Origin of the sequence: Actinomyces sp. AC-20-1, assembly GCF_023369555.1 — a bacterium.
GTDB lineage: Bacteria > Actinomycetota > Actinomycetes > Actinomycetales > Actinomycetaceae > Actinomyces.
Map to the genome: position 1 here is coordinate 1 of NZ_JACJVC010000013.1, position 57,671 is coordinate 57,671.

The 57,671-nt window shown below is 73.0% G+C and carries 44 protein-coding genes, 2 tRNA genes and 3 riboswitches (1 of these 49 running past the window's edge); of the genes, 19 read left to right on the forward strand and 27 right to left on the reverse strand.

What is annotated here, in order from left to right; translation table 11 throughout:
- Positions 1-159 precede the first annotated feature (159 nt).
- From H6X67_RS08210 to H6X67_RS08250, 9 genes are all read right to left on the reverse strand, one after another.
- On the reverse strand, positions 160-4,383 hold the full coding sequence (locus H6X67_RS08210; protein ID WP_249368818.1) for a DNA helicase: 4,224 nt from the start codon (positions 4,381-4,383) through the stop codon (positions 160-162).
- Positions 4,384-4,555: 172 nt separating this feature from the next.
- Positions 4,556-4,628, reverse strand: a tRNA-Arg gene (locus H6X67_RS08215).
- 123 nt (positions 4,629-4,751) lie between these two features.
- Positions 4,752-5,693, reverse strand: a complete 942-nt coding sequence (locus H6X67_RS08220; RefSeq protein WP_249368817.1) for a universal stress protein — start codon at positions 5,691-5,693, stop codon at positions 4,752-4,754.
- Between the two features lie 264 nt (positions 5,694-5,957).
- Entirely contained in the window at positions 5,958-6,710 is a 753-nt protein-coding gene (locus H6X67_RS08225) for a C40 family peptidase (RefSeq protein ID WP_249368816.1), read from the reverse strand.
- 7 nt (positions 6,711-6,717) lie between these two features.
- Positions 6,718-6,867: riboswitch (cyclic di-AMP (ydaO/yuaA leader) on the reverse strand.
- Positions 6,868-7,092: 225 nt separating this feature from the next.
- Positions 7,093-7,863, reverse strand: a complete 771-nt coding sequence (locus H6X67_RS08230; protein ID WP_249368815.1) for a C40 family peptidase — start codon at positions 7,861-7,863, stop codon at positions 7,093-7,095.
- 7 nt (positions 7,864-7,870) lie between these two features.
- A riboswitch (cyclic di-AMP (ydaO/yuaA leader) is annotated at positions 7,871-8,021 on the reverse strand.
- Between the two features lie 269 nt (positions 8,022-8,290).
- Positions 8,291-9,034 (reverse strand): C40 family peptidase, encoded by a 744-nt coding sequence (locus H6X67_RS08235; protein ID WP_249368814.1) that lies wholly within the window; start codon positions 9,032-9,034, stop codon positions 8,291-8,293.
- Between the two features lies 1 nt (position 9,035).
- Positions 9,036-9,186, reverse strand: a riboswitch (cyclic di-AMP (ydaO/yuaA leader).
- Between the two features lie 260 nt (positions 9,187-9,446).
- Positions 9,447-10,118: a metal-dependent transcriptional regulator gene (locus tag H6X67_RS08240; RefSeq protein WP_249368813.1), complete on the reverse strand. Its 672-nt coding sequence runs from the start codon at positions 10,116-10,118 to the stop codon at positions 9,447-9,449.
- Between the two features lie 98 nt (positions 10,119-10,216).
- Entirely contained in the window at positions 10,217-11,620 is a 1,404-nt protein-coding gene (locus tag H6X67_RS08245) for an MFS transporter (protein ID WP_249375373.1), read from the reverse strand.
- Positions 11,621-11,809: 189 nt separating this feature from the next.
- The gene (locus H6X67_RS08250) at positions 11,810-13,258 is read right to left on the reverse strand and encodes an NCS2 family permease (RefSeq protein ID WP_249369595.1); all 1,449 of its coding nucleotides are present in this window, start codon (positions 13,256-13,258) and stop codon (positions 11,810-11,812) included.
- Positions 13,259-13,341: 83 nt separating this feature from the next.
- Here H6X67_RS08250 and H6X67_RS08255 point away from each other — a divergent pair, with 83 nt between their 5' ends.
- Positions 13,342-14,319 carry an NAD(P)-dependent oxidoreductase gene (locus H6X67_RS08255; RefSeq protein WP_249369593.1) on the forward strand — a complete coding sequence of 326 codons (978 nt, stop codon included), beginning with the start codon at positions 13,342-13,344 and terminating at the stop codon, positions 14,317-14,319.
- A gap of 43 nt (positions 14,320-14,362) precedes the next feature.
- Here H6X67_RS08255 and H6X67_RS11880 read toward each other — a convergent pair whose 3' ends face one another.
- Both H6X67_RS11880 and H6X67_RS08265 read right to left on the reverse strand, forming a co-directional pair.
- A complete protein-coding gene (locus H6X67_RS11880; RefSeq protein WP_311765845.1) occupies positions 14,363-15,808 on the reverse strand; it encodes a DUF3027 domain-containing protein in 1,446 nt (481 codons plus the stop codon).
- Positions 15,809-15,877: 69 nt separating this feature from the next.
- The gene (locus H6X67_RS08265) at positions 15,878-18,382 is read right to left on the reverse strand and encodes a helicase-associated domain-containing protein (protein WP_249435504.1); all 2,505 of its coding nucleotides are present in this window, start codon (positions 18,380-18,382) and stop codon (positions 15,878-15,880) included.
- A gap of 361 nt (positions 18,383-18,743) precedes the next feature.
- Here H6X67_RS08265 and H6X67_RS08270 point away from each other — a divergent pair, with 361 nt between their 5' ends.
- Positions 18,744-20,426 (forward strand): DNA repair helicase XPB, encoded by a 1,683-nt coding sequence (locus H6X67_RS08270; RefSeq protein ID WP_249369927.1) that lies wholly within the window; start codon positions 18,744-18,746, stop codon positions 20,424-20,426.
- A 105-nt stretch (positions 20,427-20,531) separates the two neighbouring features.
- Here the strand turns inward: H6X67_RS08270 and H6X67_RS08275 are convergent, their stop codons facing one another.
- Positions 20,532-21,416, reverse strand: a complete 885-nt coding sequence (locus H6X67_RS08275) for a type 1 glutamine amidotransferase (protein WP_249376352.1) — start codon at positions 21,414-21,416, stop codon at positions 20,532-20,534.
- 171 nt (positions 21,417-21,587) lie between these two features.
- Here H6X67_RS08275 and H6X67_RS11885 point away from each other — a divergent pair, with 171 nt between their 5' ends.
- The 7 genes from H6X67_RS11885 to H6X67_RS08310 all read left to right on the forward strand — a co-directional run bounded on the left by H6X67_RS11885 (position 21,588) and on the right by H6X67_RS08310 (position 29,819).
- Positions 21,588-23,657 carry a TPM domain-containing protein gene (locus tag H6X67_RS11885; RefSeq protein WP_283251361.1) on the forward strand — a complete coding sequence of 690 codons (2,070 nt, stop codon included), beginning with the start codon at positions 21,588-21,590 and terminating at the stop codon, positions 23,655-23,657.
- Positions 23,658-23,843: 186 nt separating this feature from the next.
- Positions 23,844-24,665, forward strand: coding sequence for a PspA/IM30 family protein (locus H6X67_RS08285; protein ID WP_249367922.1), 822 nt, complete (start codon positions 23,844-23,846; stop codon positions 24,663-24,665).
- Between the two features lie 176 nt (positions 24,666-24,841).
- Positions 24,842-25,444 carry an NYN domain-containing protein gene (locus H6X67_RS08290; protein ID WP_249367920.1) on the forward strand — a complete coding sequence of 201 codons (603 nt, stop codon included), beginning with the start codon at positions 24,842-24,844 and terminating at the stop codon, positions 25,442-25,444.
- Between the two features lie 66 nt (positions 25,445-25,510).
- Positions 25,511-26,251 carry a response regulator transcription factor gene (locus H6X67_RS08295; protein WP_249367918.1) on the forward strand — a complete coding sequence of 247 codons (741 nt, stop codon included), beginning with the start codon at positions 25,511-25,513 and terminating at the stop codon, positions 26,249-26,251.
- Between the two features lie 121 nt (positions 26,252-26,372).
- On the forward strand, positions 26,373-27,890 hold the full coding sequence (locus H6X67_RS08300; protein ID WP_249367926.1) for a sensor histidine kinase: 1,518 nt from the start codon (positions 26,373-26,375) through the stop codon (positions 27,888-27,890).
- 155 nt (positions 27,891-28,045) lie between these two features.
- Complete coding sequence (locus tag H6X67_RS08305) at positions 28,046-29,305, forward strand: hypothetical protein (RefSeq protein ID WP_249367916.1); 1,260 nt, start codon at positions 28,046-28,048, stop codon at positions 29,303-29,305.
- Between the two features lie 211 nt (positions 29,306-29,516).
- A complete protein-coding gene (locus H6X67_RS08310) occupies positions 29,517-29,819 on the forward strand; it encodes a WXG100 family type VII secretion target (protein ID WP_249367915.1) in 303 nt (100 codons plus the stop codon).
- A gap of 113 nt (positions 29,820-29,932) precedes the next feature.
- Here H6X67_RS08310 and groL read toward each other — a convergent pair whose 3' ends face one another.
- Positions 29,933-31,552 carry a chaperonin GroEL gene (gene groL / locus H6X67_RS08315; RefSeq protein WP_249367913.1) on the reverse strand — a complete coding sequence of 540 codons (1,620 nt, stop codon included), beginning with the start codon at positions 31,550-31,552 and terminating at the stop codon, positions 29,933-29,935.
- 267 nt (positions 31,553-31,819) lie between these two features.
- Complete coding sequence (locus tag H6X67_RS08320; RefSeq protein WP_249367911.1) at positions 31,820-32,431, reverse strand: LytR C-terminal domain-containing protein; 612 nt, start codon at positions 32,429-32,431, stop codon at positions 31,820-31,822.
- 71 nt (positions 32,432-32,502) lie between these two features.
- Between H6X67_RS08320 and H6X67_RS08325 the strand changes: the two genes are divergently transcribed.
- Positions 32,503-33,180, forward strand: coding sequence for a uracil-DNA glycosylase (locus H6X67_RS08325; protein WP_249367909.1), 678 nt, complete (start codon positions 32,503-32,505; stop codon positions 33,178-33,180).
- Positions 33,181-33,471: 291 nt separating this feature from the next.
- A complete protein-coding gene (locus H6X67_RS08330) occupies positions 33,472-33,945 on the forward strand; it encodes a Rossmann-like domain-containing protein (protein ID WP_311765831.1) in 474 nt (157 codons plus the stop codon).
- Position 33,946: 1 nt separating this feature from the next.
- Here the strand turns inward: H6X67_RS08330 and H6X67_RS08335 are convergent.
- From H6X67_RS08335 to H6X67_RS08345, 3 genes are all read right to left on the reverse strand, one after another.
- Positions 33,947-34,022 (reverse strand) — tRNA-Thr (locus H6X67_RS08335).
- Positions 34,023-34,091: 69 nt separating this feature from the next.
- A complete protein-coding gene (locus H6X67_RS08340) occupies positions 34,092-34,928 on the reverse strand; it encodes a DsbA family protein (RefSeq protein ID WP_249367906.1) in 837 nt (278 codons plus the stop codon).
- Between the two features lie 110 nt (positions 34,929-35,038).
- Positions 35,039-36,874 carry a serine/threonine-protein kinase gene (locus tag H6X67_RS08345; RefSeq protein ID WP_249367904.1) on the reverse strand — a complete coding sequence of 612 codons (1,836 nt, stop codon included), beginning with the start codon at positions 36,872-36,874 and terminating at the stop codon, positions 35,039-35,041.
- A gap of 225 nt (positions 36,875-37,099) precedes the next feature.
- On the opposite strand from H6X67_RS08345, the gene H6X67_RS08350 reads away from it, so the two are divergent.
- Positions 37,100-38,227: an ABC transporter ATP-binding protein gene (locus H6X67_RS08350; RefSeq protein ID WP_249367902.1), complete on the forward strand. Its 1,128-nt coding sequence runs from the start codon at positions 37,100-37,102 to the stop codon at positions 38,225-38,227.
- Positions 38,228-38,348: 121 nt separating this feature from the next.
- Positions 38,349-39,725, forward strand: a complete 1,377-nt coding sequence (locus tag H6X67_RS08355; protein WP_249367901.1) for a DUF4032 domain-containing protein — start codon at positions 38,349-38,351, stop codon at positions 39,723-39,725.
- 38 nt (positions 39,726-39,763) lie between these two features.
- On the opposite strand, the gene H6X67_RS08360 is transcribed toward H6X67_RS08355, so the two are convergent.
- The 5 genes from H6X67_RS08360 to H6X67_RS08380 all read right to left on the reverse strand — a co-directional run bounded on the left by H6X67_RS08360 (position 39,764) and on the right by H6X67_RS08380 (position 45,059).
- Positions 39,764-40,957, reverse strand: coding sequence for an ADP-dependent glucokinase/phosphofructokinase (locus H6X67_RS08360; RefSeq protein WP_249367900.1), 1,194 nt, complete (start codon positions 40,955-40,957; stop codon positions 39,764-39,766).
- Between the two features lie 50 nt (positions 40,958-41,007).
- Positions 41,008-41,868, reverse strand: a complete 861-nt coding sequence (locus tag H6X67_RS08365; RefSeq protein ID WP_249367898.1) for a ketose-bisphosphate aldolase — start codon at positions 41,866-41,868, stop codon at positions 41,008-41,010.
- A 34-nt stretch (positions 41,869-41,902) separates the two neighbouring features.
- Positions 41,903-42,745, reverse strand: a complete 843-nt coding sequence (locus H6X67_RS08370) for a carbohydrate ABC transporter permease (protein WP_249367896.1) — start codon at positions 42,743-42,745, stop codon at positions 41,903-41,905.
- Position 42,746: 1 nt separating this feature from the next.
- Positions 42,747-43,688 (reverse strand): carbohydrate ABC transporter permease, encoded by a 942-nt coding sequence (locus tag H6X67_RS08375; RefSeq protein ID WP_249367894.1) that lies wholly within the window; start codon positions 43,686-43,688, stop codon positions 42,747-42,749.
- An 84-nt stretch (positions 43,689-43,772) separates the two neighbouring features.
- Positions 43,773-45,059 (reverse strand): ABC transporter substrate-binding protein, encoded by a 1,287-nt coding sequence (locus H6X67_RS08380; RefSeq protein WP_249367891.1) that lies wholly within the window; start codon positions 45,057-45,059, stop codon positions 43,773-43,775.
- A gap of 170 nt (positions 45,060-45,229) precedes the next feature.
- Between H6X67_RS08380 and H6X67_RS08385 the strand changes: the two genes are divergently transcribed.
- The 3 genes from H6X67_RS08385 to H6X67_RS08395 are packed head-to-tail and all read left to right on the forward strand — an operon-like array spanning position 45,230 to position 48,263.
- Complete coding sequence (locus H6X67_RS08385) at positions 45,230-46,036, forward strand: DeoR/GlpR family DNA-binding transcription regulator (RefSeq protein WP_249367889.1); 807 nt, start codon at positions 45,230-45,232, stop codon at positions 46,034-46,036.
- Positions 46,037-46,049: 13 nt separating this feature from the next.
- Complete coding sequence (locus H6X67_RS08390; RefSeq protein ID WP_249367887.1) at positions 46,050-47,270, forward strand: AGE family epimerase/isomerase; 1,221 nt, start codon at positions 46,050-46,052, stop codon at positions 47,268-47,270.
- A gap of 6 nt (positions 47,271-47,276) precedes the next feature.
- The gene (locus H6X67_RS08395) at positions 47,277-48,263 is read left to right on the forward strand and encodes an aldose epimerase family protein (protein WP_249367885.1); all 987 of its coding nucleotides are present in this window, start codon (positions 47,277-47,279) and stop codon (positions 48,261-48,263) included.
- A gap of 102 nt (positions 48,264-48,365) precedes the next feature.
- Here the strand turns inward: H6X67_RS08395 and H6X67_RS08400 are convergent, their stop codons facing one another.
- The 3 genes from H6X67_RS08400 to cysS form a co-directional block, all read right to left on the reverse strand.
- A complete protein-coding gene (locus H6X67_RS08400) occupies positions 48,366-49,607 on the reverse strand; it encodes a hypothetical protein (RefSeq protein WP_249367883.1) in 1,242 nt (413 codons plus the stop codon).
- A 106-nt stretch (positions 49,608-49,713) separates the two neighbouring features.
- Positions 49,714-50,709: a 23S rRNA (guanosine(2251)-2'-O)-methyltransferase RlmB gene (gene rlmB, locus H6X67_RS08405; RefSeq protein ID WP_249367881.1), complete on the reverse strand. Its 996-nt coding sequence runs from the start codon at positions 50,707-50,709 to the stop codon at positions 49,714-49,716.
- Between the two features lie 74 nt (positions 50,710-50,783).
- Positions 50,784-52,274 carry a cysteine--tRNA ligase gene (gene cysS, locus H6X67_RS08410; protein WP_249367879.1) on the reverse strand — a complete coding sequence of 497 codons (1,491 nt, stop codon included), beginning with the start codon at positions 52,272-52,274 and terminating at the stop codon, positions 50,784-50,786.
- A gap of 457 nt (positions 52,275-52,731) precedes the next feature.
- On the opposite strand from cysS, the gene H6X67_RS08415 reads away from it, so the two are divergent.
- On the forward strand, positions 52,732-53,934 hold the full coding sequence (locus H6X67_RS08415) for a methyltransferase domain-containing protein (RefSeq protein ID WP_249367877.1): 1,203 nt from the start codon (positions 52,732-52,734) through the stop codon (positions 53,932-53,934).
- Between the two features lie 35 nt (positions 53,935-53,969).
- Here the strand turns inward: H6X67_RS08415 and H6X67_RS08420 are convergent, their stop codons facing one another.
- A complete protein-coding gene (locus tag H6X67_RS08420) occupies positions 53,970-55,478 on the reverse strand; it encodes a chemotaxis protein (RefSeq protein ID WP_249367876.1) in 1,509 nt (502 codons plus the stop codon).
- A gap of 163 nt (positions 55,479-55,641) precedes the next feature.
- Here H6X67_RS08420 and H6X67_RS08425 point away from each other — a divergent pair, with 163 nt between their 5' ends.
- On the forward strand, positions 55,642-57,024 hold the full coding sequence (locus H6X67_RS08425) for a serpin family protein (protein WP_249367874.1): 1,383 nt from the start codon (positions 55,642-55,644) through the stop codon (positions 57,022-57,024).
- A 125-nt stretch (positions 57,025-57,149) separates the two neighbouring features.
- Positions 57,150-57,599 carry a GNAT family N-acetyltransferase gene (locus tag H6X67_RS08430; protein ID WP_249367872.1) on the forward strand — a complete coding sequence of 150 codons (450 nt, stop codon included), beginning with the start codon at positions 57,150-57,152 and terminating at the stop codon, positions 57,597-57,599.
- Positions 57,600-57,652: 53 nt separating this feature from the next.
- Here the strand turns inward: H6X67_RS08430 and H6X67_RS08435 are convergent, their stop codons facing one another.
- Positions 57,653-57,671, reverse strand: partial view of an HAD family hydrolase gene (locus H6X67_RS08435; RefSeq protein WP_249367871.1) — the 3' end only. Its footprint extends 938 nt past the window's final position; the window shows 19 of its 957 coding nt (coding positions 939-957); its start codon lies off the right edge, out of view; it ends in the stop codon at positions 57,653-57,655.

The following is a 57,671-nucleotide window of genomic DNA, read 5'->3' on the forward strand; positions in this document are numbered from 1 at the left end:
CACCCGCACCGTCCTGCCGCGCGCGCGCCTGCGTCAGCGCGTCCACGCCCCGGCGCCGCTCCACCTCGGCCTGCGCCTCCGGCAGCTCACCCCGGGCCACGCGCTCGCGGTCCGCCGCCGACAGCGCGACGACCCGACGGCGCTCGCGCCCCACGCCGCTCACGCCCGCGAGCGGCGCACCGCGTTCGCGAGCACCGCGTCGATACCGGAGCCGCGCCGCAGCAGTCCGAGCGTCGCGCGCAGCTCCTCGACCTCCTCGGCCTCCTCCCGCTCGACGCCGTCGGAACGGATCCAGGCCACCAGGTCGTCCAGCTGGTCGTCGGAGTAGGCCTGCAGGGGCAGGCCCTGGGCGATCGGCGGGCGCAGGCCGCGCACCGGCTCCCCGGCCTCGCCGCCGTCCTGCCCCCCGACGCCGTCCTCACCGGGCAGGGCATCCGCGTCCTCGACACGCGCCGGGACCGCGGCGACCACCGGGGCCGCGGCCTCCGCGCGGGCGCTGAGCACCGCCAGCACCTGCTCCTCGATCGCGGCCGCCTCCGCCTCGGCGTCGACGAAGAGGGACACGGAGAAGGCCATGTGCACCCGCCACCCGCGCCGGCGCAGGCGCTCCACCCAGTGCCGGTCACGGCGGCGCAGGCTGCGCTCGGCCACGTAGTCGGCGTCGTCGGTGAGCACGGCCACGAACAGCTCACCCGGGTAGTCCGGGTGCCCGATGGCCAGCGGGATGCGCACACCGCCCTCCAGGCCGTAGCGCGGCACGACCGTCAGGCCCTTGCGCCACAGCTGCTCCGCCAGGTCCACGAGGAGACGGTCCGGGGACTGCTCCTGGGCCTGCGCCTCCTCGACGCCCTGACCCGCGGCCCGCACGAGGACCTCGCGCAGCAGGCGGGAGCCCGGCGAGTGCAGGCGGTCCGGGTCGATGTCCTCAGCCCCCAGGCTCGAGACCACCTGGGTGGTGCCGCGCGAGGCGCACAGGGCCTCCACCAGGCCCACCATCCCGCCGGCGCCCGAGACCGCGCCGAAGGAGTGGATCGTGCGCCCGTGCGGGGTCTTGGCGTAGCCGACCGAGATGATCACGTGGTCGCGGCGCAGGGAACGGGCCTCACTGAGGTCGACGACGACGAAGGGCTCCGCGACACCCCCCGCGAAGAAGCCCTCCAACGCCGGCGACCCGGCGGCGGCCGCCGTCGTCGCCCTGCGCAGCTCCTCCGCGTGGCGGGGGTTGAGGGCCACGACCCCCAGGGACTCCTCCGGGCGCGTGAGGGCGTGCTCGATGACGAGGTCCACCACGCGCTCGACCTCCGCCGGCACCGACTCCACAGCCGTCTGCCCCGGGGCGGGCATGCCCCTGCCGTCCACGAGGTCGAGGCTCAGACCTGAGGCCCCCGGCGGTGCGGGCACTGCCTCCACCACGTCCTCGTAGCCGTTGCGGGCCAGGAAGGCCGCGATCTCAGCGTCCAGGGTGTTGCGCGTCGTCGGCAGCGTCACGGAGGGCAGCAGCGGGCCGAGCTCCGAGGCCAGCCCGCTCGTGGCCCGGCGCGGGTCGCCCACGACGAGCACCTGCTCGGCGCGCACGAAGGCCGGCAGCACCTGCGAGACCGGGATCGGGGCGCTCGCGTCCAGGACGGCGAGGTCGACGACGGCCTGGGGGTCGAGGACCTGCGGCACCAGGGTCGGCGGCACGATCCACACGGGCTTGGCGACCATCGCCACCGGGTGGTGCGCCAGGATCTCCCGCAGCGGCACGCCGTCCTCGCGCGACAGCGCCACGTACAGGGAGCGGGCCTGCTCCTTGTCCGCCTCGACGGCGGCGTGCACGCGGTCCGCCCAGGCCTGGCCGACCGGCCCCGGCAGGGTGTCCACCTGCATGGTGTCCAGGTCGCGCAGCGCCTCGGCCCGCTCGGCCAGCGCCCCGGTGTCCAGGCCCGCCAGGCGCGGGTCCTCGCGCAGGAGGCGGCTGAGCAGGGACGCCCACCAGCAGTAGGTGAGCTCGGCGTCCAGTTCCTCGTCCGGCACCCCGCGCTCGGCCAGGTCCGCGAGCAGGGGCGCGAGCCCGAGCTCTCCCAGCTCGCCGACGACCCGGTTGACCTCGGGCAGCTTCTGGGCCGTGACGTCGTCGTCGGCCAGGGCCCGCACCCGGGTCAGGAGCTCGTCCAGGTCGAGGTCGATGAGGACCGGGGCGTCAGCGGCGGTCCCGAACAGGGGCTGCAGCTCCTCGAGGGCCTGGCGGGCCTGGGCGGCGCAGTCCTCCATGACGTCCAGGTGCTGCGGGAGCCGGGGCCAGCCGCCGTCGGGGTGGTGGCTGCGCCACCTCTCACGGGAGTGCTGGACCTTGACGAGCTCGGCGTGCAGGTCGCCCACGGCGCGGCCGGGACGCACGAGGTCCTTCGCCTGCTTGGAGAAGCGACGTCGGTCCGAGGCGGTCATCTGCAGGGAGCGCTCCTCGCGCCACTGCTTGGTGGCGGTGGCGATGACCATGTCGGCGGCGGAGCGCTCGAAGACCTCCGGCACGAAGACGTCGAGGCTGTCGCGGATGCTGTCCAGCACCTCCAGCTGCTCCATCCACTCGGCAAGGGTGGTGGCGCGGGTCATGCCCGTGGTGGAGGCGGCGTCGACGACGTCCCCGAGCACCGAGGGCAGGAGGTCGTCGGCCAGGCGGCTGAGCCGGGTGAGGGCGTCCGTGGCCTCGTCGATGTCCGTGACCGTCAGGCCGTTCCAGGCCGACGACGCGCTCTGCCGGCTCAGGACGCCCAGGCTGTGGGCGCGGTGCAGGAGGGTGCGGGCGCGCTCGCGCCCCGCCTCGTCCAGACGCGGCAGGCCGTGCCCGGCGACGCGAGCGGTCGTGCGGGTGCGGGCACGGCCGCTGGTGAGCTCGGCGAGCTGCTGAAGCGCCTCGTAGGCGGACACGTCCCAGGGCTGGCGGACCTCGTGGAGGGCGTCGACGCTGCCGGTCAGGCGCTCACGCAGGGCGGTCAGGCGCTCACGCAGGTCGACGATGGCGGCGACGTCCAGCTCCGGCGGCTGGGCGCCCAGGGACTCCTTGATGGCCTCGGCGGCGTGGCGGCGCCAGGCCGGGTCCTCGGTGAGGTCCAGGACCAGGCCGCCCAGCCCCAGCTCGCCCAGGGCGTCGGCGACGGCGTGCCCGTCCGCGCTCGTGGCGGGCACGTGCAGGACCGTGCGGCCGGAGGCGGCGGCGTCCGCGACGACGGCGGCCAGGGTCGCGGCGACGTCGGAGCCCGGGGGCGCGTCCAGGAGGATGGAGGCACCGGAGGAGACAGCCTCGACGGCGGCCAGCTGGGCGACGTCGAGGTCCCCGGCGCCCCGCTCCCGCTCGGGGGCGCGGTCCGTGAGCCGGGCGGGCGGCAGGACGACGTCGAGGGCCTGGCGGGCGGGCTCGTCACCGGCGAGGGCGGCGACGAGGGCGGAGGCCCGCGAGCGCTCGAGGGTGGCGTCGAAGTCCTCGACCAGGGCCTGGCCAGGGTGGACGAAGGCGCCGATGACCAGGCGCTCGTGGACGACGAAGTCGGTGAGGAGCTCGCGTCCGAGCGCGCCGATGCGGGTGAGGGCGGCTCGGGGGGTGAAGCCCTCGGCGGACAGGGAGGCGCGGGCCAGGGCCTCGACGTCGGCGCTGGAGCCGGCCTCGCGCAGCGCCCGGGTGAGGACCGGGTTGAGCTCGACGGAGGGGTCGAGGGTGATGGCGGTGTCCGTGCTGGTGGCGGCCAGGCGCACGGGGCGCAGGAGGACCGGGGCGTTGATGCTGCGGGTGAGGGGGCCGGGGGCCGGCTCCGCGTCGGCGTCGTCGGCAGGGGCGTCCTCGGACCCGGCCGCGGGCTCGTCACCGTCACCGGCGGGCCCGGGCGCCTGAGCCGCACGGTCGCCGTCGGAGGGCCCCAGCGCGACGGGCCCCTCGCCGTCGGGCTCCACCACCTGGGTCCAGGAGGCGACGCCGATGGCCAGGTAGACGGGGGCGACGCCGAACTGCCGGGCGAGCAGGTCCGTGCGCCCGGCGACCTCGCGCAGGGACTGGCGGGCGACGCCGAGGGCGCTGCGCTCACGCACGAGGCTGGACAGGAGGGTGGCGCGGCCGGCGTACAGCTGGGCGATCCCCGAGGGGTGGGCCGCCGTGAGGTCGACGACGCCGTCGAGCAGGGTGATGTCGTCGAGGCTGGCGACGCCACCGAGGTCGACGAGCTCCTGGCGCCAGGTGGCCAGGGCCTCCTCCACCGCCTGGGAGCGGGCGCTGAGCGGTGCCGGGACGGGCGGCGCGGTGGCCTCGGCCGGGGCGTCGTGCGCCGGCGCGGAGGCGGTGGTGCCCTCCGGCACGTCCTGGGACGCGGCGGTCTCGCGGCGGTTGCGGCCGAATGAGAAGAGTGAGGGCGTCATATCCCACAACATATCGGGCGGTCGGTGGCACGCCGCGGCGGCGCACCGGGGCAGGGGCGGGAGCACACCTGGGTGATGCGGAACGGTCCCGCCGGAGCCTGGCCTCCTGGCCGGACCCGGCGGGAGTGGACACGCGTGGAGCCCCGGCCGGCCGGCCGGGGCTCCATGTACGTGCCCCCGAGACGATTCGAACGTCCGACACCCGCTTTAGGAGAGCGGTGCTCTATCCCCTGAGCTACGAGGGCCTGGTGGCAAGACTACCAGCGTCGGGCGCGTGCCCCGCACCCGCGCCCCGCCCGTGCGCAACCGCCCCGGTCCGCACGCGGCGGGCCGGGGCGGCCGGTCGGGGCAGTCACCCGTCCGCCGGCTCAGGCGCGGCCCCACGGGGTGCCGGAGTTGCGCTCGGGCGCGGTGTCGCCCTCCTTGACGCGCCACGGCACCACCATGACGGGGCAGGCGGCGTGCGAGAGCACGCCCTGGCTCGTGGAGCCCAGCAGCAGGCCGGAGAAGCCTCCGCGCCCGCGCGAGCCGACGATGACGAGGTCAACGGCCGTGGAGAACTCGCTCATGAGCTGGGCGGCGTTGCCGTCGAGCGCGTGACGGCGCACGGTGACCCCCGGGTGGCCCTCCAACGCCTCCGCGATGGTGCGGTCGAGGCCCGCCCTCACGTCGGCGAGGACCTGGTCGCGGTCCACGGCGGCGGGCAGCCAGGCCAGGGCCCCGGCCCCGGTGGCCATGGGCACGGCGGCGACGGCGGTGAGCTCGGCGCCCCAGGCCTCCGCCTCCCGCACGGCGTGGCGCAGGGCCTTGCGCGCGGACTCCGAGCCGTCCACGCCGACGACGATGCGCTTGACCGGCGTGTAGTCGGCACCCTCCGTGTGGCGCGGGACGACGACGGTCGGGCAGTGGGAGTGCGCGGGCAGGGCCGAGGAGACGGTGCCGAGGAGGCGGTCGGCGAATCCTCCGCCGCCGCGGGTGCCGACGGCGGTGAGGGCGGCCTCGTCACTGAGGTCCACGAGCACGCCGGCCGGGTCGCCCGTCTCGAGCGAGCTGGTGACCTTCACGCCCTGGCCCTGGGCCCGGGCCACGGCCTCGTCGACGACGGCCTGGGCCCCGGCGCGGATGGTGCTGTCATCCAGGGCCGCGTAGCCGCCGTCGAGGGAGGCGGTGGTGAACGAGGGGAGGGAGTAGGCACACAGGATGTGGACGCGCCAGCCGTTGCGAGCAGCGCGGGCGACCGCCCAGTCCACCGCTCCCAGCGACTCCGGTGATCCGTCCACGCCGACGAGGACGACTTTGTCTTCGTTCATGGGTTCTGCCCCTTTCTTCGGGCGTCGGGTGTCCGACACCCCCATTCTGTATCGAAGGGGCACTGTGCTCCAAACCACTTTCTCAGATTCCGCTCCGGCGCCCGGGCGTGCGCGCCGTCCTCGAGAGCGGTGCCCGGGGCCGCCTGCTCGGGAGCGAGGCGCTCACCCGGGCGGTGCGTCCGCCCCGGCGACCGTGGGCGCGCAACGTCGAGGGCCCCGACCGCGCTCGGTCGGGGCCCTCGCCAGGCGTGCTCAGGAACGGCGTCAGCCGATGCGGACGTAGCCGCTCGGGGCGCCCCAGATCTCGCGGTAGACGGTGCCGGTGGACGGGGTGCCGGCGTCGATCATCATGCCGTCACCGACGTAGATGCCGACGTGGTAGCCGTAGTAGACGATGTCGCCGGGCTGGGCCTCGGCGGCGGAGACGAGCGTGCCCGCGGCGGCCTGCGCGTAGGTGGTGCGCGGCAGGGAGATGCCGGCCTGGGCGTAGACGTACTGGACGAAGCCGGAGCAGTCCCACCCGGAGGGGTCGGCTCCGCCGGAGACATAGGGGACGCCCTGGTACTGCAGGGCGATGCCGACGATGGACGAGCCGCTCGGGTTGGCGACGGCGACCGCGGCCGAGCCGGAGCCGGCCTCAGTGGAGTCGTCAGCAGCCGGGCCCTCGGCGTCCTGGGCGGACTCGGCCTGCTCCTCGGCGGCACTGGCAGCGGCCTGCTCCGCGGTCTCGACCTCGACGGCGGCGTCGGAGGAGACCTCCTGCGCGGCGGCGCTGACCGAGATGGCGGCGTTGGTGGTGACTGCCGTGCGGGCCTCGAGCGTGATAGTGCCCAGGGAGGCGTCCAGCGAGCCGGCGGACTCGGCGACGGCTGCGCTCGAGGCGGCGTTGGCGCCGGAGGCGATCATGGTGAGCGCCAGTCCCGAGGAGGCGGCGACGGCAAGGCCACGACGGGTAGCGGGGGTCATGCTCGACAGCGGCGTCAGCGGTCGCGAGGCCTTGCGGTGACGGGTGGTCATAAGCGGGATGTTCTCCTGGGGGTGCCGACGGGGTGAGCTGTCGGGTTCGGGCTGGAGACGCCCGGCCCACCGAAGTGGGCTTCACCCCAAGGTCCCGGATGGCTCCGGAACCGAGATTGGTTCCCCCGTTCCTGCCGTGTTCTGGGAGCCACCGGAGCGAGCGGCAGGACTGAGCCCCGCTCCGACGACAGCGCCGGCCGAGGTCGGCGCCACCGAGGACGCTACCCGAGAGTGCACCACCGCGTCACGCTTTCGTTATGGACCCCACACAACAGGCGGTGACGCCCGCCACACCCGCGCCCGGCGGGTCCGCGGGTCGCCCGGAACGCGACGGCGCCCCCTCCGCTCGGAGGGGGCGCCGCGTGGGACGCGTGAGGTGGGGTCAGAAGCGGAGGTAGGTCGCACCGCCACGGGCCGGCATGTAGGCGACGCCGACGGCCTCGGTCTCGGCGGAGACCATCATGCCGTCGCCGACGTAGATGGCGACGTGGCCGGGCCACCACATGACGTCGCCGGGCTGGGCCTCGGCGGCGGAGACGGCGGTGCCAGCGCTGCCGATGCCGCTCGAGGTGCGCGGCAGGGAGATGCCGTGCAGGCTGTAGACGTAGGACACGAGGCCGGAGCAGTCGAAGGAGTAGGGGCCGGAGCCTCCGTAGACGTAGGCGGAGCCGACGTACTGCATGGCGGTGGCGGCGATGCCGGAGGCACTGGCGGCTGGGGCCGCCGTCACGGTGGAGGCCGGGGCGGAGTCCTCCCGGGCCGCAGCCTCAGTCTGCTCGGTCTCAGCGGCAGCCCCTGCCTCAGCGGCGGCCTGCTCCTCGGCGGCACGGGCAACGGCCTGGTCCGCGGTCTCGACCTCGACGGCAGCGTCGGAGGCGACCTCCTGCGCGGAGGCCGCGACGGCGATGGGGGCGTTGGTGGTGACGGCGGTGCGCACCTCGGCGGTGAGGGTGCCCAGGGAGGCGTCCAGCGAGCCGGCGGACTCGGCGACCTCGGTGCCGGAGGCGGCGTTGGCACCGGAGGCGATCATCGTCAGGGCCAGACCGGAGGAGGCGGCGACGGCAAGGCCACGACGGGTGGAGGGGGCGATGCTCGACAGCGGCGTCAGCGGGCGGGAGGCCTGGCGGTGACGGGCCGCGGGACGGGTGGTCATGTGACGGTTCTTCTCCTGTGGTGCCGACGGGGTGAGCTGTCGGGTTCGGGCTGGAGACGCCCGGCCCACCGAAGTGGGCTTCACCCCAAGGTCCCGGACGGCTCCGGAACCACGATTGGGTCCCCCGTTCCTGCCTGTGCTTCTGGCCCCGGACCGAGCGGCAGGATTGAGCCTCGGGCTGGGGGACCTCCCCTAGGGGACGTCCACCGCAGACGCTACCGGAGCGGGCTGGCGGCGTCACGGAGAGATCGCACCCATCTCCGTGAGGCACGTTACACCTGTGCCGATCCTGGAAGCCTCCCTCACACAGTCCTTAAGGCGACTCTGAGAGGGCTGGGCGTGGTGCGGGGCCGACCGGCGCGGGGCCCGCGGGGAGTGGCCCCGCACCACGCAGCGCGTCAGCGCCCCTCGGGCGCCGGCACGCCCCTCAGGCGCTCACGCGCAGGTAGACGGCACCGGAGCGCACCGCCATGTAGCTGACGCCGACGGACTCCGACTCGGCCGAGATCATCATGCCGTCGCCGGCGTAGATCGCCACGTGGCCGGACCACCACATGATGTCCCCGGGCTGGGCCTCAGAGGCGGAGACCACGGTCGCGCCGGACATCGAGCGGATCGAGGCCGAGGAGTGCGGGACGGACACGCCCATCTGCCCGTAGACGTAGGACACGAGCCCGGAGCAGTCGAAGGCGTAGGGGCCCGCCGCGCCCCACACGTAGGGGGAGCCGACGAAGCCCATGGCGAGGTCGGTGACGTTCTGCCCCAGGGCGGCCCGCGCCGCAGCGGCGGCCTCAGCAGCAGCGGCCTCGGCGGCAGCGATCTCGGCCGCCTCGCGGGCAGCGGCCTCCTCGGCGGTCTCGACCTGGACGGAGGCGGCCTCGACGACGTCGACGGCGGCGGCCTGGGCCGAGCCCGCGCCCACGGTGATCGCGGCGTTGGTGGTGGCGAGGGCCCCCGCCTGGGCGGCGGGGCCGACCCTGAGGGTGCCCGCGGAGGCGGCGAGGGCCTGGTTCTCGTCACTGTCCGCGCTCGCGCTGGAGGCGATCATCGTCAGGGCCAGGCCGGAGGTGGCGGCGACGGCGAGGCTGCGGCGCGCGGCCGGGCCTGCGCCCGTCAACGGCGTGATCGCGCGGGTCTGCGCGCGATGACGCGCTTTGGTGCTGGTGGTCATGGTGTTCTCCTGGAGAGCCGACGGGGTGAGCTGTCGGGTTCGGGCTGGAGACGCCCGGCCCACCGAAGTGGGCTTCACCCCAAGGCCCTGGCGGCGCGTGCCGCCCTGACCAGGATTGGTTCCCCCGGACCTGCCGGTTGCTGGTCTGCTACGCGCCCCGGGGCCCCGGCAGGTTTTGGCTCCGCCCCTCACACGGCGCACCCACTGGCGTGCGCGGGCTAGACGCTAGCGGCCCCGGCCGTGGATCCCGAGCCCCCGCCAACGTGAGATGCGTCCTCACGCCGCACGGGAGGATCACAGCATCTGCGAGGAGAACCGGCCTTCCTCCGGGATCCTGGGGAGAGACCGGCCACCGGTATGACCTACGTCTGACACAGGCGGCACACGGATTGCGCGCTCAGCGCACAAGACGTCAGCGCACGAGGAACAGGTGCCGGGCGACGTCGTTGGGCAGGACGACGGGGTCCTCGGCGTCGGAGACAATGCGCACGCCGCCGCTCACCCGCCGCAGCCGCACCCGGGCGCCCTGGACGATGCCGGCGTCGATGAGCTCGGCGATGAGCCCGGCGTCCGCCTGGATGGGCTCGCCGATGCGACGCACGCGGCCCTCAGCCTCGCCCTCGCGCACGGCGCGGTCCGCTGACAGGTCCTCGGCGGCCGGGCGCGGGTGGCCGACGGCGCGCGCCGGCACGGGGTTGCCGAAGGGGTCGGTGGTGACGTCCTCGAGGATCGCGGTGAGCCGGTCCTCGACCTGCTCGCTCATGACGTGCTCCCAGCGGCAGGCCTCCTCGTGGATGAGGCGCGGGTCCAGCCCGATGACGTCCAGCAGCAGCCTTTCGGCAAGGCGGTGCTTTCGGATCACCTCGGTGGCCACGCGCCGGCCCTCGTCGGTCAGCTCGAGGGAGCGGTCCTCAGCGACCCGGATGAGCCCGTCGCGCTCCATGCGCCCCACCGTCTGGGAGACCGTCGGGCCGGAGTGCCCCAGGCGCTCGACAATGCGCGCGCGCAGCGGAAGAACGCCGTCCTCCTCCAGCTCGTAGACCGTCTTGAGGTACATCTCGGTGGTGTCGATGAGCTCGCTCATAGTCGGGTCCTCCTCGGGGCTGCGGCCCGCGCCGTCCCGGGTGCGGACGGCGGGCGGGCCTTGGGGGCTTCAACCGCTCCCGGCAGGATATCGGCCGGTCAGGACACGGTCCCGGGACGGGCGTCGTCGCCGTCGTCCCCACCGCCGCCCGACCGGGGCGCGGACCCCTCAGCGGCCCCCTCCTCGGCCGGGAGCCCCGCGCCCGCCGCGCCCACCCGCCCGGCCTCCAGGGCCCGCTCGCGCGGCCCCACGGTGGACAGGAAGGGGCGCGAGGAGGAGTAGGCGAGCCCGACCTGCCAGTGCCTGCCGGCCCACAGCCCCGCCAGGACGGAGACGACGACGGCGGCCGCCCCGCCCACGGCGATCGCGCTCCTGGGCCCCCACTGGTCCGAGACCCAGCCGATGAGCGGCGAGCCGATCGGGGTGGTCCCCAGGAAGAAGAGCATGTAGATGCTCATCACGCGCCCCCGCATCGAGGGCTCCGTGGAGAGCTGGACGGTCTGGTTGGCGCTGGTGAGGACCGTGAGCACGCACAGGCCCACGGGGATGGTGGACAGGGCGAAGAGCGGGTAGGTGGGTGCGGCCGCCATGAGGAGGGTGAAGACGCCCAGGAGGAAGGAGGCGACCACGAGCGTGCGCACCCGCGGCGCCCTGCGGCGCGCGGCCCACAGGGCGCCGCCGAGGGAGCCGACGGCGAAGACGGAGGAGACGTTGCCGTAGGCGTCGGACTCGAGGTCGAAGGCGCTGCGCACCATGGCCGCCATCGTCACCTGGTAGTTGAGGGTGAGCATCGAGACGACGGAGATGACGACGATGATGACGACGATGTCGCTGCGCGAGCGCACGTAGGCCAGCCCCTCGCGCAGCTGCCCCTTGGCGCGTGCGACGCGGGGCACGTCGTAGAGCTCGGACACCCGCATGAGCAGCAGGACGGCGGCGGGCACGAGGAAGCTCGCGGCGTTGAGGATGAAGACCCAGCCGGGCCCCACCCAGGCGATGGCGACGCCGCTGGCCGCCGGCCCGAGCAGACGGGCCGCGTTGAAGGAGGCGGAGTTGAGCCCGACGGCGTTGGACAGGTGGCTCGGGGGCACCATCCGGGAGACGAAGACCTGGCGGGCCGGGGCGTCGTAGGCGGCCCCAAGACCGGACAGGAGGGCGGCGAGGTAGACGTGCCAGAGCTCGGCGTGGCCGAGGACGACGTCGATCCCGAGCAGCAGGGAGACCACGCCCATGAAGGTCTGGGTGGCGATGAGGAAGCGGCGCTGGTCGACGCGGTCCGCGATGAGGCCGGCGTGGACCGAGAAGAGCATGGCGGGCAGGAACTGCAGCGCCGTCGTCGCGCCGGTGGCGGAGGCGGAGTCGTCGGTGAGCACGCGCAGCACCAGCCAGTCCTGGGCGACGCGCTGCATCCAGGTGCCCGTGTTGGCGACGAGGGCCGCGAGGAACCAGATCCGGTAGTTGTGGAACCTCAGGGAGTCGAAGGTGCTGGACGGCGTGGACACGGGTGACGGATGCCTCTGGTTGCGTGCGGGTCGGTGGGTCGGTGCGGCGTGACCGCCCGGCAAACGACCGTCCGGGCGGTTGTGATGATCCTACGCCCGACGACGAGGCGGCGGCCCGGTGGGGGCCGCCGCCTCGCGCTCATGAGCGGGACGTGCGTGGCGGCCGCGACGGGGCCGCCTGCGCGGGCGTCAGCCGACGCCGAGGATCGCCTTGATCGGCTCGAGCGTGAAGTACACGACGAACAGGATCGAGGTGAGCCACATGAGCGGGTGGACCTCCTTGGCCTTGCCGCGCGCGAGCTGCACGACGAGGAAGGCGATGAAGCCCGCGCCGATGCCGTTCGTGATCGAGTAGGAGAAGGGCATCATGATGATCGTGATGAAGGCCGGCAGGGCGATCTCCGGGCGCTTCCAGTCGATCTCCGTCACCTGCATCATCATGAGGAAGCCGACGATGACCAGGGCGGGGGTCGCCGCCTCGTAGGGCACCATCGTCACCAGCGGGGCCAGGAACATCGAGGCGAGGAAGAGCACGCCCGTGACCACGGCCGCCAGTCCCGTCCGAGCGCCCTCACCGACACCGGAGGCGGACTCGACGTAGGAGGTGTTGGAGGACACGCCGCCGACACCACCGGCGACCGCGGACAGGGAGTCGATGACGAGGATCTCGCGCATGCGCGGCGGGTTGCCCTGCTCGTCCAGGAGCCCGGCCTCGGAGCCGACGGCGACCATCGTGCCCATCGTGTCGAAGAAGTCCGCGAGCATGAGGGAGAAGACGAGCAGGACGACGGAGACGATGCCGACCTTCTCGATGGAGCCCAGGATGTTGAACTGGAAGAAGGTGGAGAAGTCCGGCAGGGACACCGGCGAGCCGCTCAGGGCAGGCACCGACAGGGACCATCCGGTCGGGTTGTCCTCGGCGTTGTAGGCGCCCAGGTGCGCGATGGCCTCGATGACGACGGCGATGACGGTGGAGCACAGGATGCCGATGAGGATCGCGCCCTTCACCTGGCGCACGTAGAGCACCACGATGAGGAACAGGCCGAAGAGGAAGACGAGGACCGGCCAGCCCTGGAGGCTGCCGCCCAGGCCGAGCTCGAGCGGGGTGCCGCCGGGGCCGACGATCTTGGCGTTGATGAGGCCGATGAGGGCGATGAACAGGCCGATGCCGACGCTGATGGCCGTCTTGAGGTAGGCGGGGACGGCCTTGAAGACCGCCTCACGGAAGCCCGTGAGCACCAGGACGAGGATGATGACGCCCTCGATGACGATGAGGCCCATGGCGTCGGCGTAGGTCATGCCGTTCATGCCGACGAGCGTGTAGGCGACCATGGCGTTGATGCCCAGGCCGGCCGCCATGCCCATCGGGAAGTTGGCGACCAGGCCCATGAGGATCGTCATGACGCCGGCGACGGCGGCGGTGCCGGAGGCGATCGCCGTCGGGGAGACGTCGCTCGTCGCCGACAGGATGAGCGGGTTGAGCACGAGGATGTACGCCATCGCGAAGAACGTGACGAAGCCGCCACGGACCTCACGGGCGACGGTGGAGCCGCGCTCGGTGATGTGGAAGAAACGGTCGAGGGCGCTGGTGGGTGCCTGCGCGCTCTGGGAGCTGGGGGACGTGGTTGTTGCACTCACGCACCGGATTCTTCCTCAGGTGGCCCACCTCCCGCGCCGGGATGCTCGTCACACCGGCGGGCGCCCCGTGCGAGGCTGGGCCCATGAAGATCCTGCTGTCCGACACCAGCCACCTCGACCCCGCCCCGCTGCGCCGGGCCGGGCACGACGTCGTCCTCTTCAACGAGTCCGAGCCCGTGCCGGTCGAGCACCGCGACGCCGAGGCGATGGTGCTGTGGGGAGGCGGCGGCAACGGGGACCCCACGGTCCTGGCCCAGATGGCCGGGTACCTCACCCGCCTGCGCTGGATCCAGACCCTCGCCGCCGGCCCCGACGGCGTCCTCGCGGCCGGCTTCGACGAGTCGGTGGCCATCACCTCGGGCCGCCACTTCCACGACCTCACCGTGGCCGAGCACGCCGCGGCCCTCGCCCTGGCCTGCGTGCGCCGCCTCCCTCAGGTGGTGCGCGCGGCGGACCGGCGCGAGTGGCTCGCCGGCATCGGCGGCGCGCAGCCGCTCGACGACCCGCAGCGCCTGACCACCCTGCTGGGTGCGCGCGTGCTCGTGTGGGGCTTCGGGGCCATCGGGCAGGCGACGGCGAGGCTGCTCACGGCCTTCGGGGCCACGGTGCGCGGGGTGGCCCGCAGCGCGGGTGAGCGTGCGGGCCTCGAGGTGGTCGCGGTGGACGATGTCGAGTCGGTCCTGCCCGAGACCGACCTGCTCGTCATGGTGCTGCCCTCGACGCCGTCGACGGCGGGGGCGCTGTCGCGTGAGCGCCTGGCGCTCCTTCCCCGGCGGTCCGTGGTGGTCAATGTGGGCCGGGGCTCGACCGTGGACCAGGTGGCGCTGGAGGAGGCGCTGCGCGCGGGGGCGTTGAGCGCCGCCGGGCTGGACGTGACGGACCCCGAGCCGCTGCCGGCCGGGTCAGGGCTGTGGGACGCCCCGAACGTCGTCATCACCCCGCACGCGGCCGGTGGGCGCCCGGTGGGCGCGGCGCAGCGCGTGCTGAGGAACGCGGCCCTGGTCGAGGCCACGCCCGTGGGCGAGCCGGTCACGGGCCTGGAGGCCCTCGTCCGGCGCTGAGAGCAGTGCTGAGCGGGTCCCGTGCGCAGCCGGGGCGCCGGGCTCAGTCGCGGAAGGGCAGGACGGCCTCGAGCTCGGCGAGGGCCGCGGGGGCGGGCCTGCGCCCGGGAGCGGTGTCAGCCAGGGCCGCGGTGAGGGCGGCGGCGTGGCGGTCCTGTTCCGGGGTCCCGGCCGAGGGCTGGGAGGCGGGCCGGCCGGCGGGCTCGGCGGCCGCCTCGGCCTTGCGGCTGCGACGGCGGGCGGGACGTGCGGGCTCCGCGACCCCAGTGGCCCCGGTGGACCCGGTGGGCTCGTCCTTCCTCGTGCGTCGGGCGGTCCGACGCCGGGGGGCGCGCGCAGCGGGCTCCGGCGCCTCAGTCCCGGCCGGCTCCGGGTCGGCAGGTGCCGGGGCCCCGGCCTCCCCCGCCTCAGTGTCCTGCGCCCCGGCCTCCGGGCCGGCGGGCTCCTGCCCGGACGGCGTCCCGACGCCCTCGACGGGCTGGGCGGGCGAGCCCGCCTCAGCGACCGCCTGCGCCTGGGGGACCCCGTCACGCAGCGACACGCCGTCGGTACCGATCGGCTCCATCGCCGCCTCGTCCAGGCGGGAGGGCGCCACCGGCCACTCCGGGCCCTGGTCCGGCAGGTCCGTCTCCGAGTGGGCGCCGCAGCCGTGGTCGAGGGAGACCACGCGGCCGTCGTCGGCCGCCCACTCGTTCGCGCACACGCCGAAGACCGCGCGCATCGGGCCCGCCATCGGCAGGAAGAAGCCGCAGGTCGAGCAGGTCGCGTGAGCCTTGCGCACACCATCAGCCTGCGGGCCGTGGTCGCCGTCGTACCAGCGCTGGGCGGCACGCTGGACGCCCTGCGGGCTCAGGACCCGGGCACGGCCGAAGTCGACGGCGTCGGTCCCCGCCAGCACCAGGCCGTCCGGGGTCGCGTCCCCCTCGCCGTCGGCCGTCGCCTCCCAGCCCGGCTCCAGGCGCTCGTCCGTCTCCCGGCGCGGCAGGCGGTCCGAGCGGCTGATGTCACCGGGCTGGAGCCGGTCCGCCCACGGCACCCACACCGGCGACAGGAGAGCCTCCTCGCCCGGCAGCAGCGCCATCTCGCTCACCGTCGCCGTGCGCGAGCGCGGCACGCGGGTCAGCGTCACGGCCCAGCGCCAGCCCCGGTAGCCCGCGAGGTTGCACTCGAAGAGGTGGGTGATGACCCGCTCCCCCTCGGGGCGGGCCGCCATGTGCTCGCCGACGCTCAAGGGCTCCGTGACCTGGGCCAGGCAGTCGCGGGCCAGCGCGATGGCGTCGTCAGAGGTCAGGGTCCTGTCCTTGCCCGCGGCGCTCGCCTGCGCGAGCGTGGGCATGGAGCCGGGCCGGGGCAGGTCGCGGGTCGCGGGGTCCTCAAGGGTTCCGGCCGTGCCGGGAGCCAGGGGCTCGACCACGTGCGCAGCGGTCGTGGCGCTCGCCGACGAGTCGGGGGACTCGAGTTCGGGCGTCGCGGTCATCACATCAGTCACCCGGCCAGTGTAGGGGGCGGCGCGCAGGCGGGCACCGACGGGTGCCCCGTGCCCGGCCCTCACCCCTCCTCACCCCTCCTCGACTGAGACGACACGGTGCACGGCCACCGTCAGCTCGGTCTCGCGGTCCAGGTCCGCCAGCCGCACCCGCCCGGCCTCGACGGCGAGCACCCTCACCCGCCGCTCCTGCACCACGCCGTCGGGGCCCGCCAGACGCAGACGCAGCCGGGAGCGCGAGGCCTGGGCCTGGCGCATCACCGCCAGGGCGTGCACCGGGTCCGTCGCAGCACCGGCCGGCACGGCCGAGTCCCGGCGCGCCCGCTCCCCGGCACGCAGGCGCCCCACCAGCACGGCCAGGTCCCGGGAGGAGGGACGACGGCGGCGGGTGGCGGTCGCGGCGCCCGGCCGGACGGGGTCAGCAGCGGGGCCGCCGCGTCGGGCCCCGACGGCACCGCCCGCCAGCAGCAGGCGCCCGCTCGCGTCCTCCAGCACCGGGGACAGGCCCGCGGTGCGCAGCTCTCGCAGCACCTGGCCCGCCGGGGCCGTGGCGAGCAGGACGCCCGGGGCGACCTCGTCGAGCCCCAGCCCCCTCAGGCGCGTCTCAGCCAGGAGGCCGGCCGCGGCCGCAGGGTCGGGGACCCTGAGCACGCAGGCGACCTCGCGCACGCGCACGGCACCGTGGTGGCGGGCCACGTCCTCGATGAGGACGGTGAGGGTGCTCGGCAGGGGCGCCGGGGTCCAGCGCTCAAGGGCCTGGCGCAGCTCGTCGGCGGACCAGCCGGCGTCGAGGGCGCCGCGCACCGACTCGGCGGTGAAGCGCACGGTGAGGGCGCTGCCGCGGGACTCGACCGTGCTGGCCCGCTCCAGCAGCGCCGCGAGGTCGGGCTCGGGGCGGCCGGGGACGATCGCCGTGAGGTCGGACTGCAGGAGCAGGACGCCGACCGGGACAGCCAGGTCCTCCTCCAGGGCCCGTTCCAGGGCGGCGAGCACACGGGGGTCGGCCTCGCCGTCGGAGGTCAGCAGCGCCTCCTCACGCACGGCCCGGGCGAGGACCCGGCCCGCGCGGGACAGGGCCCCTCCCCCGGTGACCCCCAGGGACTCGGCCTCATCGAGCACGCCGGTGACGGCGCCGTCGGGCACGGGCCTGCGGGGGCGGGCCCAGGTGAGAGCGTCGCGCACCCAGGCGGGGTCGGCGATGGCGCCCTCCGGCAGGCGCTCGAGCAGCAGGAGCACCCGGCGGCGCAGCCTGCCGGCCCAGGCCGCCTCGACCCCGTCGCCGAGGACGGCGCGCAGGGCGCCGTCCTCGCCACGGGTGCCGGCGAGCCAGGGGGCGCGCACCGAGACGGCCCAGGCGGCGGCCAGCGGGGCCCAGCGCTCCGGAAGGGTGGTGGTCCGCCAGTGCGGGGCCTCGGTGGAGGGCACCCAGGTGGCGCCGGCCTCGTCGAGGCCGAGCAGGCCGGCGCCCGCGGCGAGCTCGATGACGCGGGCCGCGGGCGCGCTCTGCAGGCCGAGGGCGTCGGCGGTCCTGGCCAGGGCCCGCACGCCCACGCCACCCGTGCGCAGGATCGGCCCGCCCTCACGGCCCCACTCCTCCAGGAGGCCCGTCACGAGACGGATGGTCTCCTCGGCGGCGCGCGAGGCCTGGTCGGCGGTCGTGGACGGGTCCTGGACGGGCAGCGCGGCGGGGTCCGGGGCGGTGAGGGCCCGGCGCAGCAAGCGGCCGCCGCGCAGGGCGAGGGCGACGTGGCGCGGCAGGAGGAAGCGGGTGGTGCCGGAGGCGTCCCGGGTGCGCTCGAGCCAGCCGCGTGCGATGAGCGGGGCGGCACCGGGCGCCTGGCCACCGTCGCGCAGGGTCCCGGCGGGTGGGCCCCAGGTGAGCGCGTCGAGCATGGCGAGGGAGGCCGGGGGCAGGACGGGGGCGTCCTCCTCCGGCAGGTCCGCTAGGTCCGCCGGCGGCACCTCGGGGGCGGGGGCTCGCTGGGTGTCAGCCGGCTGGGCGACGGCTCGCTGGGCGGCGGCGTGAAGCGCCCGCAGCGAGGGGGGCGGGGACCCCTCGGGCCGGTTCTCCCCCGGTGCCACGGCCAGGGCGAGCGGGTCCGCCGGGGCGAGCCCGAGCGGGTGGGGGCCGAAGGCCTCCGCGAGACCGGGGACGGGGCCCGGGTCGAGGACGAGCGCGAGGCGGCGCAGCGTCGCCAGGTGGGCGGCGACGTCGTCGTGCGGAAGGAGCAGGGCGGGGCCGAGGAGGTCGGGGTCCTGGGTGCCGGTGGCGACGACGGCCTCGGCGACGGCGAGCACGGCGGCGTCGAGGTCCGCGAGCGCGGTCTCGACGCTCGGGCGGGCGCCGGCGCGGGCGGCGAGCATGGTGAAGGAGGAGGACGGCGGGGACAGCAGGTCCGGGCGGCAGGCGAGCAGCGCCGCGACCTCGGCGTCGGGCAGGGCGGTGAGGTGCGCGGCCAGGGTCTCGGTGCTGACGGCCGCGGCCGCAGGACCGGCCAGGAGCGCGTCGAGCCGGTGCGCGGCACCCCGCGCGGGGTGCGCGTCGTCGGAGTGCGCGGTGGCGGGCGTCATGCTCATCCGCACCAACCTACCGCTGCGCGCTGCGGACCACCTCTCCCTCCGCTCCCGCCTCTCCCGCCAAGGGCCACCTTTTGCGCCAAGGACAACCTGTCGCTCCCAGGACAACCCATGTGCGCCATCCACGTTGTCCTGAGGCGTACACGTTGTCCTAGGAGCAACAGGTTGTCCACGCAGCACGTGCGCCGGCGTCAGGACCGGGCCGTCGCCCCGCGCCGGCACCGGCGGCCCGGCCCCCGTGGCGCTGCGCGGCCAGGACCGGACAGTCCCGAACGCCCGCGGCCCGGACCCGCGTCAGCCGACAGCCGAGCCGTCGCCTGCGTCACGGCGCCCACCGAGGGCCGCGCGCGATACTCCGTCCATGCCCGCCACGCCCGGCCCACCCGACGGCCCCCTCATCGTCCAGAGCGACAAGACCGTCCTGCTCGAGGTCGCCCACCCCGCCGCCGACGACGCCCGCCGCGCCATCGCGCCCTTCGCCGAGCTCGAGCGGGCCCCCGAGCACGTCCACACCTACCGCGTCACCCCGCTGGCCCTGTGGAACGCCCGTGCCGCCGGCCTCGACCCCGAGACCGTCATCCACGTCCTCATCACCTACTCGCGCTTCCCCGTCCCGCACTCCCTGTTGACCGAGGTCGCCGAGACGATGGGCCGCTACGGCCGCCTCCAGCTGCTCTCCGACCCGGCGCACGGGCTCGTGCTGCACGCCACGGACGTGCCCGTGCTCGAGGAGGTCACGCGCTCGCGGCGCACCGCGGGGATGCTCGGTGAGCGCCTGTCCCCCGAGGACGTCGTCGTCCACCCCTCCGAGCGCGGCAACCTCAAGCAGGCGCTCATCAAGCTGGGCTGGCCCGCGGAGGACCTCGCCGGCTACGTCGACGGCGAGAGCCACCCCATCGCCCTGGCCGACGACCCCGAGGGGGCCGCCGCCCGCGTGCCCGGCGCCTTCGCGCTGCGCCCGTACCAGTCCCAGGCGGTCGAGGCCTTCTGGGCTGGCGGCAGCGGCGTCGTCGTCCTGCCCTGCGGGGCCGGCAAGACCCTCGTGGGGGCCGCCTGCATGGCCCGGAGCTCGACGACGACGCTCATCCTCGTGACGAACGCGGTCTCAGCCCGGCAGTGGAAGGAGGAGCTGGTCCGCTTCACCTCCCTCACCGAGGACGAGGTCGGCGAGTACTCGGGCTCGCGCAAGGAGGTGCGGCCGGTCACCATCGCCACGTACCAGGTGCTCACCACCCGCCGGAAGGACGTCTACCCGCACCTCGACCTGCTCGACGCCCACGACTGGGGCCTCATCGTCTACGACGAGGTGCACCTGCTGCCCGCCCCGGTCTTCCGCATGACCGCCGAGCTCCAGGCGCGCCGTCGGCTCGGGCTGACGGCGACGCTCGTGCGCGAGGACGGCCGTGAGGACGAGGTGTTCTCCCTCATCGGGCCCAAGCGCTACGACGCCCCGTGGAAGGACCTGGAGAACCAGGGGTGGATCGCGCCCGCCGTCTGCACGGAGGTGCGCCTGGCCCTCGACGCCGGCGAGCGCATGACCTACGCGACCGCCTCGCCCGAGGACCGCTACCGGCTGGCCGCGACGACCCCGCGCAAGACGGGTGTGGTCGACCGGCTGCTCGAGCGCCACCCCGGCGAGAGCGCACTCGTCATCGGCCAGTACGTCGACCAGCTCGAGGAGATCGCGGAGCACCTGGGGGCCCCGCTCATCACCGGGGCGACGACGGTCCGCGAGCGCCAGCGGCTCTACGACGCCTTCCGTGCCGGCCAGGTGGGCACGCTCGTGGTGTCCAAGGTCGCCAACTTCTCCATCGACCTGCCGGGAGCCTCCGTGGCGGTGCAGGTGAGTGGGTCCTTCGGGTCCCGTCAGGAGGAGGCTCAGCGCCTGGGCCGGATCGTGCGACCGAAGGAGGACGGGCGACAGGCCCACTTCTACACGGTGGTCACGCGCGACACGGTGGACCAGGACATGGCGGCGCACCGTCAGCGCTTCCTGGCCGAGCAGGGCTACGCCTACGACGTCGTGGACGCCGCGGACCTGTGAGGACGGCCCTGGGGGCGAGCCCGGGGCGGGCAGGGGCCCGCGGGCACGGCGCCCCCGAGGGCCCGCCCACCCGGCGGCTCCCGGCCGCCCGCCCTCTCGGCCCTCTCAGCGGCGGGTGACCGCGTGGGCCCGGGCGCTGAGGACCAGCTGCCGGGCGAGCTCACGGCCGAAGGCCTGGACGACGGCGTCCACCCTCTCCGCCTCGGCGCGCGCCCACCTGCCCGCCTCGACGGCCGCGGCGGGCAGGTCGGCGTCGGCAAGCGCCTCGGCGGCCTCGCCGCCCTGGACGAGGCCCATCTCGCGGGCCGCGCTGCGCGCCTGCCAGTACTCGATGCGGGCGGGGGTGGACTCGGGGTGGTGCTGCAGGGCGAGCAGGCGCCCGGCGCGCCACGCCTGGACGGGGGCGCCGGCGGAGGAGGCGAGCAGGGTGGCCCCCTCGGGCAGGCGGACGACGCCGTCGTCGTGGGAGACGATGACGGGCAGGCGGGTGCCGTCGTGGGTGGGGACGCCGGTGCGCACCGCGGTGCGCACGGCGGCGTCGATGACCGGTGCGAGGAAGGGGTCCTCGGTGGCCGCCTCGGTGAGCTCGATCTCGACGATGCCGCCCTCGGGCCCGTGGGGCGAGGGGACGGCGGTGGCGCCGCCGAGCGCCTCCGCGGCGACCTGGGCGCCCAGGCAGATGGCGACGGCGGGCACGCGCTCCTCGACGACGCGCCGCAGCAGGTGGCGCAGGTCCGCGAGCCAGGGGTGGGCGCCGTCGTCGTGGGCGCTCATGGCGCCGCCCATGACGACGAGGCCGTCACCGACGTCGGCGAGGTCGGGGACGGGGTCGCCCTGCCACAGGCGTACGAGGCTCAGCCGGGCGCCGCTGGCGAAGAGCCACTCGCCCAGGCGGCCGAGGGGGGCGAAGGCCTCCGGCTCGATGACCGTGAGGACGGGGGTGCGAGCACCTGTCGGGTCCTGTCGGAGGGCTCCCGCTATGTCAGTCATGCGGTCTATTCATGCCATGAGCCCCGGGCCGCGCAAGCCGGCACCGGTGCGCGCCGCCGTGGCGGGCGGTCCTCGCCAGTCCCGCTGCGGGGAGCCGGCGTCCCCGTTCTGGCGCGCGCTTGCAGTGAAACTGCTTGCGGCAGGCGGGGGCCGGGACGACGATGACGGGTGATGGAGACAACACGCCTTGCCCGTCCGGGCGCACTCGTCCGCCTGTCCGCCTGCGGCCTGCTCGTCGCCGGGGCCCTGGTGCTGCCCCCGACGGCGGCCGCTGCCCCTCTCTCGTGGGAGGCCCCCGCCCGGGTGCTGCCGGCGGCGACGTCGACCGTCCTGTCCCAGCCGGTCACCGACGGCGCCGGGGTGCTGGACGACGACGACGCCCAGGAGGTCGTCGACCAGCTCGCTGAGGAGGGGGTCGGGCTGTGGGTGGTGACCCTCGACGACGCCTCGGTGACGGCGGAGGCCTACGCCACGCAGGCGTGGGACGACTCGCGTCTGGGCACGCAGGACCTCCTCCTCGTCATCAACACGTCGAGCTCGGCACGCACCTACGCCTTCGCGGGCTCGGCGAGGGGCGGCGTGTGGAGTGACGAGACCGTCGACGAGGTGCGCACCGCGATCTACACCCAGCTGCGCGAGGACGACTACGACGGCGCTGTGCGGGCGGTCCTCACCGGCCTCGGATCCGGGGACGGCGACACAGCCGGCGACGCGGTCCCGGCTGCCGGCTCCACCGCGGCCTCCGATGACGGTGGTGGCAGCGCTGGCCTCGTCCTCGCGCTGGGGGCGGCGGGCGCCATCGGCGGGGGCGCCCTGGCGTACTCGCGCTCACGGCGCAAGAAGTCCTCGAGCGGTGCGCCGACCGGTTCGGGCCCCGCCCCGCAGGTCTCCCTGGAGACCCTCACGGTCCAGGCCGGCAACGCGCTCGTGACGGCCGACGACGCCGTGCGGGCCGCGGACGAGGAGCTGTCCTACGCGCAGGCCCAGTTCGGCCTGGCGGCAACGGACGCCTTCACCCAGGCACTGGCCACGGCCCGTGAGCACGTGGCCCGCTCCTTCGAGCTGCGCCGGCTGCTTGACGACGCGGTCCCCGAGACCGAGGCCCAGCAGCGGCAGATGAGCGAGGAGATCCTCTCGCGCTGCCAGGAGGCGGTGCGGGTGATCCAGGAGCAGGAGGCGGCCTTCAACGAGCGGCGCGGGCTCGAGGCGAACCTGCCGGCCTCGATCGCGGAGACGTCCCAGCGGGCGGAGGAGACCGAGCGCTCCCTCAAGGCCGCCCAGACGCTGCTGGTGACCCTGCACGCCTCCTACCCCGCCTCCGCGCTCACGAGCGTGTCCGAGGCCCCGGCTGAGGCCGCCCGGCTGCTGGCGGCCGGGCGCACGGCCCTGGACCAGGCGCGCGCCTCGGTTGAGGCCGGCGAGCAGTCCACGGCCGTGGAGCAGGTGCGCATCGCCCAGGGCTCCATCGCCCAGGCGGGCCAGCTGGCCGCGCAGGTCTCGGGCGCCCGCGAGCGCCTGGCGACGGCGGAGGCGGACCTCGCCGCGGCCATCGCCTCGATCTCCTCCGACCTGGTGGACGCGGCGCGGCTGAGCGCCCAGGTTCCGGCAGCCTCCCTGTCGCTGCTCGTGGCGGACGCCGAGGCGGCTGTGGCCGAGGGACGGACGGCCTCCACGGGCAGCGGCCCCGGCGGCACGGGCGGGGACCCCCTGGCTGCTCTTGAGCACCTGGCGCGTGCGGAGAGCGCGCTCGACGCCGCCCTCGCGCCGGCGCGCGCCCAGGAGGAGAACGACTCGCGTGCGCGCGCCCAGCTCACCTCCCGCCTGGCGCGGCTGAGCGCCCAGGTCGACGCGGTCACGTCCTACGTCACCACGCACCGCGGGGTCGTCGGTCCCTCGGCCCGCACGGCCCTGAGCGAGGCGGCGCGCCACGCGGCGGCGGCCACGAGCCTGCAGCCGACGGCCCCGGCAGCCGCCCTCACGGAGGTCGCGGCCGCGGAGCCGCTCGTGGCTCAGGCCCAGGCCCTGGCGGAGACCGACGTGCGCAACCACCGGGACTCGTGGGGCTCGGGCTCCTCGGGGGACTCCGGCATCGACCTGGGCTCGCTCGTCCTGGGCGGCATCCTCCTGGGCGGTGGCGGGCGCCGCGGCGGCTACGGCGGCTGGGGCGGTCACGGTGGCGGCTTCGGCGGAGGATTCGGAGGAGGCGGCGGCGGTTTCGGAGGAGGGGGCGGCCGCTTCTGAGCCGTTCGCCTCAGCGCCCCGCGCCCGCCCAGGCTCACGCCGTGAGCGATACGAGTGCGTCATCCCCCGAGGTCGGCCGGACACGACGCCCCTGTCCGTGGGACCATCCTCGTGAGGCACGCACGCGCCGCTCCCCAACGACGCGAGGCGCACCCCGCCACCGTGAGAGAACGAAAGGCCACCACCATGGTTGAGAAGCAGTCGATCCTGGGGCGCATCGCCCAGCTGACCCGAGCCAATGTCAACGCCCTCCTCGACCGCGCCGAGGACCCGGAGAAGATGCTCGACCAGCTCGTGCGCGACTACACCGCCTCCATCGCCGAGGCCCGTGACGCCGTCGCCCAGACCATCGGCAACCTCCGCCTGGCCGAGAAGGACTACGAGGCCGACCTCAACGAGGCCAAGGACTGGGGCGCCAAGGCGCTCGCCGCCTCCACCAAGGCGGACCAGCTGCGCGCCGCGGGCGACACCGCCGGCGCCGACAAGTGGGACTCCCTGGCCAAGATCGCCCTCACCAAGCAGATCTCCGCCGAGAACGAGGCCAAGGCCTCCGAGCCGATCATCGCCTCCCAGCGCCAGGTCGTCGACCAGCTCAAGACCGGCCTGCAGCAGATGGAGGCCAAGCTCTCCGACCTCAAGTCCAAGCGCGACACGCTCGTCGCCCGCCAGAAGTCCGCCCAGGCCCAGGTCAAGGTCCAGGGGGCCATCCGCTCGATCAACCTCATGGACCCCACGAGCGAGCTCTCCCGCTACGAGGACCAGGTGCGTCGCATCGAGGCCCAGGCCGAGGGCCAGGCCGAGATCGCCGGTGCCTCCCTCGAGGCCCAGTTCGCCGAGCTAGAGTCCTCCTCCACCGCCACCGAGGCCGAGCTGCGCCTGGCCGCCCTCAAGTCGGGCGCCGCCATCGAGGCTCCCGCCCCCACGGCCCAGATCACCGACGGACAGGTCGATGACGCCTTCGCCGCCCTGAAGGACGAGACCGGGCAGGCGCAGGAGTCCTCCTACTGAGGCACCCGCTGAGGGACCGGGCCGGGAGCCGACGGTCCCCGGCAGCACAGTGGCACCACCGTGACGGCGGCCGTGCGTGAGGCACGGCCGCCGTCGCGCGTTCCCGCACCCCGCCCGGCCGGCGACCCCGCACCGGCCGCCGGCCCCGTCCCGGCCCGCCCCGCTAGCATGGGCGCATGACTGCGGCCCCCACGTACCTGCTCGTTGACGGCGAGAACATCGACGCGACCCTGGGCATGAGCGTCCTCGGACGCCGCCCCGAGCCGGAGGAGCGTCCCCGTTGGGACCGGGTCCTGTCCTTCTGCGACGACCTGTCCGACTCCACAGCCGGCGGCCAGGGGCCGGACACGACCGCCCTGTTCTTCCTCAACGCCACCAGCGGCCACATGCCGATGGGCTTCGTCCAGGCCCTCATGGCGATGGACTACCGGCCGCTGCCCCTGGCCGGCTCCGGCAGCCCCGAGGAGAAGGTCGTCGACATCGGTATCCAGCGCACGCTGGACGCGCTGAGCGAGCGGGCCGAGTCCGGCCAGCCGGTGCAGGTGCTGCTGGGCTCGCACGACGGCGACTACGTGCCGCAGATCGAGCGCCTGCTGGACGCGGGCGCCACCGTGGGCGTGCTGTGCTTCCGCGAGTTCCTCAGCACGCACCTGGCCTCCCTGCAGGACCGGGGCCTGCGGGTGCACGACCTGGAGTACGATGTCGACGCCTTCAAGACGACGCTGCCGCGCATCCGCATCATCCCGCTGGCGGAGTTCGACCCCTTCGCCTTCATCTGAGCAGCGGCCCGCCGCCCTCCGGTGTCGTTCAGGAAACACTCAGCCGGGGCGGGCACAGTGCCTCCCATGGACCGATCCCAGGACTCCCAGAAGCGGGAGGCGCACCTGCTCGTCGTCGACGACGAGCCGAACATCCGCGACCTGCTCGCCTCCTCCCTGCGATTCGCCGGCTTCGAGGTCTCCACGGCCGCGGACGGCAACGGCGCCCTGCGGGGCGTCGACGAGGGCGAGCCGGACCTCATCGTCCTGGACGTCATGCTGCCGGACATGGACGGCTTCACCGTTGCCCGCCGCCTGCGCGAGCGCGACATCACCACGCCGATCCTCTTCCTCACCGCCCGCGACGACATGTCCGACAAGGTCCAGGGCCTGACCGTCGGCGGGGACGACTACGTCACCAAGCCCTTCGGCCTGGAGGAGGTCGTGGCCCGCATCCGGGCGATCCTGCGGCGCACCCACGCGCTCGCCGGGGACGACGACGGCACCCTGCGGGTGGCGGACCTCGTCCTGGACGAGGACGCGCACGAGGTCCACCGCGCCGGCGTCGAGGTGGACCTGTCCCCCACCGAGTTCAAGCTGCTGCGCTACCTCATGCTCAACCAGGGTCGCGTGGTCTCCAAGGCGCAGATCCTCGACCACGTCTGGGAGTACGACTGGAACGGGGACGCCGCCATCGTCGAGTCGTACATCTCCTACCTGCGCCGCAAGGTGGACCAGGTCGAGACCGCCGCCGGCGAGCCGGTCGCCCCGCTCATCCAGACCCGCCGCGGCGTCGGCTACATGCTCCGTGAGCCCAAGGGCGAGTGAGCACCGGCCGCGCGGCACGCGCCGGCCGGCCACCACGTCCCTCGCGGCGGCGCGCGACCAGTGGGCCTGCCGGCCCCCGCACCGCCAGCACCGGCCGCTGAAGAAGGGGCGCTTCCACCCGGTGGTCAAGGCGAGCCGCCTGTGGCACGCCCAGCCGCTGCGCTCGCGCCTGGTCCTCATCACCACGGCCCTGCTCACCGTCGGCCTGCTCTCCGCCTCCCTGGCGATGACCTCGCTGCTGCAGACGCACCTGCTGAGCCAGGTCGATGACCAGCTGCGCACGACGGCGACGGCCATTGGGTCCCAGGGCGCGACCCAGATCCGCACGGGCAACGAGTCGCTCATGCCGTCGACCTACTACGTGGAGGCCCAGTACCTCGACGGCGAGTCCGGCTTCATGATCAACGACGACACGGCCCGCGAGTACGGCGTCCCCCAGGTCGGTGAGCTCAGCCTCGAGGAGGCCCTCGCCCAGGTCACCGGGCCCCAGCCCTACACGGTCTCCTCCGACCTCATCGGGCACCCCTGGCGGGTCATCTCCCTGCCGCTGCGGGACTCGCGCACGGGCGAGTACCTGGGGGTCGTGGCCATCGCCCTGCCGCTGACGGACCTGCTCGAGGCGGTGGAGCGCTCACGGCTCGTCGTGGCGCTGACGGACGTGGCGATCATCCTCGTCGGCGCCGTCGCGGGAACCTACCTGGTCCACCGCTCCTTCAGGCCGCTGCGCCAGATCGAGACGGTGGCGGGGCGCATCGCCTCGGGCGACCTGTCTGCGCGCGTGCCGCTGACGGAGCCGCGCGACACGGAGGTGGGCTCGCTCCAGCGCGCGCTCAACCAGATGCTCCAGCAGAACGAGCGTGCCTTCAGCGTCCAGGTCGTGGCCCAGGAGCGGATGACGCGCTTCGTCTCCGACGCCTCCCACGAGCTGCGCACACCGCTGGCGGCGATCCGCGGCTACGGCGAGCTGTACCGCATGGGCGGTGTGCCACCCGAGCGTCAGGCCGAGGTCATGGGCCGTATCGAGACCGAGGCCTCGCGCATGGGCCGTCTGGTGGAGGACCTGCTGCAGCTGGCCCGGATGGACGAGGGCCGCAAGATGGTCCTCGAGCCGGTGGACCTCACCGGCGTGTGCGCGGGGGCCCTGGCGGACATGGCCGTCCTGGCCCCTGAGCGGGACTGCGCCCTCGTGGACCTGCTCGACGACGGCGCCGAGCCGGGTCCCGTCGTCGTCACCGGTGACCGGGACCGCCTGAGCCAGGTGGTGACGAACCTGCTGGGCAACGTCACCCGGCACACGCCGTCGGGCTCCCCGGTGGAGATCGCGGTGGGGGCCGTGGGCACGCAGGCCGGCCGCTGCGCCGTCGTCGAGGTGCGCGACCACGGACCGGGGGTGCCGGCCTCGGAGGCGGAGAAGGTCTTCCAGCGCTTCTACCGTGCGGACACCTCCCGCAACCGGGAGACGGGCGGCTCGGGCCTGGGGCTGGCGATCGTGTCCGCGATCGTCGGCCGGCACGGGGGCAGCGTGCGCATGCTCCAGACGCCGGGGGGCGGTGCGACCGTGCGCATCGAGATCCCGCTGGCGCCACCGGGCCCGATGGACTCACAGGGCTCACCGGGCAGCACGGTCCCGGGCGTCTGAGCCGGGACGAGGGTCCCCCCACCGGGCGGCCCGGGACGCCCACGGTGTGACCTCGCTTGCCCCGGGGTGGCCTTCGGAACACCGGGAGGGCCCCTGCCGGCCGTGCGCTGGTCCTACGATGGGGCGTCCTAGGTTCCGACCCGGAGGCTCTTCCCATGGGCGTCGTCGACGCACCTCAGTGGCTCCTGCCGGCCTACGTCCGCTCCGTGCGGGCGCTGGGCTCGACCGCGACCACCGAGCAGGTGCACCAGGCCGGTGAGCGCCTCATCGAGATGTGGGCGAGCCCCGACCGCCGCTTCCACAACCTCAAGCACGCCATCGACATGCTGGCCCGCGTGGACGAGCTCGCGGACGAGTCGCACAACCCGGACGTCATGCGCCTGGCCGCCTGGTACCACGGCTGCGTCTTCTCCTCGGCGTCGGAGCAGACCTACTGTCGCAACGGCGGGGAGGACGAGGAGGCCTCGGCGGCCTACGCCCGTGAGGACCTCACGGCCCTGGGCGTGCCGGAGAGGGTCACCGAGCGCGTGTGCGCGCTCATCATCAACCTCAAGCGTCACAACCTGGAGCAGGGCGACATCGACGCCCTCGCACTCAATGACGCGGACCTGGGCACGCTCGCCGTGGACCCCCAGGAGTACAAGCGCTACCGCGAGCTCGTGCGCCAGGAGTACGCCCACATCCCCGACGGCGACTACCTGCGCGCCCGTCTGGCGATCGTCTCCCGGCTCCTGGCGCGCGAGAGCCTGTTCTGCTCGCCGCTGGGGCAGCGCTGGGAGGCCGCCGCGCGCGAGAACCTTGAGGCGGAGCGCAAGCGCCTGGAGGACGGTCTGGCCGCCCTGCCCAATGAGGTCGTCGTGCCTGCCGGCGGCCTGGACGAGCACGAGGCCGTGCAGAGCGGTGCCGCCGGCGAGCCGGCCGTCTCGGCCACGGACACGCCGGCTGCCCCGGCCGGGGCCGGTGGGCCCACCGGGTCCACTGGGGCCACCGGGTCCACTGCGCCGGGTGCGCCGGCCGAGCCCTCCCAGTCGCCTCAGTCGGCTCACAGCGCCCCCACCCCGAGTGGTGGCCTGCCGCGCGTGAGCACGCCGCCGACCGCACGCACGAGCACGCCGCCGGTGCGTCGCGCCGAGACCGCCGCCAGGGCGCTGGGCCCGCAGGAGGTCTCCCGGGTGATGGAGCACGCGACCTCGATGGAGTCCTGCATCGAGGACCTTGACGCGATCCTGTCCTCCAAGCCGCTGGGGCAGGAGGCGCCGGCGGACCGTCAGGCCCAGGCCGAGTCCGAGCGCCTCAAGATGGCGGAGCGCCTGCGGCTCAAGGCCGAGGAGGCCAAGTGCCTGCGCGAGGCGCGCACGGGTGAGATCACGCCGGTGGTCGCCGAGATCGTCGACGACGGCGCCGCCGGGCTCTGAGGGCCACCGCCCCTCCCCTCGACGGCCCCGTCGGGGCGGAGCTACGTGAGTCAGGCTGCCGGGCTCCACAGGCGCCTTCCGCGTCAGCCGACTACCGGGTTTGTCCACAGGCGGGGTGGCGGGGCCTCGCCGTCGACGCAGCGCCCTCCTAGCGTGGTCCTGCGCCCGCACCGGACGCCGCCCCCCAAGGAGCCCGAGGAAGGACCCCGCCATGCCCGTCTTCTCCGTCGACACCCAGGCCGTCACCGACACGGCCGCACGCACGCGCACCCGCGTCACCACGATCCAGGAGGAGGTGGACGCCATGAGCGCGGACATCGGCCTGCTGCAGGAGTCCTGGACCGGTGGCGCGGCCTCGTCGATGGCCACCTGCGCCAGCGACTGGCACCTGACCCAGCTGCAGGTGCAGTCGAGCCTGGACGCCATCAGCCTGGCCCTGGACCAGGCGGCGACCTCCTACGACGAGGCGGAGAGCACGACCACCTCCCTGTTCACGACCCCGCCGGCGCGCTGAGCCGCACAGGCCGGCGCCCGGGCGGAGCACCTCGGAACGCGACCGGGCCGCCCCTGCTGCTGCAGGGGCGGCCCGGGTCATGACCGTGCGGGGTCAGCCGTCTGGTCGTGGGCTCAGTACATGCCACCCATGTCGTCACCGCCGGCGGCCGGGGCGGCCGGGGGCTCCGGCTTGTCGGCGACGACGGCCTCGGTGGTGAGGAACAGGCCCGCGATGGAGGCGGCGTTCTGCAGGGCGGAGCGGGTCACCTTGACCGGGTCGGCGATGCCGGCGCCCAGGAGGTTGACGTACTCGCCGGTGGCGGCGTTGAGGCCCTCACCGACGGGCAGGTGGCGCACGCGGTCGACGACGACGCCGCCCTCGTAGCCGGCGTTGACGGCGATCTGCTTGAGCGGGGCCTCGACGGCGACGCGGACGATGGCGGCACCGGTGGCCTCGTCACCCTCGAGCTCGAGGGAGTCGAGGACCTCGGCGGCCTGGATGAGGGCGACGCCACCACCGGCGACGATGCCCTCCTCGACGGCGGCCTTGGCGTTGCGCACGGCGTCCTCGATGCGGTGCTTGCGCTCCTTGAGCTCGACCTCGGTGGCGGCACCGGACTTGAGGACGGCGACACCGCCGGCGAGCTTGGCCAGGCGCTCGGAGAGCTTCTCCTTGTCGTACTCGGAGTCGGAGTTCTCGATCTCGCCACGGATCTGGGAGACGCGGGCCTCGATGGCGTCCTTGTCCCCGGCGCCCTCGACGATGGTGGTCTCGTCCTTGGTGACGACGACCTTGCGGGCCTGGCCCAGGTCCTCGAGGGTGGCGTTCTCGAGCTTGAGGCCGACGGTCTCGGAGATGACGGTGCCGCCGGTGAGGATCGCCATGTCCTGCAGCATCGCCTTGCGGCGGTCGCCGAAGCCGGGGGCCTTGACGGCCACGGACTTGAAGGTGCCGCGGATGCGGTTGACGACGAGGGTGGCCAGGGCCTCGGCCTCGACGTCCTCGGCGATGATGGCCAGCGGCTTGCCGGACTGCATGACCTTCTCCAGCAGGGGCAGCAGGTCCTTGACGTTGGAGATCTTGGACTCGACGAGCAGGACGTAGGCGTCCTCGAGGACGGCCTCCTGGCGGTCGGCGTCGGTGACGAAGTAGGGGGAGATGAAGCCCTTGTCGAAGCGCATGCCCTCGGTGACCTCGAGCTCGAGGCCGAAGGTGTTGGACTCCTCGACGGTGATGACGCCGTCGTGGCCGACCTTCTCCAGGGCCTCGGCGATGAAGGAGCCGATCTGCTCGTCAGCGGCGGAGATCGAGGCGGTGGCCGCGATCTCGTCCTTGGTCTCGACGTCCTTGGCGTCGGCGAGCAGGCGCTCGACGACCTTGGTCACGGCCTTGTCGATGCCGCGGCGCACGGCGATGGGGTTGGCGCCGGCGGCCACGTTGCGCAGGCCCTCGCGCACGAGCGCCTGGGCGAGGACGGTCGCGGTGGTGGTGCCGTCACCGGCGACGTCGTCGGTCTTCTTGGCGACCTCCTTGACGAGCTCGGCGCCGATCTTCTCGTAGGGGTCCTCGAGCTCGATCTCCTTGGCGATGGTGACGCCGTCGTTGGTGATCGTGGGGGCGCCCCACTTCTTGTCGAGGACGACGTTGCGGCCCTTGGGGCCGAGGGTGACCTTGACGGTGTCGGCGAGGACGTTGAGGCCTCGCTCCATTCCGCGGCGGGCCTCCTCGTCGAAGGCGATGATCTTGGCCATGTGGTGATTCCTCCACTGGGGTTGGGTGACCGGCCGGCGCCCGCGACGGACGGGTCGGCGCTCCGCGTTCCTGTCCCGCGGAGCACTGGCCCTCACCTGCTGGTCTGGTTGCCTCACCGGGGCGGCGTCGTGGCCGGAGCGGGTCCGGCTGTCACTCGACAGCCCCGAGTGCTAACCGCAACTCTGGCACTCTCGCCCCTTGAGTGCAAGACGCTCAGGTCTGGGTCGGCTGGCGGCGAACTGAGCGCACCGTCGTCGGCGCGGGCCTCACTCCACGAAGTCGTCGCGCAGAACCAGGACGATCGGGTTGGACACTGCCATCTGCGGGTCCTCGACGACGTTCGTGATGCCCAGGGCCTCGGCGACCGCCCGGGCGGTGGCGGCGTGCTCCGGGGCGGAGTAGTAGACGGTCGTGAGCTCCGGCTCGGCCTCCTCGTAGGAGCCCGGGGAGACCGTGACCGCGGTGTAGCCGGCGTTGGAGAGCCGGTCCGAGGTCCGGGCGGCCAGCCCGTTGGTGACCGTGCCGTTGTGGACCGTGACGCCCGTCGTGAGGTCGGCCGTGGCGGGCTCCTCGGTGGGCTCGGCCGGCTCCGGCTCGGCCGGGGCCTCGGTCTCGGCGACGGCCGGGGCCTCGGTCGCGGCGGTGTCCTGGGCCGTCTCGGTCTGGGTCGGACCCGTCACGGCGCCGCCGGGCAGCGCGGACCTGGATCCGAGCAGCGCGACCGCCCCCCAGGCGAGCAGCGGGACGACGACGATGACCAGCAGCAGCGGCAGCCAGCCGCGCCAGGCCGGCACGGGGGCGCGGTGGACTCCGACGGGTACGGGCCCGTCGTCGCTCCGGGCGTCGAACTCGTCCTCGGGGTACGGGTACTGGCTCACACGGCGAGAATAACCGCAGCGGGGCGGATCCGGCCGTGCGGCGCGGCGTGGGCCGCGGCTACGCTCGGCGCGTGAGTGACGCCAAGCCCCTGTCCGAGCTGGTCGACCCGTCCTGGGCGGCGGCCCTGGCTCCCGTCGAGCCCACGGTCCACGAGATCGGCGCGCGCCTGCGCCAGGAGATCGCGGCGGGACGCGGCTACCTGCCGGCGGGCACCGACGTCCTGCGGGCCTTCACCTACCCGATGGAGGAGGTCAAGGTCCTCATCGTCGGGCAGGACCCGTACCCGACGCCGGGCCACCCGATGGGGCTGAGCTTCTCCGTCCAGCCGGGGGTCCAGCCTCCGCGCAGCCTGGTCAACATCTACACCGAGCTGATCTCGGACCTGGGTGTCGAGCGTCCGACGACGGGCGACCTCACGCCGTGGTCGCGCCAGGGGGTCATGCTCCTCAACCGCGTGCTCACGGTGCGCCCGGGGGCCCCGGCCTCGCACCGCGGGTGGGGCTGGGAGACGGTGACGCAGCGCGCCATCGAGGCGCTGGTGGAGCGGGGAGGGCCGCTGGTGGCGATCCTGTGGGGGCGTCCGGCGCAGTCGCTGACCCCCCTGCTGGGGATGACGCCCGTCATCGCCTCGCCCCACCCCTCGCCGCTGAGCGCGTCGCGGGGGTTCTTCGGGTCGCGTCCGTTCAGCCGGGCGAACGAGATGCTGGTGGCGCAGGGGGCCGCCCCCGTGGACTGGCGCCTGCCCTGAGAGCGTCGACGGCGACGGCGGACCGGATGGAGGAGCGAGGGCAGCTGGCCCGCCCGGCCGTGACGACATGGTGGGCTGGCTGCCGCCCTCATCGCCCTGCGTAGACACTGACGGGTGGGTCGTCCCGGCTGTCAGACGCCCGTGGTGCAGGCACTCCTGAGCACATATGGTGAGGTCAGCCTTGCCTAATTGACGGAGTGAGACCATGAGCAGCCCCTGGGAGATCTACGACGCCCTCATCGACGACCTCCCGACCGACGTCACGGTCACCGCCTCGCACCGCGACCCGCGGTGGACGCGCGCGTTCTCCAGCGCCTGCCCGCTCACGGGCGCCGCAGCGGGCATGGGCACCGCCTGGACGATGCAGGTCACCTCCCCTTCGCCCGCACCGCCCTGCCGACGGCGGCCGAGGTGCAGGTCCTCGAGCGGAGCCTGCGCCCGGACGACTACCCGGACACCGCCTGCAAGTACCTGCTGCCCGAGGCGGACTACGTCTTCATCTCCTCCTCGTCCCTGGTCAACAAGACCGCGCCGAGGCTCGTGGCGCTGGCGGCCGACGGCGGCGCCCACGTGGTCATGGTGGGGCCGTCCACGCCCCTGCACCCGCTGTGGCTCGAGATGGGTGTGGAGACGGTGACGGGCTGGGTCCCGGACGCCGGTATCCGCCCCGACCGGCCGCAGTCCCTGCCGGCTGACGGCACCATCGGGGCCGGCACCCGCGTGCACCTGGGGCTCGCCCCCGGCCAGCAGCGCCAGGCGCTCTGAGTGGAGCCGCGTATCGGACTCGAACCGATGACCTGCTGTTTACAAGACAGCTGCTCTACCAACTGAGCTAACGCGGCGTCGCGGGACAGCCTACAGGCAGGCGTGCGCAGCCAAGGACCCGCCCGGGGCGCCCCGGCCCTCCGGGCTCAGCCCGCGACCCCACCCGCGCGGATGAGGTCGGTCAGGCCCGTGGCGGTGGCGATCTTGGTCAGGTCCGCCGTCTTGCCCGCGACGAGGACGGTGGGGGTGGCGTTGACGCCGTACTCCTTGAGGGTCTGGTCGCCCAGGGCGGTCCAGGCGGCGTAGCGGTTCTCCTTGATGGCCGCATCGATCCGGGCCGACACGTCCGCGGAGACCCCGGCCTCACCGGCGGCGGTGACGATGTTGGCGACCGTCATCATCGACGTGTCCTGGGCGTCGTAGATCCGGGCGAAGAGGGTCATGAGGGCGGCGTGGAAGGCGAAGGACGCCTCGGGCTGCTCGTCGAGCACCAGGCCCATGGCGTTCATCGCCATGTCCGTCCAGCCGCTCTTGAGGAGCTTGCTGGGCCGCAGCACCACCGTGACGTCCCCGCTCTCCACGAGGCTCTTGATCTCGTCGTGGTGAAGGTTCTCGAAGTAGGCGCAGAAGTGGCAGGAGTAGTCGAAGAAGATCTCGACGATGGTGGCGCCCGACGCGGTGGACCCGGGCTCGAGGGAGCCCCCGTAGGTCCAGGAGGCGTCGGACAGCACGGGACCGGGCACCCCGGCGGTGCTCGCCTTCTTGCTGGCGATGGTGCCGCCGCTGAGCTGGGGGCGGTTGCGGGACTGGACGTACATGGTGCCGCCGACCCCGGCGACGCCGACGACCGCGGCACCGATGAGGGCGCGGCGGGTCAGGCGCGCGCGCCTGTCCTTGCGCTCCTGCTCCTCGCGCATGGCCCGGGCCTTGGCGCGCGCGGCCTCACGGCGCTGGGCCTTGGTGGTCCTGTCGTTCGACGCCATGGGTCTCCTCGTTCTCGGCTGCTGTCGCTGACGCTAGCCATTGTGCCTGTCGGGCCCCTGGGAGCCGTAGCCGCGGGCGGTGAGTCGTCCCTCACGGCCCGCACGGGGGCTCAGAGGGCCAGGGGCGCCAGGGTCGTCGGGGGCATGGCGCCCAGGGCGAAGAGCCCGGCCACGCCGAGCACCGCCGAGAGCAGCACCATGACGAGGATGAGGCGCGGGGAGGTGGAGCGGGTGAGCGTCTCGATGAGCCTGCGCCCGCCCCGGCGCGTGGGCGCTCCCCACGGGACGAACCAGGCCACGGACAGGAACACGGCCACGAGCGCGGCGCTGAAGGCTCCGGCGCGGTGGTACTCGCTCAGTCCCTGCACCACCCCGGGCAGCGCGCTGAGGTCCAGCCCGACGGCGGCGCCCCCGTAGGCGATGAGGACGGCCACGAGACCCCCGACGAGGACGGCGGCCGCGGACGCGGCGACCGAGCGCAGGAGGTACACCGGGGACAGGGCGACCATGCGGGCGGTGTCCCCGCGTCCGGCGCGACCGGCCTCCAGGCGCCTGACGCGCCGGGCGTCGTCGGCCCTGCCGACGGTGCCCGAGATGACGATGAGCACCGCGGCGACGAGGACGGACCACGTGGGCACCCACACGCCCAGAGCGGCCAGGAGGAGGGCGACGGAGGTCACCACGAGCCGGTGCGGGCGAGGCTCGCGCGCCCACTCGGGCAGGAGGAGGGCATCCTCGGGCCTCCGCTCCCGCCCGGGCTGCTCGACGGGGCCGGCCGGGACGGGCTGGGACGCGGGCTGGGGCCCGTAGACGCGCGGGTCCGGGACGCCGGCGGCGCGCGCGCCGACCGGGGTGCTGAGGTAGCCGTAGCCTCCCGACGGCGACGCCCCCGGCACGGGGACGGGCCGGGGCCCCGGGCCCGCGGGACCCACTGGGCTCACAGCGCTCACCGGGCTCACGGGGTTGGCGGGGCTCGCGCCGGCCACCGGCGCGCTCGGCACGGAGCCGTAGGAGGAGGGGGCTCCGCGCTCCCCGAGGGTCCGCGCGAGGGCCGCCTCGCCGCTGCCGCCGTCGGCGACCTCGTCCAGCACCGCGAGCAGGTCGTCCACGCTCAGGCGGTCGCCCTCCTCGGGGGCCAGGGCGGCGGTGAAGGCGCGGGCGAGGGCGGGGCTGGCCGTCTCCAGGTCCCCGAGCTCGGGGGTCCCGGCGTAGACACGGCGGAAGACGGCCTGCCACGGGCCGGAGCCGAAGGGGGCGCGGCCGGTGACGGCGAAGAGGAGGACGCCGGCGCAGGCGTACCAGTCGACGCCGGGGCTGGGGTCGCCGCCGTCGAGCATCTCCGGCGGGATGAAGCCGGGGGTGCCGGTGACCTGGCCGGTCTGGGTGAGGCGGACGTCGTCGGCGACCTGGGCGATGCCGAAGTCGATGAGGACGGGTCCCTGCGCGCCCAGCATGACGTTGGAGGGCTTGAGGTCGCGGTGGATGACCCCGGCGGCGTGGACGGCCTTGAGGGCGTCCACGAGCCCGTGGGCGAGGTCGGCCAGGTCCCGGGCGTCCTCGGTGAGATCGTAGGCGCCCTCGTGGTCCACCTCGTGCTGGAGGGTGGGGCCGTCGACGAGCTCGGTGATGACGAAGGTGACGCCCGTGCCGTCGGCGCCGTCACCGGTCTCGATGTCGAGGATGCGGGCCACGCGCGGGTCGCGCACGCGCGCGAGGACGGAGGCCTCGCGGTCCAGGCGCCTGCGGGCCATGGGGTCCGCGGCGATCTGGGGGTGGAGGATCTTCATGGCGACGTGGTGGCAGTCGCCGTCGGAGACCTCCCACACGACGCCCATGCCCCCGGCCCCGAGCCGGCGGACGAGCCGGTAGCCGCCCACCTCCGCCCCGGCGCGCAGGCCGGAGATGGAGGTGGGGGTGGTCGCCCGCACATCCGGGTTCTGCGTCATGGGCGTCACCCTACCGGGCAGCCGCGCACCACCTCCCGCTGTGAGCGGAGTCACCCATGAGTGCGAGAAGTCAGACAACCAGGCAGTGGCCCAGCGGCCTCCGCACGTGACAGGATGAGCCCGCGCCCGGCACCTGCTGGACGCATGTGTCAGTGCGGACACGCATTCGGCACCTTTCACAACGGATCGTCCGGCACGTACCTGCCGGTGAAGGGATTGCTTCCTATGGCAACGGTGACCTTTGACCACGCCACTCGCGTCTACCCGGGCAACGACCGCCCCTCGGTGGACCAGCTCAACCTCGAGATCGCCGACGGCGAGTTCCTCGTCCTCGTGGGCCCCTCCGGCTGCGGCAAGTCCACCTCCCTGCGCATGCTCGCCGGCCTGGAGGACGTCAACTCCGGCCGCATCCTCATCGGCGACAAGGACGTCACGGACGTCCAGCCGAAGGACCGCGACATCGCCATGGTCTTCCAGAACTACGCCCTCTACCCCCACATGTCCGTCGCGGACAACATGGGCTTCGCGCTCAAGATCGCCGGCACCCCCAAGGCCGAGATCGAGCAGCGCGTCAAGGAGGCCGCCAAGATCCTGGGCCTGACCGAGTACCTCGACCGCAAGCCGAAGGCCCTCTCCGGTGGTCAGCGCCAGCGTGTCGCCATGGGTCGCGCCATCGTGCGCAAGCCGAAGGTCTTCCTCATGGACGAGCCGCTGTCCAACCTGGACGCCAAGCTCCGTGTCCAGACCCGCACCCAGATCGCCTCCCTCCAGCGCTCGCTGGGCGTCACCACGGTCTACGTCACCCACGACCAGACCGAGGCCCTGACGATGGGTGACCGCATCGCGGTCCTCAAGGACGGCCTCCTGCAGCAGGTCGGCACCCCGCGCGAGATGTACGACAAGCCCGCCAACGAGTTCGTCGCCGGCTTCATCGGCTCCCCCGCCATGAACCTCGGCCGCTTCAAGATCGAGGGCGAGGACGCGGTCCTGGGCTCCGCCCGCGTCCGCCTGTCGCGCGCCACCCTCGACGCCATCAAGCCCGAGGACAACGGCAAGATCGTCATCGGCTTCCGTCCCGAGTCGCTCGACGTCGTCGCCGCCCAGGACGAGCTCTCCATCCCGGTGCGCCTGTCCTTCGTCGAGGAGCTCGGCTCCGACGCCTACATCTACGGCGAGCTCGTCGGCGCCGAGAACGCCGAAGAGAAGCTCGGCTCCGGTGAGGACTCCTCGCAGATCATCGTCCGCGTGCCCCCGCGTACCGCCCCGAACCCGGGCGAGACCGTGCACGTGCGCATCCGCCCCGGCCAGGAGCACCTGTTCTCCGCCTCCACCGGCGAGCGTCTGCCCGCCTGAGGCTGAGGCCGGCACCCGCCACCAGCACCAGCGCGAGCCCCGTCCCTCTCCTCGAGGGGCGGGGCTCGCCCCGTCTGCGCCCGGCTCGCACGCACAACCCACCACCTGAGAGAATGCGGTCATGCCCCAGTCCATGCAGATCACCGCAGCGACCATCGACCCCTCGTTGCTCGACCTGCCGTGGGAGACCCCGCTCGAGCACTGGCCCGCCGAGGTCCTGGCGGCGCTGCCCCGGGGCCTGTCCCGGCACATCGTCCGATTCGTCAACCTCTCCGAGCGCGTCATCGCCGTCAAGGAGATCGGCGAGTCCGTCGCCCACCGCGAGTACGAGCTCCTGCGCAACCTCGGGCGCCTGGGCGCGCCCTGCGTGGTGCCCACCGCCGTCATCACCGGACGCACCGACCTGGACGGCGAGGCCCTCAACTCCGCCCTCGTGACGGAGCACCTGTCCTACTCCCTGCCCTACCGCGCCCTCTTCAGCCAGTACATGCGCCCGGAGACCGCCTCGCGCCTCATCGACGCCCTCGCCGTGCTCCTCGTGCGCCTGCACCTGCTCGGCTTCTACTGGGGCGACGTCTCCCTGTCCAACACGCTCTTCCGCCGGGACGCCGGGGCCTTCGCCGCCTACCTCGTCGACGCCGAGACCGGCGAGCTCTACCCGGAGGGCCTGACCGAGGGCAAGCGCCTCTACGACATCGACGTCGCGCGCACCAACATCATCGGCGAGCTCATGGACCTCCAGGCGGGCGCCCTGCTGGAGCCCACCGTGGACACGATCGAGGTCGGCGACCGGATCGTCAGCCGCTACACCGAGCTGTGGAGCGTCCTCACCGGCGAGGAGACCTTCCCGATGGACGAGCGCTGGCGCGTGCGCCAGCGCATCGAGCACCTCAACGAGCTCGGCTTCGACGTCGGCGAGCTGTCCATGAAGACGACGGCCGACGGCGGCTCCACCACGATCTCCATCCAGCCCAAGGTGGTCGACGCCGGCCACTACCACCGTCAGGTCATGCGCCTGACGGGCCTCGACGTCGAGGAGCGTCAGGGCCAGCGCATGCTCAACGACCTTGAGGCCTTCCGCGTCTACCGGGGTCTTCAGGGCCAGCCCGTCGAGCTCGTCGCCCACACGTGGCTCGCCGAGGTCTTCGAGCCCACCATCCAGGCCGTCCCCGTCGAGCTGCGCCGCAAGCTCGAGCCCGCCGAGATCTTCCACGAGGTCCTGGAGCACCGTTGGTACATGTCCGAGCAGGCCCAGCGGGCGGTGAGCACCGAGGAGGCCCTCGCGGACTACGTCGCGACTGTCCTGCCGCAGCACTGGGACGAGCAGGCCTACCTCTCCCTGGGCGACACCCAGGAGATGGCCGCGATCTTCGACGACGAGGACGTGCCGGAGCCCGAGGACGACGCCGAGTTCGCCGCCCGCGACGAGGAGACCGCCGCCGCCTACAGCCTCAACCCCTTCGGCTTCACCGCCGGGATGAGGTTCAAGGGCGAGTAGGACGCGCTCCCTGCCCGAGGGCGCGGAGCGCGCTCTCGTCAGAGCAGCCCGGCCAATCCCCCCATGACGCCGCCGATGAACGCGTCCCCCAGACCGATCGTCGTCGGGTGCTCAGTGCGTACATCAAAGCCGGGCACGATGAGCACGCCAGCAGCCAGGACCGCCGCATCCCGGGCGAGAGCGGTGCCGACCTCCTCTCGTGGGGCCGTGGCAACGGCGTCGTACTCAGCACGTGTGTAGCCGTCTCCGTGGAGGAACCTGGTCGAAGCCATGAGGCACCCCGCCTCTCCGGCCTCGCGGAAACGCTCGGCGTCGGCGCCGATGACGGCCGCGTACCGGCTCGTGTGGACCATGATGGTCGGAGCCCCGAGTATGCCGAGCAGGTCAGTCATCATCCGCGCGACCTCGACGGGGTCGGTGAGGTCAGCTTCCCGCCCCAGGTAGCGCTGGGCCTCGTCCTCGTTGAGCGAGTGCAGTGCGAAGGTCCGCCGTACCGTCTCCAGGACGACGGCGCGCAGGGTGTCGTCATGAAACCCCGCGTCCTCATAGACGGTGGGAGTGCCGGCAGGAACGGCGGTCAGCGCCTGCTCCAGCTCGGCGAGCCGGACACGCAGCTCGGACTCCGACTTCATGGTGTTGAAGCCCGAGGCCGCGACCACGCAGGCGGTGGTCAGCACATGCGGCAGCTGCGCGCTGAGCCTCATGTGCTCGTTGGGCGGGTCGTTGACGAGAATGACCCGGTTGGGCCTGGAAGCGACCACGGTGGCGTCCTGCAGCCGGATGCTGACACCCGCCGGGTACTGCACGATGATGTGGGGGTCGAGGGAGTCCTCGTCAGCCGAGCAGATCCAGTCCACGTCGTCGGGCAGCAGACTGCGGACCTCGTCACTGATGGACACCAGGTGGACGGTGGACCCAACGCCGATGCGCGACAGTGCGAGCGCGGCCCGTACGCAGGTGCCCCCCAGTGTGACCCGGTGCTCGAAGCGCGCGTCGAAGGCGAGCAGGTCGGCACGGTCCCTGACGAAGAGCTCGCATCCGACGGCCTGGTGCACCGAGCGCAGGACGCCCAGCACGATCTCCCGCTCGCTGTGGGCAGCCGGGGACGGAGCGTCCTCGAGCTCGGCGAGAGTGATGTCGTAGCCGTCGACGAGGCGCTGGAACGCTACCGCGTCCCAGACAACCTCGTGGTCGACCGTGCCACCAAGTCCGAGGACGATCCGTCCCGACATACCAGTCTCCTTGAGCGGGTGAGGGGTCTGTGCCGATCTACCGGGATCGATCAGTAGAGGTCGGCCTTGCCTGCGGACTCGAAGAGGTCGATCTTCTGCGCAGCGCAGATCTTCAGAGCCTCCTCGCAGGGCGGCTCGATGACATTGGGCTCACGCAGGTGGACGTCCGCGAGGACCTCGCGCATCCGGGTGAAGTACGCGGACTTGATGTCTGAGGAGATGTTGATCTTGTTGATGCCGCCACGCACCGCGCCGGCGATCTCCGTGTCGGAGTTGTTGGACCCGCCGTGGAGCACGAGTGGGATCGGCAGCCGGGACTTGATCTCCTCCAGGAGATCGAGCCGCAGAGCGGGCTTGACCTCCGACGGGTACAGGCCGTGGCGCGTCCCGATGGCGATCGCCAGCGAGTCAGCCCCCGTGGCCTCGATGAAGCGCACCGCGTCGTCGGGGTTGGTGTAGAGGATCTCCTCGGAGCCGGTCTCTCCGTACTGGTCCGAGACCCCGATGGTGCCCAGCTCGGCCTCCACGGACAGCCCGACCGCATGGGCCGCATCGACGACTCGGCGGGTCTCGGCGACGTTCTCCTCGAAGGAGACGAAGGACTTGTCGATCATCACGGAGGTGAAACCGCACTGGATCGCCCAGAGGACCTGCTCATAGGAGCCGCCGTGGTCCAGGTGGATCGCCGTCGGGACTGAGGACTCGTGGGCGATACGGATGATCGAGCTGAGCATGTCCGCACGGGTGTGCGCGAGCTCGTCCGGATGGATCGCGATGATGTGCGGAGAACGCCTCTCCTCACAGATGTCCACGACGGCGTGAAGCATGGAGTAGGAGGAGATGTTGAACGCTGGGACCGCGAATCCGTGCTTATGAGCGACGGCAAGGATCTCATTTCCTGTGGTCAGCATCTGGTGTGAACCTTCCTGTGTGAGGTCGTCAAGTTCAGTTCTTGACGGATCCAGCGGTCATACCTCCGATGAAGTACCGCTGGAAGAAAATGAAGAGGATGATGACGGGGATCGAGCCCAGGACAGACATCGCCATCATCTCGTTCCACTCATAGGAGTGCTGTCCCATGAGGAGCTGGATCCCGATCGGCACCGTGCGCATGTCATTCGTGCGTGTGAGCGTGAGGGCGAAGAGGTACTCGTTCCACGCGATCATGAAGGTGTAGATGCCGACGGACACGATTCCGGGGACCGAGATGGGCACCAGCACCTTCCACAAGGCCCCGAAGGTGCTGGTGCCATCGACCTTGGCGGCCTCGTCCAGCTCGCGCGGCAGCGTGTTGAAGTAACCGGTCAGCATGATGATCGCGTAGGGCAGCGTGAACACCATGTAGGTGAGAATGAGGCCCTGGTAGGTGTTGTAGAGCCTGAGCGTCACCATGAGCCCGAAGAACGGGATGAGCAGGGTGATCGGCGGGACCGCCTGCACCGAGATGACGACGACGTTGAGGACGCGCTTCCCGGGGAACTCGAAGCGGCTGAAGGCGTATCCCGCCATGATGCCGACGACGAGGGTCAACGCCGTCACCGTGAGCGCCACGAGGTAGCTGTTGATGAAGAACCGGATCTTCTCGGGGTCGTGGAAGATCGACAGATAGGCGGCGAAGGAGCTGCCCTCCTCGATGATCCTGGGTGGGGTCGCGAAGATCCGTGCGTTCGGCTTGAAGGAGGAGACGAGCATCCAGAAGACAGGCAGACCGGCGAAGCAGCCTCCGAGGATCAGCCCCACCCAGACCGCGGTGACGTGCAGGAGCCGACGTCGCTGCTTGGCACCCATGTCAGTCCCTCGCTCTCTGGCTGCGCACATAGAAGAACGCCAGGATCATCGACAGGATGAGGATGATGACGGCGCTGGCCGAGGCCCCGGCGAAGTCGTACTCGGAGAAGGCCATCTTGTAGGTGAAAGTCGACAGCATCTCGGTCTTGTTGAGTGGGCCGCCACCCGTGGTCATCCAGATGAGGGCGAACTGCTGTGAGGTCCAGATGAAGTCGAGCAGGGCCATCGAGATGATGATGGGGCGCAGCTGCGGGATGGTGATCGACCAGAAGCGTCGCAGGACACCGGCTCCGTCGACCTCCGCGGCCTCGTAGAGGTCGCGGGAGATGCCCTGCAGCCCGGCGAGGATGGAGATCATGAAGAACGGGTAGCCGCTCCAGATGTTGATGAAGGTGACGACGGCGAGGGCGAGGCCGGGGTCGGCGAGATACTCGTGCTGTCCCGAGACCAGGCCGACTGAGGACAGGACGGCGTTGACGACTCCATTGGGGTTGAGCAGCAGCCGCCACAGGATCGCGATGATCGCGACCGTCAACAGCCAGGGCAGGACGAAGATCGTGCGGAAGACGGCTTTGGTGACGTTGGAGACGGCGTCGGAGTTGAGCAGCAGCGCGAAGCCGAGCCCGATGAGCATGTGGGCGACGACGCTGACAACGACGAAGACGATCGTGTTTCCCAGCGCTGTGCGGAACTTCGCGCTGGTGAGGATGTCGATGTAGTTCTCCAGGCCGACGAAGTGGGACTGCTTCGTCATGATGACAGCGTCCTGGAGGGAGTAGCCCATGACGATGATGATCGGAACGACCATGAGGACGAGGAGCAGGGTCACCGTGGGCGACAGGTACGCGTACGGCACCAGGACCCTGGTGACACGGGTGCCGAGGGGCAGGGTGCGGGTGCCTGCACCGCTGTCTTGCTCGGGAGCGGCTTCACTGGCGCTCATCTACTGACCTTCCTGAGGTGCTGTGGGCCCGGCGTCGGGTGAGGGCGGCCGGGCCCACAGCCGTTGTTGACGGCGTAACGGGTGTCAGAACGCCTCGTCCCAGGCCTGCTGGGTGTTGCTCAGCATCGTGTCGACGTCGATGTCGCCACTGAGGTAGGCCTGGAACTGCTCCTCGAAGTCGCGCATGAGCGTCTCCGAGACGGGCAGGCCGACGAACTCGTTGGCGGGTGTGCCAGCGGACCAGATCTCGAAGGCCTTCTTGAGGACCTCATCGCTGTTGACATAGTCGGGCGTGGCGGCCGTGTTACCGGGGAAGGCCTTGGCGTCGTTGGACAGTGAGGCGTTGACCTCGGCGGACATGAGGAACTGGACGAGCTTCCAGGCCTCGGCAGGGTGGTCGGTCGAGCCCGAGACCCCGATCCCCCAGGAGGCGTAGGGCATGCCTCGTTCGCCGCTGTACCCTGCGACGGCGGGCAGGGCCGAGATGTCGAAAGCAAGGTCGGGGTTGCCCTCGCGGATCGTGTGGACGTGGGCAAGGGAGTCGATCATGAGTCCGACGCGTCCGTTGGTGAAGTCCTCGACCTTGTCCTGCTCCTTCATGGTGAAGGCACCGGGTGAGACGACGTCTGCGTCCCACAGCCGCTTGATGAACTCGCAGGCGCTCTTGACGTCGTTGTTGCCGACGAGGTTGGGTTTGCCGTCGTCGGTGAGCATGGAGCCGCCCGAGGCCCAGACCCAGGACATGATGTCGTTCTGGGCCCCATTGGGGGCCTCGAGGGACAGGGGAAGCGCCCATCCGGAGACGTCGGAGGAGGTGGCGGCGACCGCCTTGGCCGCCTCCTCGAACTCCTCGCGGGTCGATGGCATCTGCGTGACTCCGGCGCTCTCCAGCAGGCCCATGTTGGCGAACATGGGGTAGACGAAGTTGACGACGGGGATCATGTAGGTGGCGCCGTCGATCTTGATCTGGCTGGCCAGCTCACTGTCGTCGTAGCCCTGCTCGGCCATGAGCGCCGTGAGGTCGGCGATGGCGCCCTGCTTGGCGAAGTCGCTCACCCAGGCGCCGTCCAGGCCCACGATGTCTGGCATCGTCCGGGCGGCGGCACCTGCGACGAGCTGCTCCTTGGTGGAGGCGTAGGGACCTGACAGCAGCTTGACCTTGATGCCGGGGTTCTCCCGCTCGAACTGGTCCATGAGGGCGCGGAAGGTGCCCTCGGGCAGCTCGGGCTCCCACCACTGGGTGAACTCGAGGGTGACATCGCCGTCTCCCTCTCCCTCGGAGCCGCCGCCCGCGCAGCCCGCCAGGCCGAGTGCAGCCAGGGCGGACGCGGCCGCCGCCATCTTCCCGAATTCACGCCTGCGAAGTTCCATGGTTCACTCCATCGTCATTGATATGAGCTGCGTCATCGTGCCGTTTCCTACGTGTTTCTGACGCCTGACACGAAGGATAATGCGCTTTTATGCGTCTTGTCTAGAGGCAAAAGAAGTAACGAAACCGTAACGACCCGACTGCAGCCGCATGACGCCCTTATGCTGAGGCCATGAACGACGCAGCCTCCCGCCTCCCCGCCAGTCGCAAGGCGGAGGTCGCGGCCTTCGTCAACCGCCTCGGACAGGTCACCGTCTCAGCACTGGCCGAGCGCTTCGGCGTCTCCGCGGACACCATCAGACGCGACCTCGACCAGCTCGACTCCGATGGTCAGCTCATCCGCACGCACGGGGGTGCCATGTCCACCTCCGCGGTCCCCTGGCACGACACCAGTCTCGACGACCGCTCACGCCTCCAGGCCGCCCAGAAGGACGTCATCGGCCGCCTCACCTCGGACCTCGTCGTCGACGGCAACGTCCTGTTCATCAACGGTGGCACCACCACACTCGCGCTCGTCCCCCACATCACCGAGCGCCGCGAGCTCATCATCGCCACGAACAACCTGTCGCTGCCGCCCCTGCTCAACGACGAGATCTGCCGCGACCTGTACGTGATCGGCGGCCACGTGCGGATCTCCGGGCTCGTGACCGTCGGCCCCGTCTCCTTCTTCTCGCCGATCTCCGACGCCGAGAACGAGATCCACGTCGACCTCGCCATCATCGGGGTCGGTGCCGTCGACACCGAGGGCGTGTCCACCTCCAACCTCGACGAGGCGGCCATGCTCAGCCAGATGGCGCGACGCGCCCAGCGCGTCGCGATCCTCGCTGACACCACCAAGCACAACCGCAGGCTCTTCGCCTCGGTGTGCGACTGGTCCCACGTCAACTACCTCGTCACCAACGACCGCCCCTCCGGGGAGCTCGCCGAGGCTCTGAGCGACGCTGGCGTCGAGGTCCTCGCGCCCACCCAACAGAACTGACACGGGAGACCCCATGACCTCCGACTCCATCCGGCCGCTGTTCGACGCCGAGGCCCGCGCCCTGCTCGATTTCGGTAAGCAGTCGCGCACCGGGGCCGGCTTCGGCTGGCTCAATGACGACGGCGAGCTCACCCCCTCCCAGGGCGTCCAGCTGTGGATCACCGGGCGCATGACCCACTGCTTCGCGCTCGGGCACCTGCTCGGCGACGCGGACGGCCTGCCCCTCGCCGCACACGGTGTCGCCGCCCTCCTCGACGGCCCCCTGCACGCGGTCGACCGTGACGCCTGGTTCTCGCGCGTCGAGATCGACGGCACACCCGCTGACGGGGCACTCGTCTCCTACGACCACAGCTTTGTCATCCTCGCTGCTGCCTCCGCGCTGCTGGCCGGTGTCCCGCGCGCCGACGAGCTGCTCGACGCCGCTCTGGCGACCTTCGAGCGGCTGTGGTGGGACGAGGGGCTCGGCATGGTCGTCGACGCCCGCGACCCTCACACCCTCACGACCGACCCTTACCGAGGCGCCAACGCCAACATGCACACGGTCGAGGCCCTCCTGGCCGCCTACGCCGCCACCCGGGAGACCCTGCACCTCAAGCGGGCCGCACGCATCACCCGTCGCATCGCGGAGGCCTTCACCAGCCACAGCTTCCGCCTGCCCGAGCACTTCGACGAGTCCTGGACCGCCCAGCTCGACTACAACCGGGACATCCCCGCGGACGCCTTCAGGCCCTTCGGCTCAACGATCGGCCACTGGCTCGAGTGGTCGCGGCTCATGGTCCAGCTGCGCACGGCCTGCGAGAGCGAGGGCATCGAGACCCCTGCCTCCCTGGCCGTGATCCCGCAGCACATGTACCGCCGTGCGCTCCAGGAGGGCTGGGGCCCCGACGGCGAGCCCGGCTTCGTGTACACCGTCGACTTCGACGGGCGCCCCGTGGTGCACCAGCGCATGTACTGGGTGCTGTGCGAGGCCATCGGTGCCGCCGAGACCCTGCGTCATGTCACTGCGGACCCCTCCTACGACCTCGATGTCAACGGGTTCTGGGACTGGGCCCGCACCTACCTCATCGAGCGGCCCGGCCAGTGGCGCGAGGAGCTCGACGCCACCAACCAGCCCGCCTGCGGCACATGGTCCGGTAAACCGGACATCTACCACGCCCTGCAGGCCATGCTCATCGGCGCGTTGCCCGTCACGCCCTCCTTCGCCACCGGCCTGATGGCCGCGCGCACGAGCTGACGAGCCATGGCCCCACCCGACCTCGTCATCCACCGCGCCACCACCGCAGTCACCATCGCCACCACGGGTGCCATGGTCACCTTCACGGTCACCAGGGCGGACGGCGGCGTCATGGACCCGCTTTTTCGTCCCCACTGGACCCAGGCACCCGGAGACCCGCTGCTGGGGCACATGCGCGGCGACTTCCTGTGCGTCCCCTTCGGCATGCAGCCGGACCCGCAACGGCTGCCTGAGCCGTGGCGGGCCCATGCCGGCTCCCCGACCGCCTGGCCGCACGGCTACGCCGCCGCCCACGAGTGGCAGGTCGTCGCCGCCACCGACAGCCGGGCCCACCTGGCCCTGAAGTACCCGCAGGAGGACGACGTCGCCTCCGTGACGTGCCTCGTCGTCGCCCTGGAGGACGGCATCGAGGTCACCGACACCATCACCGTCCGGCGTGCCGCACGGCTCCCACTCGGCCTGCACCCGATCCTGCGGCTGCCCACCGAGGTGGGTGCCGCCCGCCTCGTCCTGCCGGGCGCCCGCTCGCTACGGACCCAGCCCGTCCCACCCGAGCCAAGCTCCCTGCTCAAAGCAGGGGCTGTCTTCCACGACCTGGCCGCGGCCCCGCTCGCAGCCGGCGGAACCGACGACCTCACTCACCTGCCCCTGGCCGGCGCGAGAGAGGAGATCATTCTGATCGATTCTCCCGCCGAGCCGCTCATCAGGCTCATCAACGAGGCCGAGCGCTACGAGGTGAGCGTCGAGTGGGACGCGAGGCACCTGCGTTCCTGCATGCTCTGGGTCTCCAACCGCGGACGCCCCTTCGCCCCCTGGGACGGACGAAACACCTGCCTCGGTGTCGAACCGGTCACCGCGGCATTCGACTACGGGACCGCGATCAGCCGAGCCGACAACCCGCTCACGCAGGACGGGATCGCCACCACCGCCACGATCTCTCCTGCGCGGCCAGTGGTGCTACGACACCGGATCCGGGTCACGCCACTGCCCTGAGCACCAGCGTCTTCTGAGGGCACTCAGGCCCTGCGCCGTCTGAGGGTCCTCAGGCTCCGGCGTTGTCTGAGGGTGCTCAGGCCCTGCACCTTCTGAGAGTGCTCAGGCTCCGAGCTCCTCGGCGACCAGGGCCATCTCCTCGTCCGCCCGGCGCCGCAGCTCCTTGTGCCGCGCCCAGGACGCCATCGACAGCTCCACCACCGCGTCGGCCACGATCATCGCGCCGAGCGTCACCATGCCCACGGAGACGTGCCCCGTGCGCTGGCGCCGCTGCACGCCCTTGCCGATGACCATGCCGCCGAGGGCCGCCTCGAGGGCCACGAGGCCGCGCACCAGCCACGGCCTCTCCGTCACCGTGTAGACGTAGGACTGCCACAGAGCCGATCCCGGGGTCTGCGGGTCGCGCAGCATGAGCCCCACCGAGCGGCCCACCGCGTTCGACAGGCCCCGCGGCTCGTGCACCACCGCACCCGGCACCTCCGCCGGCGCCAGGCGGCCCGTCAGCACCGCCTCCACCCACTCGGGCAGCCCCAGCGCACCGATCATCGCGGCCATGCCCGCCGCGCCCTCCGTGGACAGCGAGGCCGTGGCCGCCTCCAGGTCCGCGCCAGGCACCGCCTCGGCGATGGCCGTCGCGTCCGTGGAGTCCGTCAGCAGCTCCTCCACGAGGTGGCGCAGCGCCGGGCCCGGCTCGGAGACCGAGCCCCACACGTAGCGGGAGGTCATGGCCCACGAGTAGACGGCGTCGTCCTCGATCTCGTCGGTCGTCACCGCCCGCACCGTCATGTCGCCGTCGCCGGCGGTGAGGACGAGGGCCGGCAGCGACTCCTCGTCCCAGCCGAAGGCGCCCAGGCCGGGGCCCTCCCCCGTGGACATGACGATGCGGCGGTCGATGCCGGGCACGGAGGCCACGGTCAGCGGCCGCTCGAGCAGCGTCGCCTGCAGCGGCACCGTGTAAGCGCTCAGCGGGGAGACCACCACCGTGCGGGTGGACTCCGACGCCCCCGAGGGCACCTCGGGCAGCGCCACGTCGTCGGGAAGGGCGTTGAAGGAGGCCGGGCCGATGGTGACGTCGGCACCCAGCTCGCGGGCCACCTGCTCCGCCAGCTCGGACACGCCCGTGCCCGGCACGACCCCGCCGCGTGACGGCGGCGTCACGGCCACGCGCCCCTCGGCGTCGGTCAGCAGCGCCAGGCCCACGAGGTGCGTGGTCGAGGGGTACCACTCGGTGCGGGCGACGACGCCGTGCCCGCTGAGGCAGGCGGCGACCTCGTCCGGGGTGGTCCCCGGGGCGATGAGCACGCCCTCCGTGCGGTTCCAGCGCTGGGAAGCGTCCTGTGCCATCTCTGGCCTCCTGTCAGTCAGGTGCGGCTTCTGGGGCCATTCTGTCAGCAACCGGCCCGCGGCGGCAGGACCTCGGCCCACTCACTGCCCGCCGGCGGTGGCCGGGTCAGGCCCGCTCGGCCTCCCGGCGGCGCAGCCGGTCCACCTCGTACAGGGCGATGCCGGTGGCGACGGCGGCGTTGAGGGACTCGACGGTCCGCGAGATCGGGATCGAGGCGATGGCGTCGCAGGTCTCGCGCACGAGGCGCGACAGGCCCGCCCCCTCCGCGCCGGTGACGACGACGAGGGGCCCGTCGGCGAAGGTGAGGTCCTCGACGAGGGTGTCGCTGCCGCCGTCGAGCCCGACGACGAAGCAGCCCTCCTTCTTCAGCCGCTCGAGGGCGCGCACGAGGTTGGTCTCGCGCGCCACCGGCACGCGGGCGGCGGCCCCGGCGGAGACCTTCCAGACGGTGGCGTTGACGCCGACGGAGCGGCGCTCGGGAATGATGACGCCGTCGGCACCGAAGGCGCCGGCGGAGCGCAGGACCGCCCCGAGGTTGTGCGGGTCCGTCACCTGGTCGAGGGCGACGAGCAGGGGCGTGCGCCCGAGCTGGCGCGAGCGCTCGAGCAGGTCGAGGGCGGTGACGTACTCGTAGGCGGGCACCTCGATGGCGACCCCCTGGTGGACGGCGCCCTCCGTCAGGGCCTCGAGGTCGAGCTTGGTCGTCTCCAGGACGGGGGCGCCCAGGAGGGTCGCCCGGCGGATGACGGCGCCGAGGCGGTCGTCGGACTCGGCGGACACGGCCATGAAGACGCGGCTGATCGGCGCGCCGGAGCGGGCGGCCTCGGCGACGGCGTTGCGCCCGCAGACGATCTCGTAGCCGGCGGGCACCTCGAAGCGGCGGCGGATCCTCTCCAGCTGCTTGGACCGCGTGGGCTGGGCGGCGCGGGCCTCGGCGCGGGCCTTCGCCCTGGCCTTGGGGTGGCCGACGCGGTCCTCCGCCTTCGGGGTGGGGCCCTTGCCCTCGAGGCCCTGGCGGCGGTTGCCGCCCGAGCCCTTGGTCGGTCCCTTCTTGCTTCCGGGGCGGCGCCTGGCGCCGGGGTACTGCTCGTTTCCTGCCATGGTCTCGGTCCTTTCTGGGCCGGTGCTCGTGTCGTGGGCGGGAGGGCCCCGCGTGGTGCTGTGCGGCGCGCTGGTCAGGCCAGGTGCCAGCGGGCCCCGGAGGGCGAGTCCTCGACGACGACGCCGGCCTGCGCGAGCCGGTCGCGCAGGGCGTCGGCCCGGGCCCAGTCCTTGGCGGCCCGGGCCTCGGTCCGCTCCTGGACGAGGGCGGTGACGAGGTGGTCGAGGGCCTGCATGGCGGCGTCCTGCCCGCCTGAGGCGCCCGCGCCCAGGACGCGCTCGCGCCAGGGTGCGGCGAGCGGGTCGAGGCCGAGGACGTCGAGCTGGGAGCGCAGGTCCAGGGCGGTGCCGGCGACGGCAGCGGCGTCGGGCCGCGGGGCGGACAGGGCGGTGTTGAGGGCCTTGAGGGTGGCGTGGACGACGGCCATGGCGCCGGCCAGGTTGAGGTCCTCGTCCATGGCGGCGCTGAAGTCCTCGGGCAGGGGGCGGGCACGCAGCTGCTCGGAGGGGAGGTCGACGTCGGTCCCCACCACCTCCATCGCCCGGACGAGCGCTCCGCTCAGGCGCTCCCACAGGGCGGCGGCCTCGGCCAGGCCCTCCTCGGAGAACTCGACGGTGGAGCGGTGGTGGACGGTGCCCAGGGCCAGGCGCAGGACGGCGGGGTCGTAGCGCTTGAGCAGCTCGGCCACCACGAGGGAGTTGCCGAGGGACTTGCTCATCTTCTCGCCCTTGACCGTCACCCAGGCGTTGTGGACCCAGTGGCGGGCGAAGCCCCAGCCGGCGCCGTGGGACTGGGCCTGCTCGTTCTCGTGGTGCGGGAATCGCAGGTCGATGCCGCCGCCGTGGACATCGAACTCCTCGCCGAGGAAGCGCCGGCTCATGGCGGAGCACTCCAGGTGCCAGCCGGGCCGGCCCCGCCCCCAGGGGGCGTCCCAGGCGGCGTCGGCCGGCTCGGAGGGCTTGGCGCTCTTCCACAGGGCGAAGTCGCGCGGGTCGCGCTTGTCGGCCTCGACCTGCGCGTCGATCTGGGACTCGTCCTCGGTGGTGGCCAGGTCCTCCAGACGCTGGTTGGTGAGCGCGCCGTAGCCCGGCAGGGAGCGGACGTCGAAGTAGACGTTGCCGGCCTCGCCGACGTAGGCGTGGCCGGCGTCGAGCAGGCGCTGGACGAGCTCGACCTGCTCGGGGATGGTGCCGGTGGCACGGGGCTCGTAGGTGGGGGCGGAGACGCCGAGGGCGCGGTAGGCGGCGTCGAACTCGCGCTCGAAGCGCTGGGCCCAGGCCCACCACTCGACCGGGGGGTCGGCGGCCGCGGACTTGGCGAGGATCTTGTCGTCGATGTCGGTGACGTTGCGGACCATGAGGACGCGCTGGCCCTGGCGCTCGAGCCAGCGGCGCATGACATCGAAGGCGATGCCGGAGCGCATGTGGCCGATGTGGGGGGACCCCTGGACAGTGGCACCGCACAGGTAGATCGCGACCTGGCCGGGGGTGACGGTGGGGGCCAGGGGCACGACGGCGCGGGCGGCCGAGTCGTACAGGCGCAGGGTGGGGGCGGTGTCAGTCACTGGCCCAGACTAGTGGCTGGAAGGGGTCGCACTTCCCATGCTTTTCCCAGGTTGTCTCAGGGGCAATGCCCAGGTCCGTCCGGTTACGTATGTCTCACCGCAGGACGGAAAGAGCCACGAGGGTTGGGGAACCCGATGACCGGCTCGGACCGAGGTCCAGCAGGGTCCTAGGGAGCCCGGCTGAGCCGTTCCTGTGACGGAGGGATGCTCCCCCGGGCTGGGAACCCGGCTGGTGAGCCCCTCGATGACGAAGGCCCTCGGGCCCGGGCAACCGGGTCCGAGGGCTTCGTCGTGCCGGGCGGGACGCGTCACGATCCAGGCCATTGCCCTGGCGGCACCCGCCTCACACCCGGAGAAACAACGTGATCACGCCGACGCGCCGGACGCTCCCACCGTGAGGGGCCGCCGATGGCCTGGATCGTGACAGAGGACCGTCCGCATCACCGACAATGGGCCCGTGACCGCCGCCTGCCCGCACCATGCCAGTGGCGCCTGCCGCTCCTGCCCCCACCAGGACCTGCCGGTGGCCGAGCAGCTGGCCGACAAGCAGGCACGCGTCGCCCGCCTGCTCACTGCCGTGCCCGACGACGCCTGGCTGCCCCCGGTGCCCAGCGCCCCCACGCGCTTCCGCAACAAGGCGAAGATGGTCGTCTCCGGCACGAGCACCCACCCGGTCCTCGGGGTCCTCGGCCCCGACGGCGTGGGCACCGACCTGCGCGACTGCCCGCTGCACGTGGAGGAGATCGAGCGGGCCCTGCCGGTCCTCGCCCGGACCATCACCCGCCTCGGGCTGGAGCCCTACGACGTCGCCCGCCGTCGCGGTGAGCTCAAGCACCTGCTCGTCACGGCCTCCCCCGACGGCGACCTCATGGTCCGCTGGGTGCTGCGCTCGCACCACCACCTGCCCGCGCTGCGCGCCGACCTGCCGCGGCTGCGGCGCGAGCTGGAGACGCTGGCCGTCATGAGCGCCAACATCCAGCCGGTGCACCAGGCCGTCATCGAGGGCGAGGAGGAGGTCCTGCTCACCCGGGAGCCGGGCGCGGACCGCGTGCTCATGCGCCTGCGCCTGCCCGGCGCCGACGGCGCCGGCCGCGAGCTGGCGCTGCTGCTGCCCACCCGCTCCTTCTTCCAGACGAACACGGCGGTGGCCGAGCGCCTGTACGCCACCGCCTCGGCCTGGGCCGAGGACGTCGCCCCCGCCCGGGCGGGCGAGCCGGTGCGCGTGTGGGACCTGTTCTGCGGGGTCGGCGGCTTCGCCCTCGCCCTGGCCGGCGCCGGGCGGCGGGTCCACGGCGTCGAGGTCTCCGCCCCGGCCATCGAGGGGGCCAGGGCCGCGGCCGCGCTCATGGGGCTGGACGAGCAGGACGTGTCCTTCGAGGCCGGTGACGCGCGGGTCCTCGACCCGACCGGGGCCCGGGCCCTGGGCGGCGTGCCGGACCTGCTGGTGCTCAACCCTCCCCGGCGGGGCATCGGCGCGGACCTGGCGGGCCGGGTGGCGGCCTCCGGGGTGCGGCGGTTGCTCTACTCCTCCTGCCACCCCGCGAGCCTGGCCAGGGACCTGGCGCTCATGGGGCCGCTGCGGGTGCGCCGGGCGCAGGTCTTCGACATGTTCCCGCACACCGACCACGCCGAGGTGCTGGTCGACCTCGTGCACGGCTGAGAACGAGAGCGCCGGCGGGACGGGGCGCCGGCCCCTCAGCGGCGCAGGAAGGCGAGGGCCCCGCGCACGCCGACGAGGGCCTTCGCGATGGCCTCGGACTCGTCGGGGACCTCGAGGTCGCGCACGGCCGCGGCCGCCTCCGCCAGGGCCCGGGCCTCGGGGAAGCCTCCCTCGGCGAGCGCGCGGGCACGTGCCGACGGCGCCATCCCGGCCACGGCCCGCAGCACCGCGGCGGGCGCCGCGGGACCACCCGCGAAGCCGACAGCGCCGGCGTCCGCGGCCGCGACGAGACTCAGGACCCGGGGTGAGTCCTCGTTCCCCGGGGCGGTGTCCCCTGTGACGGCGGGCAGGGCGGCAGGGGCCTCGTCCGGTCCCAGGGCCTCGACGAGCTCGGACAGCGGGGCCTCGGTGGCGGTCAGGGCCTCGGCGACGAGCTCGAGGTCACCGGCGACGAGCTGGGCGCGCGCCCGGAACAGGGCCAGGCGCTGCGACAGGGACACGGACCCGCCGCTGAGTGCGGAGACGAGCTCGCGCAGGGAGCCGACGGCGTCGTTGTCCTCCAGGACGTCGTCCCCGCCGAGGACCTGGTTGGCGAAGAAGCCCGCCGCGAGGTTGTGCAGGCGCATCAGGGCGATGGCGAAGCGCACGGAGTCGGTGTCCGCCCGCAGCTCCTCCACCTGGCCCGCGAGCGGGTGCAGCTCCTCGGCCGCCTCGAGGACGAGGGTGTCCACCTGCTCGTAGCGCGCCCGCAGGGCGTCGTCGGTGGCCTCACGCAGGGCCTCGCGCAGGCCGGTCAGGCGCGCGGAGAGGGTGGCGATGTCGGCCGCTCGGCGTCCCAGCAGGTCCACGAGGCGGGTGCACTCGTCCAGCAGGGCGACGAGCCCGCCGGTGGAGACCTCGATGCTGTTCATGCCGGCCAGGATCTCGGCGACCGGGCCCTCGGCGTCGGGGTGCTCGGGGATGTCGACGCCGGAGGCGACGAGGGCGGAGACCTCCGCGGCCAGCGTCTGGCGGGTGAAGTCGACGGTGTCGCGGTAGCCCAGCGCCCGCAGCTCGGCCAGGAGCGCGGCGTGCCCGGCGGCGGCGACCTCGCGGGCCGTGGAGCCGGCCTCGGCGGAGGCGGCCTCGACGGCGCGCACGCGCGCGTAGACCTCCTCGACCTGGTCTCGCAGCCCCGTGAGCATCGGCAGGGTCCGCACGGACAGGTAGCCGTCACCGGAGGGGACGATGGTGCCGAAGACCCGGTAGCAGGTACCGTCGGCGGCCTTGTTGGTGATGTAGGCGGAGGCGGCCGTGCCCTGCTCGAGGCTGTCCCAGATCGAGCGGAAGACGCCCGCGGGCATGACCTCGTGGCGCACGACGTTGTGCGGGCGGCCGACGAGGGCGCCGCGGGGGTAGCCGGACAGGCGCATGAAGGTGGAGTTCGCACGGCGGATGCGGCCCTGCGCGTCCGTCGTGGAGAAGAAGATCTCGTCGGCGCGGTAGGTGCGCTCGTTCAGGGGAGCGGGGGTCTCGGGGGTGCGGCCTGTGGCGGCGTCGGCCATGAGGACCTTCCTTGACGCAGTGGGACGTTGGACCTGGCCCGAGGTTACCCGGCGCCGCCCGCTGCCGCAGGGCGAGTCCCGACGGCGCTGGCGCCGTCCCGGCGGCCGCGGACGGGACGCGCTCCCCCTTGTCCGGCTCCTGGGCCTGGCGCAGCCTGGTGCCATGAGCACCTCCTCGGCCCCTCGTCTCATGCGCCGGCGCACCCTGCTGACCCTGCCACCCCTGCTGGCCGTCCTGGCCGCCTGCGGGTGCGGCGTCTTCGACCGGTGGGGCCGCGCGCCCGACGACCCCACCACCGCGCTCACCTCCGACGCCGAGCCCCGCGTCCTCGCCCTGTCGGACGCCCCGTACGTGGGCGCGGCCGTGACGGCCTGCGACGGGCTCGGGGCCGCCATGCTCTCCCACGTCCTGGACGAGGACCGGGACCGGAACGCCGTCGTCTGCCCTGCCGGCACCGGGCTCGTGCTCGCGATGCTGTACGCCGGGGCCACCGAGCTGCCCGACGGGCTCGACCGCCTGCTCGGCTTCGAGGCGACCGCCTCCTACCCCAGCGGGCTTCCCGCTGAGCGCGACACCGCGTGGTCCGCCCTGAGGCAGAGCATGCAGCGCCTCGACGTCGACGACGCCTCGGCGCTGGAGGGCTTCGATCCCGACGAGCTGCCGGAGCGGCCCCTCCTCCACGTCGCGAACCGCGCCCTCCTCGTGCGTCCTGAGAAGCCGGACGGGATCGGCGAGGTGTACCAGGAGTACCTCGACGACGCCCGTACCTGGTACGCCGCCGAGGTCACGGAGGCGGACGCTGCGGACGCCAAGGACTCCCTCGACACCTGGGCCCGCCTGCACACCGGTGGCCTCGTGCCCACCAGCGCGATGAGCGTCAACGAGCGCACGCGCCTCGTCCTGCAGAACGCCGTGCTCCTGGCCGCCCGCTGGCGCCACCCCTTCGACGCCGGGTCCACCTGGGAGGACGGGACCTTCCACCGCGCCGACGGCACGACCTCCACCGTCCCCCTCATGCACCAGACCGAGCAGTTCCCACTCGTCTCCGGCAAGGGCTGGCGCGCTCTGCGGATGCTCTACGCGAGCACCGGCGGTGACCTCGTCATGGACCTCATCCTTCCCGACGACGTCGTGCACCCGGCCCAGCTGCCTCCCGGGACCTGGGCCGAGGCCAGCGCCCGGCTCGAGTCCAGCAGCGACGGGACCGAGGTGAGGCTGGGACTGCCGCGCCTGGACCTGGCCTCCGGTGAGATCGACCTCCTGGACGTGCTCGGGGACCTCGGCACCGAGCTCGGGAACGTGCCTCACGTCGGGTACCTGGTGCGGGTGGGCCAGGCCGCCCAGCAGGTGCGGCTGCGCGTCGACGAGGATGGCACCGTCGGGGCGGCGCTGACAGAGGTCGAGGTGGAGACCGTGGCGGTGCCCATCGCTCCGGCGCCGCCGCCGGAGTTCATCTGCGACCACCCCTTCGTCCTGCGTGTGGTGGACCGGGCCAGCGGCGTGTGCGTCATCGAGGCCGCCGTCGTCGACCCGGCGGCCGGGTGAGGGGGGGGCAGGCCGTGCCGGACGGCCCGGCCTGGCCGCACGGCCCGGCCTGCCCCTGCCGGTGGGGCTGCGCGCGTAGTCTCGGTGGTGCCGCACCCCTGCCGACCCCTGCCCCAGGAGACGCCATGACCGTTGAGATCGTCCGCCAGTCCAACCCCGAGCTCGTCGAGGCGATGGGCCGGCTCATCCCCCAGCTCTCCCGCACGGCCCCCGCCCTCACGGCCGAGCAGTGCGAGGCCCTCGTGTCCCAGCCGGGCGTGTTCCTCTTCGTCTACCGCTCCTCCCGGCGGGCCGAGGACGGCACCTACCCGGTCCTCGGCATGCTCACGCTGGCGACCTTCACGATCCCCACCGGCCTGCGCGCCTGGGTGGAGGATGTCGTCGTCGACTCCTCCGCCCGCGGTCAGGGGGCTGGGCGCGCCCTGGTCGAGGCGGCGGTCGCTCACGCCGGCGAGATAGGGGCCCGGACCGTGGACCTCACCTCCCGCCCGTCGCGCGAGGCCGCCAACCGCCTGTACAAGCGCGCGGGCTTCGAGCTGCGCGAGACGAACGTCTACCGCTTCACCGGCAGGTGAGCGCGGGCGCGGGGGCCGTCTGAGCGCCGGACCACCCGGGACTGCCGCCCGGCTCAGACGGCCCCCAGCGGC

What these genes read in the sequence shown, in the direction of transcription:
- H6X67_RS08275 (WP_249376352.1), bottom strand. Translation starts at nt 21,416, where the DNA reads ATGACTGACATAGCGGGAGCCCTCCGACAGGACCCGACAGGTGCTCGC.
- H6X67_RS08310 (WP_249367915.1), top strand. Translation starts at nt 29,517, where the DNA reads ATGCCCGTCTTCTCCGTCGACACCCAGGCCGTCACCGACACGGCCGCA.
- H6X67_RS08285 (WP_249367922.1), top strand. Translation starts at nt 23,844, where the DNA reads ATGGTTGAGAAGCAGTCGATCCTGGGGCGCATCGCCCAGCTGACCCGA.
- H6X67_RS08265 (WP_249435504.1), bottom strand. Translation starts at nt 18,382, where the DNA reads ATGAGCATGACGCCCGCCACCGCGCACTCCGACGACGCGCACCCCGCG.
- H6X67_RS08395 (WP_249367885.1), top strand. Translation starts at nt 47,277, where the DNA reads ATGGCCCCACCCGACCTCGTCATCCACCGCGCCACCACCGCAGTCACC.
- H6X67_RS08390 (WP_249367887.1), top strand. Translation starts at nt 46,050, where the DNA reads ATGACCTCCGACTCCATCCGGCCGCTGTTCGACGCCGAGGCCCGCGCC.
- H6X67_RS08230 (WP_249368815.1), bottom strand. Translation starts at nt 7,863, where the DNA reads ATGACCACCCGTCCCGCGGCCCGTCACCGCCAGGCCTCCCGCCCGCTG.
- H6X67_RS08235 (WP_249368814.1), bottom strand. Translation starts at nt 9,034, where the DNA reads ATGACCACCAGCACCAAAGCGCGTCATCGCGCGCAGACCCGCGCGATC.
- H6X67_RS08375 (WP_249367894.1), bottom strand. Translation starts at nt 43,688, where the DNA reads ATGAGCGCCAGTGAAGCCGCTCCCGAGCAAGACAGCGGTGCAGGCACC.
- H6X67_RS08220 (WP_249368817.1), bottom strand. Translation starts at nt 5,693, where the DNA reads ATGAACGAAGACAAAGTCGTCCTCGTCGGCGTGGACGGATCACCGGAG.
- H6X67_RS08210 (WP_249368818.1), bottom strand. Translation starts at nt 4,383, where the DNA reads ATGACGCCCTCACTCTTCTCATTCGGCCGCAACCGCCGCGAGACCGCC.
- rlmB (WP_249367881.1), bottom strand. Translation starts at nt 50,709, where the DNA reads ATGGCAGGAAACGAGCAGTACCCCGGCGCCAGGCGCCGCCCCGGAAGC.
- H6X67_RS08255 (WP_249369593.1), top strand. Translation starts at nt 13,342, where the DNA reads ATGAAGATCCTGCTGTCCGACACCAGCCACCTCGACCCCGCCCCGCTG.
- H6X67_RS08290 (WP_249367920.1), top strand. Translation starts at nt 24,842, where the DNA reads ATGACTGCGGCCCCCACGTACCTGCTCGTTGACGGCGAGAACATCGAC.
- H6X67_RS08345 (WP_249367904.1), bottom strand. Translation starts at nt 36,874, where the DNA reads ATGACGCAGAACCCGGATGTGCGGGCGACCACCCCCACCTCCATCTCC.
- groL (WP_249367913.1), bottom strand. Translation starts at nt 31,552, where the DNA reads ATGGCCAAGATCATCGCCTTCGACGAGGAGGCCCGCCGCGGAATGGAG.
- H6X67_RS08400 (WP_249367883.1), bottom strand. Translation starts at nt 49,607, where the DNA reads ATGGCACAGGACGCTTCCCAGCGCTGGAACCGCACGGAGGGCGTGCTC.
- H6X67_RS08425 (WP_249367874.1), top strand. Translation starts at nt 55,642, where the DNA reads ATGAGCACCTCCTCGGCCCCTCGTCTCATGCGCCGGCGCACCCTGCTG.
- H6X67_RS08365 (WP_249367898.1), bottom strand. Translation starts at nt 41,868, where the DNA reads ATGCTGACCACAGGAAATGAGATCCTTGCCGTCGCTCATAAGCACGGA.
- H6X67_RS08385 (WP_249367889.1), top strand. Translation starts at nt 45,230, where the DNA reads ATGAACGACGCAGCCTCCCGCCTCCCCGCCAGTCGCAAGGCGGAGGTC.
- H6X67_RS08360 (WP_249367900.1), bottom strand. Translation starts at nt 40,957, where the DNA reads ATGTCGGGACGGATCGTCCTCGGACTTGGTGGCACGGTCGACCACGAG.
- H6X67_RS08295 (WP_249367918.1), top strand. Translation starts at nt 25,511, where the DNA reads ATGGACCGATCCCAGGACTCCCAGAAGCGGGAGGCGCACCTGCTCGTC.
- H6X67_RS08305 (WP_249367916.1), top strand. Translation starts at nt 28,046, where the DNA reads ATGGGCGTCGTCGACGCACCTCAGTGGCTCCTGCCGGCCTACGTCCGC.
- H6X67_RS08225 (WP_249368816.1), bottom strand. Translation starts at nt 6,710, where the DNA reads ATGACCACCCGTCACCGCAAGGCCTCGCGACCGCTGACGCCGCTGTCG.
- H6X67_RS08370 (WP_249367896.1), bottom strand. Translation starts at nt 42,745, where the DNA reads ATGGGTGCCAAGCAGCGACGTCGGCTCCTGCACGTCACCGCGGTCTGG.
- H6X67_RS08380 (WP_249367891.1), bottom strand. Translation starts at nt 45,059, where the DNA reads ATGGAACTTCGCAGGCGTGAATTCGGGAAGATGGCGGCGGCCGCGTCC.
- H6X67_RS08270 (WP_249369927.1), top strand. Translation starts at nt 18,744, where the DNA reads ATGCCCGCCACGCCCGGCCCACCCGACGGCCCCCTCATCGTCCAGAGC.
- H6X67_RS08420 (WP_249367876.1), bottom strand. Translation starts at nt 55,478, where the DNA reads ATGGCCGACGCCGCCACAGGCCGCACCCCCGAGACCCCCGCTCCCCTG.
- H6X67_RS08240 (WP_249368813.1), bottom strand. Translation starts at nt 10,118, where the DNA reads ATGAGCGAGCTCATCGACACCACCGAGATGTACCTCAAGACGGTCTAC.
- H6X67_RS08340 (WP_249367906.1), bottom strand. Translation starts at nt 34,928, where the DNA reads ATGGCGTCGAACGACAGGACCACCAAGGCCCAGCGCCGTGAGGCCGCG.
- H6X67_RS08430 (WP_249367872.1), top strand. Translation starts at nt 57,150, where the DNA reads ATGACCGTTGAGATCGTCCGCCAGTCCAACCCCGAGCTCGTCGAGGCG.
- H6X67_RS08355 (WP_249367901.1), top strand. Translation starts at nt 38,349, where the DNA reads ATGCCCCAGTCCATGCAGATCACCGCAGCGACCATCGACCCCTCGTTG.
- H6X67_RS08350 (WP_249367902.1), top strand. Translation starts at nt 37,100, where the DNA reads ATGGCAACGGTGACCTTTGACCACGCCACTCGCGTCTACCCGGGCAAC.
- H6X67_RS11885 (WP_283251361.1), top strand. Translation starts at nt 21,588, where the DNA reads ATGGAGACAACACGCCTTGCCCGTCCGGGCGCACTCGTCCGCCTGTCC.